We start from the raw sequence: 57,671 nt of genomic DNA on the forward strand, positions 1-57,671 counted from the left end.
CAAAATCCGCGGTTGCAATAATTGTCATTACTTATTATTTAACACAAATTAAGATTGATGGAGCTGATATTATCCCGTATTACTTTTTCTGGGAATAATCCTTTAATCAAAAGAGAGTATTTATGAAGTGTTGGAGGGAATTCATGAAAGTTTTACACTTTATTCCAAATGATAAATTTACGCTTCCTTATATAGAATTTGTAAATGATAAATTTAACAATAAAAGTCATGCTTTTTATGTTATTAAGGGCGAAAATTATGTCAAAGACATAGTAACTAAAGATAAAAATATTTATTGGTTTTCTGGGGGAGTTAAAAATTTATTGACGAAAATCGTCTTAATGAATAAATCCGAGAAAATAATTTTGCATAGTTTATTTAGCAAGAAATTATTACTCCTACTTTTTGTACAACCGTGGTTACTAAAAAAAAGTAATTGGATTGTATGGGGGGGAGATTTATTTAGTTATCGAGAAAGTAATATAATTAAAAGAATATTTGCAATGATGAAAAAGAGTATAGTTAAAAATATTTATGGTATTTCCACTTTAGTTAAAGGTGATCAAGAACTAGTAACAGATTTATATGATACAAAAGCGAAAAGGTTTATGGCAATTTATATTAGCGATGAGCGAACAAAACAGATTAAAGAAATAATTAACAGGGCTGATTATTTTAAAAAGAAAAGAAAAAAAATTAGAGTTATTGTGGGGAATTCAGCTACCTCAACCAATAATCATTTAGAAGTGTTCGAAATATTAAAAAAATACAAGGGTGAAAATATTGAAATAGTATGTCCCTTGTCATATGGGAATAAGGAATATGCAGAAAAAGTTATTATGTATGGTAAAGAACTCTTTAATGATAAGTTTACTTATCTTGATAGCTTCATGACTATGGATGATTATATGGAATACTTAAGTTCTTTTGATATAGGTATATACAATAATGACCGACAACAGGGATTAGGTAATATTTATTCCATGTTGTATTTGGGTAAAAAAGTTTATATGAAAAGCGGTACAACTATGTGGTTGGAGATGTCAAGAGACATGTCTCTTGAGGTTTTTGATATTGAAAATATTAGCCATGAAACGTTTGATGAATTTGCATATAACGATAAGAAAATCGTAGATTGGAATATGGGCATTGTGAGAAAAAGATATGAACCACTAAATGCCATTAGTCTTTGGACCGAAATTTTTGAGGATTAAGATACTGTAGCATAGCCATTATTAAATTATCTGGAGAGATAGAATGCCAAAGATTGCAGATTTAAAATCTAAAACAGTAAATGGATTATTATGGAGTTTTGTAGAACTAGTTTCAAAACAGGGTATGCAATTAATTCTCCAATTAGTATTAGCAAGATTACTATTGCCTGAACATTTTGGTCTAATTGGCATGATAACTATATTCATAGCGATTTCAAATACATTTGTACAGAGTGGTTTAGATCAAGCTTTAATACGTGAAAAGAATCCTGGAAAAGAAGATTATTCTACGGTATTTTACTTTAATTTATTTATTTCAATATTTGTATATCTAATCATGTACTTCTTTGCTCCCTATATTGCAGTTTTTTTCAATGAACCGCAATTAGTTGATTTACTAAGAATAACTATGATTATAGTTATTTTTAATGCATTTACTGTAATACAACGAGTTATTTTAATTAGAAAAGTGGACTTCAAAACACAAACTAAAGTTAGTGCTATTGCTGTATTTTCATCTGGAGCTGTAGCTGTAGTCATGGCGATTAATGGTCTTGGTGTCTGGAGTTTAGTTGCTCAACAAGTACTAATGAAAATGGTAGAAATGGCATTATTAATAATTGGGAATAAATGGATTCCGTTATCATCTTTTAATTTCAATTTATTTAAGAAATATTTTAATTTCGGCTATAAGTTATTGCTTTCCGGTTTGATAGATACAATTTTCAAGAATGTTTATTTTGTTATAATTGGAAAGCTATTCCCAATAGCTCAACTTGGCTATTATACAAATGCAGCTAAAATAAGAGATGCATCATCCCAATCAATGACGCAAGCTATACAAAAAGTAACCTATCCTATTTTAAGTAGCATACAGGAAGATAGTCATAAGCTATCTTTGAATTATAAAAAGTTACTTAGGATGACAGCATATATTTATTTTCCCTTCATGTTAGGGTTAGCTGCGATAGCTCCTAGTCTTATTCCGTTACTATTAGGGGAACAGTGGATTCCGTCAGTGGTGTATTTTCAACTTTTATGCTTAGCTGGTATGCTTTATCCTATCCAAGCTATTAATTTAAATGTTTTAAAAGTTAAGAACAGAACTGATTTATTCTTGCTACTGGAAATTTTCAAAAAAATAGTACTAACCATACTAATCTTTTTAGCAATCATCTTAGATTCTGGAATTGAAGGATTAATTAGTGCAGCAATTATTAGTTCTTATTTTAGCTTGTTTATTAACACCTATTACGCAGCTAAGGAAATTAATTACTCATTTTTAAGTCAGATTAAGGATATGTTACCTTCATTCTTATTAGCGGTTTCAATGTCGTGTGCAGTTTATTATTCAAATGAATTCTTTAATATACACCTTTTAGTTAAACTCACTATTCAATTATTACTTGGAGTTACTATATATGTTGGATTAAGTTGGGTACTGAAAATACAAGAATTTAAACTGACAGTAAATTTAATAAGAAGTATAGCAAAAAGAAGGAGATAATATATCTACTCTATAAAATTAGCTGGATTCACCTACTCTAACATAGGGGAGTAATAAGGTTTCCTATGATTTGAAAAGTGATTTAATGATTTCCATGGAACAGGAGTGAAAGTATGAAAAGACTACTATTACTTGGCGGATCAGCCCAACAAGTAACAGCTATTAAATATGCTAATAAATCTGGTTGTTATACAATATTATGTGATTTTCTACAGGATAATCCAGGACAATACATTGCTCATAAATACTATTGTGTAAGTACAACTGATAAAAATGCAGTTTTAGAAATTGCTATAAAAGAAAAAATTGATGCAATTGTAGCATATGCATCGGATCCTGCAGCTCCTACCGCCGCATATGTTTCAGAAAAGTTGGGATTATTGACTAATCCGTATAAGTCGGTAGAAACTTTAGCATACAAAGATAAATTTCGTGAATTTCTTAGAATAAATAACTTTAATTGCCCACGGGCTCAAAGTTTTAAAAATTATCTTGATGTTAAAGAGGCAATAAAAGATTATAAATTTCCGGTAATGGTTAAACCAGTAGATTCCTCCGGAAGTAAGGGTGTTGTAAGAGTTGAGTCTACAGAAGAGCTAAAAGATGCGTTTATTTTAGCTATAGAACAGTCTAGGCAGAGAAAAGTAATAATTGAAGAATTCATAATCAGAGATCATTCTTACATGATAGGCGGAGATTGCTTTGTACTTAATGGAAAAGTAGAATTTATGGGATTACTCAATTGTCATAGAAATAATAAGGTGAATCCTTTAGTACCAGTTGGAAAAAGCTATCCCGTTCAAGTTAGTGATGAAAGAATCGCTCAAATTAATAAAGAAGTTCAAAGGGTTGTAGACTTATTAGAAATAAAACTTGGTGGCTTTAATTTAGAAATCATATTTGATAAGCAAGGGAGTTTGCATCTTATTGAAATGGGGCCACGAAACGGCGGCAATATGATACCTGATTTACTTAAAATGATAACGGGAGTTGATTTAGTTGCTGCAACAATTGATGCGGCAATAGGGCTGGATACTATTGAACTACCACATACTAATAAACAGCTATATTTTGCCACTCATAATTTGCATACGTCTAAGAGTGGTATATATAAAGGTATCAGGATTAACAAAGAAATAGAGAATAAAATTGTTAAAAAAGTTATTTATAAAAAAATAGGAGATACTGTTCAGTACTTTAATGCAGCAAATAATGCAATTGGCATAATCTTCTTGAAATTTGAATCAGTAGAGGAAATGCATAATTTGATGGAAAGAACAGAACAGTGGATTAATGTTATTGTTGAATAGGTGGATATAATGAAAGAAATTGGTGGTTATTTCGGATTAGATGAATTTGTTAATAATGAATATTATAGAAATTTGGTTAGATTGAATACGGGTAGAAATGCCTTAATTTATTTGTTAAAGGCAAAAGGAATTAAAAAATTATACATTCCATATTTTCTTTGTAATTCTGTAAGTAATATTCTTGAAAAGTATAAATATACCTTTGAATATTATTATATAGATGAACATTTTAATCCTATATTCAATAAAAACCTGTTAGAAAGTGAGTATCTATATATAGTTAATTACTACGGTCAGTTTCCAAGTGATAAAGTACGCTCTTTCCAAAAAAAATATAAAAGAGTTATCCTTGATAATACCCAAGCTTTTTTTCAAAAACCATTAGATGGTATAGATACAATATATTCCTGTAGAAAGTTTTTTGGGGTCCCTGACGGTGCATATCTTTCAACAGACATGGTATTATGCGAAAATCTTGAACTAGATATTTCAAAAGAACGAATGACACATATATTAGGAAGGTATGAAAGTATGGCTTCCGAATATTACAATGATTTTCAAGAAAACGATGCTTCCTACAAAAATGAATCATTAAAGTATATGTCTAAGCTTACTAGAAATATCCTTGGGGCCATTGACTATGAGAAAGTTCGAGAAGTTCGGAATGAAAACTATGATTATCTAGATCAAATACTTGGTATACAAAATAAAATAAAGGTTATTAAACCCAATGGTGCTTTTTCGTATCCATATTATATTGAAAATGGCTTAGAAGTTAGAAAGAATCTAGCTAAAAAGAAAATATATCTTCCTACCCTTTGGCCTAATGTACTTAGGAATATGTCAGAGGATAGCATTGAATACCGGTATACTGCAAACATCTTACCCTTACCTTGTGACCAGAGATATGGTGTAGGGGATATGAAACAGATTATCAGTTGTTTATAAGGAGGAAAAAATGAATAGTAAACTATATTTAAGGGCATTTGAGTACGAAGACTTACCATTTATAAATTTATTAAGAAATGAAGATGAATTATATAAATATACATGTGGAAATAAATTCTATATCTCTTCAGAACGTGATATAAAGTGGATAGAAGATAAAATATTTAATAACCGCGACCAATTATATTTAATGCTTTGTACCAAAGGTGAGAACACTCCCATAGGGTATGTTGCTGCCACAAATATTGATTATTTAAACAGGAAAGCGCAGTATGGTGGCATAGTTATTGCAAGAGAACACGCTGGAAAAGGGTACGGAACTGAGGCTTCACAATTATTATTAAGACATATATTCGAGGAACTAGGTATGAACATGATGTATGGTTTTTGGAGAGAGGATCACTTAGCATCGTTAAGAATGGCTGAAAAAATTGGGTTTAAGAGAGATGGTTTAGTACGAGATTACGTATTCAAGCAAAATGGGTTCCATAATGCTTATATTTATAGCATATTGAAGTCTGAATACAACAGTATGTATGTCTTAAATTAACCCATAATTAAAAGTACTTATATTTAATGGAGGCTCTAATGAATAGTAAAGTCAAACAAATTCAAGTAATACGCTCTTCAATGCCACTATATGAGGATTATATTGAGGAAATAAAAGATCTCTGGGAGAGTGGCTGGTTGACTAATATGGGTACGAAACACCAGCAATTAGAAGCTGATTTAATGCAGTATTTATGCTCACCCAATATCTCCCTTTATTCCAACGGTCATCTTGCTTTAGAAAATGCAATAGCTGCTTATAATTTGACAGGAGAAGTTATTACAACCCCTTTTACATTTGCTTCAACTACGCATGCAATAGTACGTAATGGACTAACCCCAGTTTTTGCTGATATAGATCCAGATGATTATACTCTACAAACAGAAAATCTTGAGAGTCTAATAACAGAGAGGACTTCGGCAATCATTCCTGTTCATGTCTATGGAACTATATGTAATGTCAAAGAAATTGAAAGGATTTCTAGAAAGTATAACCTTAAAGTTATTTACGATGCTGCTCATGCCTTTGGAGTTACTGTAAATGGACAAGGGGTTGGTAACTTTGGTGATGTTTCTATGTTTAGTTTTCATGCAACAAAAGTTTTTAACACTATAGAAGGAGGAGCATTAACATTTAGGGATTCTAATATAAAGGAAAAATTAACCGCACTAAAAAACTTTGGTATTACAGGACAAGAGTCAGTTGATTATATCGGTGGTAATGCTAAAATGAATGAATTTCAAGCAGCTATGGGTCTCTGTAATCTTCGTAATATAGATATGGAGATAAAAAAAAGGAAAGTAGTTGTAGAGAGATATTATGAGAATCTAAATAGTGTAGAAGGAATAAAATTATTAAAAGCTCAAGATAGTGTAAGAAGCAATTATGCATATTTTCCAGTTGTGTTTGATGGTTATAAATATACAAGAGATGAAGTACATGAATTATTAAAAGGTAAAAGTATTTTTTCAAGGAAATATTTTTACCCATTAACTAATAGTTTAGAGTGTTATAAAGGTAGTTTTAACACTCGAGAAACTCCAGTTGCTAAGTATATTGCAGATAGAGTTTTAACACTCCCTTTATTTGCTGATTTATCACTAGAAGATGTGGATAGAATATGTGAGATTATAAAAGGTTAAGAAAGGGGCGAGAGTATGAAAGGTATTATATTAGCAGGGGGTTCAGGGACACGTCTATATCCATTAACTAAAGCTGTATCTAAACAAATGTTACCGGTATATGATAAACCAATGATTTATTACCCTTTATCTGTATTAATGTTAGCGGGGATTAAAGAAATTCTTATCATCTCTACCCCGAGAGATGTTATCGGATTTAAAGAGCTTTTGGGAGACGGTAGTGATCTAGGCATGAAATTTGAGTACGCAATTCAAGAGGACCCTAATGGTTTAGCGGAAGCATTTATCATTGGTGAAAAATTTATTGGGAATTCATCGGTTGCTTTAGTACTGGGAGATAACATCTTTTATGGGTCTAATTTTAGTAATAGATTAAAAAAAGCAGCTTTATTAGAAAGTGGAGGAATAATCCTTGGATGTTACGTGAAAGATCCTCGAGCATATGGTGTAGTTGAGGTGGATGAAAATAGAAATGCAATTTCTATTGAAGAAAAACCAGAAAATCCGAAATCATCATATGCAGTCCCTGGATTATATTTCTTTGATAATGATGTTGTTGAAGTAGCTAAAAAAGTAAAACCATCCGAAAGAGGAGAAAAGGAGATTACCTCTATTATTGATGATTACCTTAAAAGAGGAAAATTAAAAGTAGATATTATGGGTAGAGGTCTCGCATGGCTAGACACAGGGACACATGAGTCTTTACTTGATGCTTCAAATTTTGTTGAAGCTATTCAAAAGCGTCAAGGATTGTATATTGCTTGTATCGAAGAAATAGCTTTTCGTAAAGGCTATATTACAAAAGAGCAATTATTACAACTGGCACAACCACTAATAAAAACAGAATACGGAAAGTACTTAGAAGAAGTTGCTATCACAGCATTTAACAAAGAAGTTATCACGGTATAACTTCTCTGTTGGTATATTCTGTAATTGTAAAGGAGTCTTATCATGAACATATTAGTTACTGGAGGAGCCGGTTTTATTGGGGGAAACTTTGTTCAGTTTATGGTTGACAAATATCCTAACTATAATATTTATAATTTAGATTTATTAACATACGCCGGTGACTTAACTAAGCATAAACATATCGAAAATAAGGGTAACTATCAATTCATTAGGGCGGATATTACTGATCGAGAAACTATTATTTCCCTTTTTGAGCAAAAACAGTTTGATTATGTAGTTCATTTTGCTGCTGAGAGTCATGTGGATCGCTCAATTACTGATCCGGGAATCTTTGTTAAAACGAATGTTGTTGGAACCCAAGTAATATTAGACGCATCAAAAGCGATTAATCTAACGAAGTTCATCCATGTATCAACAGATGAAGTATATGGCGAGCTTGACTTTGATCCAACTACATTCTTCACCGAAGAAACACCGCTACAGCCTAACAGCCCGTATAGTGCAAGTAAGGCGTCATCTGATTTACTAGTTCGTGCATATCATGAAACGTATGGTTTGCCAATGAATATAACTCGTTGCTCTAATAATTACGGCCCCTATCACTTTCCTGAAAAATTAATTCCATTAACGATATCGCGTGTACTAAATAATGAAAAAGTACCTGTATACGGTGACGGGAAAAATATTCGTGACTGGTTACATGTTATAGACCACTGCGCTGCAATTGACCTAGTACTACACAAAGGTCTCAATGGTGAAGTATATAACGTAGGTGGCCATAATGAGCGTACAAACTTAGAAGTAGTAAAAACAATTATCCAAGCATTAGGAAAGTCTGATAACCTAATCGAGTTTGTAAAAGATAGATTAGGCCATGACAAGCGTTATGCAATTGATCCTACTAGGCTTGAAAAGTTAGGTTGGAAACCTACTTATACATTTGAAACTGGAATTGCTCAAACGATTCAATGGTATCTTGATAATAAAGAATGGTGGGAGCAAATTATTAGTGGTGAATATCAAAATTATTTTGAAAAACAGTATAGTATAGAAGAATAGTAAAAGGGAAACACGGGGACGGTCCTCGTGTTTCCCTATTTTTTACCATTAAGATTATTCACAAATATTCCGAAAAAATTGAAGGGTTTTAAAACCAGATGTAGAATATCAATAAACAGCCGCATAATCTATCCCTTCTATTCAAAGCTATTCACACACCCACTCTTTTTTTCTACAATCGAATCTCCAACCATTCATTTCACTTATTAAATCAACCATTTTTATAAAGGGAGGCTATTTATTGTAACCGTCAAGGAGGAAGCAGGGGACGGTTCTCTGCTTCCGTAGTCATAATATTCAAAATTTTAAATTAATAGGAGACCGGAGGCCCAGTTCTCCTGGTCCAACGAGTAAACCCTCCCCCAACCCCCACCACCTACCTACTAAAATTCCTTCGCCCCTTCTCCACCACAAAACTATAACTAATCCGCTGCTCCGTACAAAAAATCGAATAAATTACCGACGCCTTCTGAATCTGTTGCCGCATTGTCTGCGAGCTAATCTTCACTTCCAATTCGGTATAGTTATGAAACTTAATCATGCAACATGTCCGTTTGCTAGGCTTGATTTCCTTAATTTGATGATACAAAATCCAAGCACAATCCTCATGCTCAGGCGAATGAGTAGGAAGCGCAATAATCCCCTCCACCTCTGAAATCAAGATCGGCGTCTTTTGCACATAGTTCGTCAAATGCGTCGCCGCCTCTTTTCTCCCATCATAGGAAGCCCCATACTTTAAACAACTCCTGTTCAAAATGACACCAGACCGATCCTTCGTATAAAAAATCCCCTCCATATCTATAATCATCGTCTGATACTCCGGGTGAAGATTAGGAAGGATTGCAATCGTGGTATGACTAATCGTGTACTCGCTTATTATATTCATGAATATTCTCCTTTTAACCCCAGGCAACGGTGCACTGGAGCGCACATAATATTGGAATCGAAATTGGATAGATGATTGGAGTAGAAGCTTCTTCGAGGATACCTATCTTATGGAAGAGAGTGAATTTTACCAGTAAAAAGCTATTCGATTTTAATGAATGAATAAGATAAGGCGGACTGGAAAGTACAAAGATGAAAAGACTAAGAGGGGGAAATTAAGAAAAGCGAACCAATGGCGTGGGGGAATAAAAACTATAAGGTTCTGTATCTTCAACATTAGATCATAGTAAATCACTCACCTTTCCAAAGAGAGCATAGAAAAAATATTTTAAACTACCAGAGAAGCGTTCGCCTATTTACTTCTATCAATCGATTTAAAGTGAATCTCCAAGATTTGCCGTGCAGATTCTAGCTCTTCTTGTGACCTGCCAACAAGCATATCCATAATATCAATCATATCTTCCGGATTATCCACACCAGCTAATTTCTCGGAATAGCGGGTTAAATCTTCTAAAGTCGTATCAAGTGCAACTGCTATCCTTGCCAGCACCTCAACTGTAACCGACACTTTCGCGCGTTCCACTTCACCAACATAATTAGAGGAAACACCTGCAGCCTCCGCCAACTTCTCCTGATTCCACTTTCTTTTGGTCCGTAACTTTCGTATCCTATGACCAACTACCTTTGCACTAAACATAAAATCACCTCTACTCCTAGTAAATCCCAGAGGTAATTTTTGTTGAACACTCTATAGTTGGTATTTAATAGTATTTACACACTATAGTGGGTAAAGGATAAAAAATATGGAATTATATTGGTTATTTGATATATTTTGTAGAATAACAATGAATAGAGCTAAGGATTATTGGTAGAGGTTTCTCATTCCAGTGTCTACTTATTCTGATAATTAAAGCAACTGAATGTGGATTCTACGACTACTGGTAGCCTGAGAGGACAGAACAGCGATCCGTTTATACCTTAGAGGTGCCTAAATCCATGTGTATGGTTTTCATTGGGTATAAAGGGGGGAAAGCTTTCCTGTTTCTGCAGGGGAATGCATCGTAAAAATCTGAGTTTAAAGTGGGAGCATGCAATAAGCACAAAGGAATGACCCATTACAGGATTGTCCTTTGTGCTTAACATAAACCTATGAATTTTTACTTATTTTTTTGAATCGCTTTCCAGAACTCTTTAGCAATGACGTAATATCCTTCTACGTCCAAGTGAATATCATTAGGATTCGGTAGGTATTCCTTCTCATGTTTTTCAATCACCTTAGACGTTGGAACAAAGATATCACCATTCATACTAGCTACACTTTGAATGGTTTGATTGAAAGCATCCAACAGTGGCATTAGTGCCGCTTGTTGTTGTTCTGGTAGATGAGGAAATGGATTGTAGTAGCCCATTACATATACCTTAGTATCAGGATTGATCTTATCAATTTCACTTAAAATGGCAAAAATGTTATTTCCAATCTCGCTTACAACCGGCTGAGCCATTTCCGGATTAGTTAGGACTATGTTTAATTTTTCTAGTAAGTCATTCGCTCCAATATCAATCGTCACAAGCTCCGCATTACTAATAGATTCTCGAAGGCTATCATACTTCGGATTTGTAGGAATGAAGAGCTCATCTAAAATATGTTGCGTCCTATAACCTGATACCCCATAATTGTCGAGGTTTACATTGTATTGAGATTGCTCAAAACGGTTTGCTAGAAAGTCAACGTAACCATCCTGATCAATTCCATATGGTGTTCGTCCTGCAGCGAGTGAATCACCTAGAGCGACATAATCAAAATGTTCCTTTTCGACATTCTTTGCTGACGCGGTAAATGGGATTGAAACAAAAAGTGAACTAATTATCAATGCGCTGACTAACCATTTTCTTATTTTCATAACTTTCCCTCCCCTTACTTAATTTTACTCTATTAAATTGTTCTCTATTAAGAAACGCTTTTCCTTCCAGAGGAAAATAAATATTTTATTGAAAAAGATTCGGAGGGCAGTCCCCTGTGCCTTAAAGCTTTTGGTAAGCAGGGGACGGTTCTTTGCTTCCTTAGTAAAAGTATTCAGATTTTAAATTAGTAAGAGACTAGAGCACAGTTCCTCTGGCCCAACGAGCAAAGGGTCGAGGGGACAGGTCCCTCGACCCTTCTTTTCTTTAAAGTACTAAGGAAACAAGGAGACGGTCCTCGCACATGATTTTTACCATTTAGCATTCCTGAATTTTAATAAAAAATTTAGGGGTTTTAAAACCAGATGGTGAATATCAACTGCATAACAATTCACACACCCGCTTTTTGGTGTGAAGCTTGAGCCCAAGGTGGAATCTTTCTCATTAAAGGATGGAGCAGGGAAGGACAGGCACTTTAGTGTCAAAGAACACCTTCATCCAATAGGGATCTACTTGGAAGCGCTGGAAAATAAGGATAACGGCTATCAATTCGCAGTGCATGAAAGTTTGGATGTTGATCAAAAGGAATTATATAAAAGGTTAGTGGACAAGGTGCAAACGGGGATTCAGACGATTCATATAGAAGATGGTCAGTTTCCGAATGGGCAGAAATATCAAACCATGGCACATAATGAAGTGATAGGAAGATTGAATTATGACCCGGAAAATGAAAGCACCCCGTTGGTTATCATAGATGGAAAGCCCTATACTTGGGAGTAGTTAGGGGAAATGGTGATGTCTTTTGAAGGATTTCAGATAAAGGTAACGATGGCGGATATGACGGATGATATGGAGTAAGTGAGACCCAAGTCAAAAGCCTAGCCCGAACTAAAAGACTATCACTGATTCGGAAGATAAGATTATAGAAGGGGGATATCCCAAAGACAAGCAGCAAGAATACGGGGGACTTATGTGAATTGGATTTTTTTTAAGGCGTAAGTATTAATGAAAAAGTGAAAATGGAAGCAGAGAACCGTCACGCTGCTTCCAATTTTCACTTTTCAAAATGAATTAAAAAACAGCGTTCCAAAACTGTTGTCAGTTAGAACGCCGTCTTTTTACCCTCTGTTAATCTACATCATAAAAGAAAATCTTTATACTCTATGAAGATGCTTATAATATTTACTTTACTGCATTATATGCATTTACTACACCATGACCGAAGATAGGATCGAAACCGTTTTTGCCTGCATCTTCTGCAGTTTGTTGTAAGTGTGTTTGAACTTGACTTGGAGATGGCTTCTTTCCAGTTTCTTTATATACTTTAGCGATGTAAGCAGCAGCTACACCAGCAACTTGTGGGGAAGCCATTGAAGTTCCACCCTTCCATCCATAGCCTTGAGTACCAAATTGTGCAACTCCAGTTGGAGAGTCTAAATAAGTAGGAATAGCACTTAAAACTAACCATTTGTAGTCACCTGGTACACGAGCTCCATTATAATCCGGACCTAAATCTCCACCAGGAGCTGAAAGATCAATATTCCCGTTTCCATAGTTAGAGTAGAATGCTAGGCGATCCTCTGTGCCAAATCCTCCACCAAGAGCTGAAACAGTAATTACTCCAGGAATTTGAGCAGGAACTTTAAATGCAGCACCTTGAACATCATAAGCAGCAGTAGCAGGATTCGCATCTAAAACAGCATTATACCAATCAGCTAACTTTGCAGGGTTGCTTAAATCCTGCCCGTCGTTACCTGCAGAGGCAACAACTGTTACATTTTTATTCGTAGCATAACGAATCGCACGGTTGTAAGCTACCATATCAGCAGCATCATTACCTAAACGGATTTTTTCCCCTGTAGTAGGATCTGTATAATACCATTGCCCAACTACTCTAGTTCCACCTAAACTCATATTGATAACATCCACGCCGTCATCCGCAGCCGCGATAATTGCGTTTGTAATCCAAATTTGCTGTGCACCACCTGAAGCACCGAATACTCGGTATGCACGAAGACCTACTTCAGGCGCAATACCTTTAATACGGCCATTGGCACCGATTGTTCCAGCAACGTGAGTACCATGGCTGTTAAAATCCCATGCATCTGTTGTTCCAGGAACAAATGTTTTTGAACCAGGAACAATATTACTTTTTAAATCGGGATGATCAAAATCAATGCCAGAGTCGATAATACCTACTACAACATCCTTACTACCACTTGAAAGGGCGTGACTCGCACCTTTATTAGTTACTCGTTCAATATCCCATTGCCATCCAGCTTCCCAAATGCTTTCTTCAGCTGGAACAGGTTGTAAGCCACTTTGTTCAATATCAGAAGTCGTTACCTCAAAGTCGGGTAAATCTAACGACACTTCCATCGAAGGAGCAAGGCTCGCAATATTTTTGTCTTTTACTAAAGATTTAATAAATGCAGTAGGGTTAGAAGTTGTAGCTTCAACTGTTCCAATTTTAGCTACCTCATACGTCACTTCTCCTCCAGCTTTTTCAATAATTGACTGGTAATTAGCAGGCAGGCTGTTTTGAGATTTAAAAACAACGATAAATGCCTGCTTTGAGCTAGATACTTCTTGTGGTGATGCAAATGCATTAAAACTAAGTGATGAAAACACTAGTAAAGCACCTAGAAATAATAAAAAACCTTTCTTCATTACCTTCATCCTTTCAAGTATTATTTTTTGAAACATATACCTTATTCCATAATTTTAAAAGAACTCCTTTGTTTTAAATTTCAAATTTCCAGACAATTATTGACACAATTTGGTTCAATAGAAGTAGATAATTTCAATAAATAATAAAATTTTACATGCAATTTGTAGAAATGCGTCAAAAAAATAGGGAGATTATCATGATTTTATCTTTTTATCTTTTAGGGTCAGGGGGACAGCGTAGGACGTGGTTTTGGAAACACAGGGACCTTATGTTTTCTTTCATTTGGCTAAACGAAGAAAACACTAGGACCGTCCCGGTGTTTTTTTTTATCCATAATGGGAATAAGGCTACTTAACTTCTGAAATATAATTCTTATTGATCACACTATATTAGTATTAAATTCTATTCAAATTCAGCATCATTCATAGTGGGGGGAAATCCGACGTATTATAATTATAATCCATTTGAAGGAGCAACAGCCTTCATGTTTCAGATAGGTTCTTAGAGGAATAAGTTCTATAAGAGCCTAATAAAAAACAAACTTCAAGGAGGGAAATGCATGGTTACCACTTCAAGAATGAAAAGCCTCTCCCTAGTTATTCTGACCTCCATCCTCCTGCTGTTGGGGGCCTGTTCAAATGAAAATAATGATACCTCTCCGGCAGATAATACAAAGGAACCAGAGCACAACAATACAGGTGAAGAAACTCTAAAGGAGAAAGAGGAAAAACTACAGGAAATAACAGCAGAGATTAAGGAGAAGGAAACTCAACTAAAAGAAGTAAACAACGAACTAGAAGCAAAAAGAAAAGAACTGGCAGCGATTGAGAAAGATATCGAAGAGCGTGAAGCTAATGAAAATGGTCAGTCAGATGAAGTAGAAATTAAGGAGAAAGCGGATTCTGTCGTAATAGGCCTTGAGAATGAAGATTTTGGTACAGTAGCAGCCCATGCTCACCCAGAAAAAGGCGTCCGTTTTTCACCGTATGGATATGTCGATACAGAGAAGCATTTGCAATTTACCAAAGGGGAAATCCGTGGCTTCAGCGAGGACAATACAAAATACACCTGGGGAACACAGGATGGCAGTGGTCACCAAATCGAATTAACACCAAAGGAATATTATGAAGAGTATATTTATATACGTGACTTTTCGAGATTTGCTCAAGAAATCAACTACAATAATTTAGAACAGCGTGGCAACATCATCCTGAATGTAGAAGAAGTCTATCCAGATGCGAAATTCATGGAATATTATGTATCAGCCGAAGAAGACTCCCTAAACTGGGCATCGCTGATCCTCGCTTTTGAAAAACATGAGGAGGAATGGTATTTAGTAGGAATCATCGTAGATCGTTGGACAATTTAGGTATGTCCACTAATGTAACGAGTATCGGTTAAAAAGGATTGGAGGGATATCGCATCCAAGTGGAAGTGCAGGTGAAAGACGGCATGGAATCGATTGTTATCGTTGGATGCTTCTGTAAAAGAATGAAAAGAGCGGGTCTCGACTGCACTGCATAGTATGGGATTTCCTTTAATAGAAAAAAGATTGTCATCAACCTGTCTCCCTCAGAACAAAAGAAGATGTGATCAATTTTCTAAGCGGTCAGCCAACACTATCTTTTATCCAACCAGCCAACCAATTTGAAGAACACAGTAAGTAAAAAGGAAGCAGAGAACCGTCACGCTGCTTCCCAATCATCATTTTTCCGAAAAATCTCTCCAATGGCGCAAACAATCAACAAACACCCAAATAAAATTAGAAAAAAACCTGGCGATAGGACTTGAACAAGCGACAGCCCTATCATTGCACACCCAACAAGTAAATAAGAGTGCACCGCATGCAAATGATATTCCTTTTGCTCTATATGCCAGGCTCGAAAATAACCCTGCAGGAAGCCCATCAAAACTTGGATTAGCAGTACCAGATAGGGGAGGGCATCAAACGGGGACCGGATCAGGCCAACGCCTAGAAAAACGACTCCCATCCCTGCATAAACGAGAAAGATATAGGATCGTTGCTTGTTCTTTTTAGTCTGAAAAACCCGGTATCCCCATGCTGCTGCAAAGGAGAACATAGCAAAGAACAAAGCAAAAAGGGTATACGTCATGGAGGCTTCTTTCAGCCAAATGATGTAATACGGCAAGATGGCAACCTGCCCCACCGTTACAAATAGAGGGCTATTTTTCATGATGTACTTCCTTCTTTTAGATAATAGTCATAAAATAGATTTTGGAAGACTTCATTCGGATCTCTCTGGCTTTTCTCCCTATAAAACTCTTCCCATGCAGGATAAGACTCCTTGAACTGCTCCTTTGTCTGGTAACGGTAATAAGGTAGATAGTACGTCCCCCTATGTTTCAAAGTCAGGTCTGTCCAATCCTGAATAATCTTTTTGGCACCTTCGATCTCGTCTTTTTTCAAACCATGCTGAATTAGAATCACAAGTCCTAACATGTCCTCAGTTGCATAGTTCAATGTAGTCACTTCATCTTTTGCAGCATAGCGGACAGTGATGTTGTGCACTTTAAAATCCTCCTTGCTGTCATTGGAGGAGAGCAATTTTTTCAAATCCTGGAGGTACTCTTCATAAGAATTAACAGGGACGAAAAATTCCTGCAGCACCTCAACCCGCCCCGGAGTGGTATATTCCATAAAGGTGGATTCGGAACGCATGACATTGTTCCGTGTAATTGTACTACCGTCAAGGGAATCAATATAATGCCCTTGAGTCTCCCAAAACAGGTCCTCCAGCTTGCCGCCTTTACGGCCAATATCCAGTGCAAACTTACTTATGCGAATTCCTTCTTCCTTTTTTAAAGGTGTATCCTTGTCAATCTCTCCGGTGATATCGTAGTTGATGACATACATTTCTTCAAGGAAAGTTTCTGGAGCAACACTGACCCTTGCGTAGTGCATGGCGGTTTTATCATCGTCCATTAATCGTTTAAAGTAATCTTCATATTCCTTCGTTTTCACTTCTTCCGTCTGGATAGCATAGACCTCATTTTCCGTCAGTTCTAATGTGACATCCAATATGATTCCGAATAATCCATATCCCCCGAAGACATATTTCATCCACTCTTTTGAATCATCCCTCGTCACTGTAATAATTTCACCAGTCGGGGTGAGTAGTGTCATTTCCTTAACCGTTCCTGCCATTGGTCCAAAACGGATATCACGCCCGTGTGCATTTACAGATAAGGAGCCTCCTATTGTAAAAATGGATTGGGACTGGGTAACCTTCAGCGCAAGTCCATAGGGTGTGATGGCTTGCTGGACTTCCTCCCAGGACGCTCCCGCCTCAACCCGGATCGTCTTGTTTTTTTCATCAATTTCCAGAATTTTATCCAAGCTGCGCATATCCAGCACGACACCATCTTTATAGTAGGTATGACCGCCCTGTGAATGCTGCAGTCCGGCAAGAGAGATTTTATATCCCTTCTCATTTGCCTCTTTGATAATATCTTGCAAGTCCGAGCGGTTTGTCGCCTCCATTACTCGTTCCACTCTCTCAGGAAGCAGCCCAGTATAATCCGTTACTAGATTGCTTTGGCTAAGGCCATATTTCCTTTTTTCAATTGGAATGTTCCATAAAATCAAACTTAGAAACACCACGACCAAAACCCAAAGAACCCAGGGCCTCTTCGTCATTTTCGTTATTGTTTGCATTTCAACACCTACATGTAATATTTTTCTAATACTTTATAATTCACCAGAATAGCTGTATTTCCTCTTTTTGCTGCCTACGTATACCCATTACCTTTTTGATTTTTAAAATGAAAATATCAAAGCTAATTCCAAGAATAATACCTAAGAATTAGACAATTTCAGAGGAGTGGTAAGCACCATTCTACGAATCTTCTACCATAACAAAGGTATAAGAGCTTGCAATAGTCTAGCACATGCTTCTTGAACATTATATTCTTGTGAATTATCCGTTTTGTATGAAGGCCAGGTCTGTACTTTTTATTAAGTTCATAAAATTCTTTCCTAGAATAAATTCCTTATGTTCTTCAGGAATGTCTAAAGAATCAACCCAGCTCTTTTTATCCGAGTAATCGTACTCATTAAACTTTTTCATTCCATATGGTCCATCGCACCCATATAATACTTTTCGATATCCAAGTTCCTGAACTACATTTCTCACGATTGATGGTGTAAGGTAATCACTTGAAGTGTCTACATAAACATTGGGTTTTTCCATTGCGTACTGCCACAGGCTTTTCCAAAAAGGAAGTCCTGCATGAGCATAAATAACTTTGAGATTTGGATAGTTGTCTGGTAAGTATTTGTAGGAATCTGCTTCTGAAGATAGATGAATAATCATGGGGATGTCTCTTTTTTGGCATAAGGCTCCAATGGAATCGAGTTCTTTAATACTATATTTATGCATAAATGGATGGGCTTTTACGCCAACAAATCCAGGGAGGTTAAGGTATGTTTCCAACGTCTCCACAGATTCTGGAACAGTTGGGTTAATGGCCGCCCAGCCTAGAAAACGATCAGGATAGCGTTTTATCGCATTTGCTACAATGTCATTATTTGGCTCGGTAAAAATTCTAAAGCTTCCATTAACTTTAAAGTAACCATCTTTAACTAATCCGTCATAAATCTTAAATCCTATTTTGGGGAAATTCATGATTAAAAATCGGAATAAGCGATGTAGATTATCCTGGTAGGTACTTTCTTTTTCATACATGGTTTCATTTAAAGGCGGTATTAATACGGTTTTCTCAACATTGTTTTTATCCATCTCTTCTATCATTTTTTCTAGAGTTAACATCGTTTCATCAACATGGAAATGGCAATCAATAATCATTTGTAATCTCAGTCTTCCTTTCTTGTTAAAAGTTTAGCTAATTGTGGAAGCAGGTGACAGTTCTCTGCTTCCATGAGACCCCCGGAGCCCCGGAATCAGCCTCACATACTGGAACAACACATACCTTATACCTCAACACATGAAACAACCTGCGCCAAAACTCCACAATAAAAGAATCTGTCAATCATTCCACCTACTTGCAATGATGTATAGTACTCATTATCTAATATAATTCCAAAATACTCCATATATTTTTGTTGGTGAAAGAGGGAGGAGGGTCGCGCAAATGGGCTTAAAAAAACCGCCGCCACATCTGACTTAGGCCATTCTTGCTTTGCTTAGTTATCACAACGAACAAAGAAGAATGGGAGATTCACTTTTTAGTGCTAAATCCTGCTGGTTCATTAGAGTTTGCAGTGTGTAATATTCATATTCGTAATCTGGCAGTCTTTGATATAAGTAGAGAAATGGAAGAGGAATAGAGAATACAATTTAATCTTTAAGATATTTACCATATTAAAGGAAATAGGAATAATATAGCGAACTATTATTTAATATAGGAAATTTAAACTAGGGAAATTACAGAATTCTTATTAAGAATATAGTTGGTTAAAGCAAAATCGTAATATAGAAGGGAATGAAATTTAATGGATATAGTTAATCAACAGTGTGTAAAACTTAGGCAACTGTTTCATCAAATAGAGGGGTGTTCAGTAGAAGAAACTAATAGAAAGGACAATGGTCTTCTAATTAAATCCAACCGACCTGTTCCATGGAAAGATAGTCTTAAACCACAACGTGGGGAAAGTAAATACAAAATTGGATACATATTTCCTAAGAAAAAAGGACTTGGTTTATATATTGACTTTCCAAAGGGTTATTTTGAGCAGGAAAATATAAAACCAGTAATTAATCCGGAACAAAAACTTAAATATTTTAATCAAGGAGAGACAGCGAAAGGCTCTTGGTGGAGATTTAGGAGTGATGAATTCGATAGCATCCATATGGTACTGCATAATGAAATTCTTTCTACGTATGACTTTGAAAGGCCAGAATTACAAACGCTATTTGAACAAATTGTTGCAGCCTCTTACAGTACAGGAAATTAATACTGAGGGAAGGTGCTCACACCTGTTTAGCGCGTTGAAAGCATACTAGATTCATCATCTAGTGCTTCCCTTAAAGATCAGAACAAATAGATTAGCGTTGCTGCATGCAGAGCAGCAACGCTAATCTATTTGTGATCCATATTTGAAAATAACAATCATCAAAGTGATCTTATTAGAAATGTTCGAGTTAGGATTCCATACGCTCTAAACTAAAGGTACCACAGAAAGTACTCCTGCTTTTAGTAGGACGTGGCTCCATAATACCTATCAAGCTCCCTTCCAAGTCTGAACGCTCACAATTACCGTATCTTTTTTCTTCTTCTTGATCATTACCTTTCTTAAATAGCCATTCATAGGCTTTTCAATCCAAACATAGACGAAGCAACAAGATATTATCGTCAAAACGGTGATAATTACCATCGACAACGTATATCCAAGAAAATTGATAAGAAGTGTTTCTCGGAACAATAGCATGTAAAAAATGAGGAACGGTCCATGTGCTATATAAATAGAGTAGGAGGCATCACCTAAGAAAATAAGACTCGGTGGGATTTTGCGTTCTGTGCGATCTTTGATTGATATGCCCAAAACTATTATTAGAGCAAAAAAACAATACAAGATAGGAGAGTAGAAAGAAAACCAATTAAAGAAATTATTCAGCCATATTCCTACATATCCAAGGACACCAACAGCAAGAAACATACTAGCGTATTCCTTCATATTATAGCGCAGAGACACATAGGCGATTAACGTGCCAGCTACTATTTCCAATGTGGAAAAACTAAAGAAAAACGTTTCCCATTGAATAAACAGATCTGATTTTAACAAAATGGTGGTAAGCACCCATATACCAATAATAGGTTTAAAGATATTCGGCTTTACTAAAACAAGGGTGAACATTAAATAGAAAAAAATCACGTGACTCATAGACCAAGCGGAAGTAAGAATGGGCTGGGAAGGGAAAAGAATCATTGATTTCCAGATTTGATCCCAGCTGTATGGAACATGTAACATCGGAAATAATATGGCCACTCCTAATAGGATTAAAGTGAAAAGCCAATATAACGGAAAGATTCGAATAACCCTTTTTAAAAGGAAATCTCTAGCCATTCCTTTTACCCCAAAATGACGATGGTAAATGTAATAAATCATAAACCCAGTGACCACAAAAAAGAAGTCTACCCCGCCAAGTCTATCCCAACGCCCCAATCCAAGCCAATCATATTCGAAATTTCGGTAGAATAACACATTTATATGACTGATCACAACAAGCAAAATGGCACAAACTCTAGCTACTTGTAATATGGAAAGTTTTCTACTTATCTCTGGTACAGCCAACTCTAATCCTCCTTCAGTGGTACGTGAATCTAAATTGTTCTGGAATGCTTTTTGACGGCATGGAAGGAATAATTCATTAAATACCAGAAAGATGCAACAATATTCTTCTTTTCAATTTTTCGGTAGGTGTTCCATGTCTTTTTAGCTGATTTGATTTTATTGCTAGATAAAGAGTTTGCACATTTGCGGTAAACAGCCAGCTCTTCGTTCAATCCATGCGCGGTAACCCCTTTGTTCAAGATGGAAAGCCAAAGGCCGTAATCTTCTGAACAGTCTCTGAACAATTGCATTTGAAAGTGGCCCAGTTTCTTCTTATTCAGAACGACTGTCAAGGTTCCGATTGCCGTATTCATCAGCAAGTTGTTATAGGTTAGGGATGGGGTGGTTGGAAAAACCACATCCGTCCTTTCTCCGTCCTCTTTCATAATACGATAGGCGGTATAAGAGAAGGAGCTGTTGTGTTTCCTCATGAAAGCCAATTGCCGTTCCAGCTTGCATGGATGCCACAAGTCATCACTATCCAGAAATGCGATATACTCCCCTCCCGATGCATTAATGGCAACATTTCTGGCATGGGCTGGACCAGCGTTTTCGACCAATTCAATAAGCTTAATTCTGGAATCGCCCTTCATCACTTCACGAATGATATCCTTAGTATCATCTTTGGAACAATCATCCACGATAATCATTTCCCAATTTGTGTGAGTTTGAGCTTGGACAGAACATACGGTATCAAGTATATACTTAGATGCATTGTAGGTTGGGGTGATTATAGAAACTAAATCCTCTGAATTTGTTTTCATTTCAATCCCTCTTCCTCTAAATTTTATGACTCTAAGTCACATCAATTATGCTTTGCTATCGTAATACCACTGTAACTCGCTTCAGGTTCCACTGTGACACCCATTGCCTGCTTTTGTTGAAGCACAACCCGGATTGTCTGCAATAGTATTTTCAAGTCGAGAATAATGGAGCAGTTTCTGACATACATCAGATCGTATCGAAGCTTATCCTCCACAGTCGTACTATAGTATGCATTTACCTGGGCAAGACCGGTAATTCCCGGTTTTACTGTAAATCGTTCCACGTATTCAGGAACCTCTTTTTTAAATTGCTTGATAAAATAAGATCTTTCAGGCCTTGGTCCGATAAGGCTCATTTCTCCTTTTAAGACATTCAGCAATTGTGGCAGCTCATCTAGCCTAAGAGCCCGGATTCTCCTACCTAGAGGTGTGATTCTCGGATCCTTTTCCAAAGCCAATACTGGCCCGGTAATTTTTTCGGCATTTTCGATCATACTCCTGAATTTTAAAATATAAAAAGGTTTTCCATCCTTGCCGATTCTTTCCTGTCGAAAGAAAGCAGGTCCTTTTGATGTAGCAGGAATCAGAAAATACAATCCCAGTAAAATAGGACTTAAAAGCAGCAGCAAACTGATGGAAAATACAATATCCATACTTCGCTTAAAGAATTGGTAGATACCATTCATCTTGGTGGAAGGTATCGAAAACACCATCATATCGTCCACCTGCTGCATTTGAGCGTCCCTCATTACAAACTCAAACATCTCGGGAATAATCATTACTTCCTTCCCATGCCCCACACACAAATTAGTAATACTAGTTTGTATATTTCTTGGCACCTCAGGGCTGATAACCACCACATCAATTTGCCCTAGATACTTTTTTATTGAGGCTTTGTTGTGGATCGTGATAATATCCATTACTTGAAACCAGCCTTGATGATGATGACGAAATTTTTCTGCCACCTTTTGTCCATCGATACTAGATTTTGACACTACTAATACATTTTGCTTCCCATATTTGAGCTTGCTGAAATTCCACAGACTTATTCTTGCAAGTACTATTAAAAAGAATTGAAGAAACGAAGCAGTCAATAATACACCTGCCTCCCCAAACGTCGAAAAAAAGAATGTAAACATCCAAGTTGAAAATGTGAAAACTATCATGGCAAGGAAAATAGTAAATAATAGATTACTCGAGCTTTTCCTCTTCCAATCTGAATACAGGTCGAATAAGTAAAAGGTAATGATACATAATGTCGTTAGCATAAAGATATAATTATAGTTTGCCTCAAAACTGGTTAATTGATGAAAGAACCATGCAGTAAGGAAATATCCAAAATATAATAAGGTTACATCCAACCCAATTAATAGAGTTTTCTCAACACGTTTACTGATATGGGTACTCATTTACTTAACTCCTTTCTTTGCATTCGGTATTATCTAAAAACTGTTCTTCCAAAGTTGTTTTATGTTCTTAATAATGAACAAGAAGACAAGAATATTTCCTTATAACACTTCCTTCACCGGCTTGTATTTGTAGAGCTTTCTGAAAAGGTGAAACAGGCTGTAGTCAACTTTCTTTCCATCCAACACGGTAATTTCACCGATCGATGAAATAGTATGGACACCATCCGGATACATGCTATCTTCTCTAGGCTCCACAGGAGAAACTACAACTTCCTCGAACTTATCAATCGTCAGGGTGATGACCTTATTAAGCACAATTCTCCCACCATAGGTTTTTGAACAATCTTGTGCTGGGCGGATTATTTGATTTTCATGTATAAATGGGGTTCCTGCTGGTCTGCTTGAACGAATATCCACTTTTACAGGATTCGAATGATGTGGATTCCAATCTCCAAATAATTCTTTTGCATAATAGATGTGCAGCTCATTGTTATCACTTTGTGGGCTTGAATCTGCTTTTGTACAAAATAACCACCAGTAAGCTCCATGATGAATGATAGTGGAATCTACAGCAGCAAAATTCTCAAGGAGCGTTTTATGTTTCATCCATTTTCCATTTCTCTTCTTATATACCGCAACTTCCCTTGCTTCGGATGTTTCGGGAATACAGTACACTTCCCCCGCATACTCCAATAAATACGGATAAGACATATGGCTTTCGAGTCTCAGCACAGAACGACTCCAGTATTGAGCATCTTTTCCGGTTTCTCTTTTCATACTGACCCCGGAAATATAGCCCTTGACCACTTTATGGTCAACTTCTTCCATTAGAATATGAATACCGTCTTCATCTTTCAATCCGAATGGATCAGCAAAATAGCATTTATTCTTTGGGACTAACCATTCAATAATGGGATGCTGTTCGTCTAGAAAGGTTTGGATTGGCTTATGCACAATACCAACATTCCAAAACTCATAACAGAATAGCTTCTTATACAAATTCCGGGCTTTATGTTTCCAAGTAGTTGCAATAAATTTGGCTGTTTCAGTTGTGGAAGTAAGAGTATCATAGTCTGATTTCGTTGTTGAAAATACTTGGATGCTCTCATCCTGATGAATTGGGTAATCAAGAATTTCTTTGCATACAAGAGCGGGCCAATTTACTATAGATTGACACAGCATTTCTTTGTTTTTTCGAAAAGAATGGCAAACAGTGGCGAAATATCCTTTCCTGCAAGCAATTCCTTCCTGAGGATTACCAGTTAATCGATAAAGGCCAACCTCTGTGACAGGTTCATTATTTCTTATTTCCAACCAGCCCCCAGGTACTTGCGGGAGCCATCCGCTTTGACCATACCGGAATGTCCAAACACCATATCTGGTCACATTAAGGAGTTCATCCTCAATCCCTGTTTCTCCTAAGTGAAGAATAAAATCGAGGTCCATCCCCTTTATGAAGTCCACATCTTCTTTACTGTAGGGGTTTTTGAGGTCTGCTAAGTTTGAGCAATGAATCTTGTGAATCTTATCAAAATTATCTGGTAGTGGAACGCTCTTAAGCAAGCTGCTTCTCAATCCGACAAACGACTGATACATCCTGTACAGCGGGGACTGCTTTTTCACAACAGGATTTTTCGGAACTTCCACTATCATGGCAAGCTTCACTTCCGGTATGTTCATTAATAGTTTGATACAATCCACTTTCCATTGTTCCAGAAGATTTCCTTCCATGGTTATAGCAAAGCGGATCATTTTACTTTTACCTATCACTGTTCAGCACATCCTTAACCATAGAGCGTTCTTTTGTTTGGCTGCCAATTTTCTCTCCAGTGACTTTTAGATATACTGCCAATGTGCATTCTATCATTCTTTTTAAGGAGAAGTTCGACTCCACTTTTGTTCGTGCTTCTTTGACTAGCTGCAGTCTTTTCAACTCATTGGCAAGCAAATACTCTATTTTGTTACAAAACTCTTCTTTGGAATGTTCAGAGATCAAGTAACCACTTTCGCCATTATCAATCGCTTCATTTATTCCGCCTTTATCAATGGATATGATAGGTGTACCTACTGACATCGCTTCAAGAACCACCATGGGGAAAACCTCTCTGTGCGATGTAACTAAAAGAATGTCCATATCCCTCAGAAACTCTTCAGGGGTATTAACTCCTCCCAGCATCTGTACCTTTTCCTGCAAGCCCATTTTATCTCTCTGTAGCTGCAACGCATGAAAATCCGGCCCATCCCCTGCAATGTGAAAAGTTATATTGGGATGATTGCGGCAAGCATCGGCCACCTCTAAAAAGAAGTCATGATTCTTTTCCTTTGAAATCCGTGCGAGTATTCCGACTTTTTTCTGAGGGAGGTTCTTTTTATGCTGATATTCAAACCTCTTGAGATCAACACCATTGTAGACTGTACATATTTTTCTGCTTTCAATTCCATGATTAATTAACTGATATTTTTCAAAATCACTTACGGTGATGATTTTACTTGTGTACTTATTAAGAAACTTTCTAAATAAATAAGGAAAGTATTTTTCCAGCAAAGTCACATTATGCTTTGTATAAACAATGCTGAACTTACTCTTGATGAAACAACTTAAAACAACAGCATAGAATACCATTCTCAAACTGTTTGCATGATAGATTTTTATATTCTTTGTCGTCATCAATTTCCATAATATCCGCAGATTCAGGATGTGGTTTTTTTTATGCAGAAAGGTAAATCTTTGTTTCTCCTGAATGTTTCTGTAAAGTTCTCCAGGAGCAGCAGCATAGTAGAAGCTGAAGTCCGGATGGGATAGCTCATTCTCCAATTTGCAAAAATAATTTTCCGCACCACCCATGATCAGCTTATCTGTTACTAGTAGTACATTCATTCTTCACACCTCCTATAACTAACTGATGAGTTTCTTCAAGATGGGATACGTTTCTAATTGTTTTTTATTGTACTTTTCTTGTTGAATGGAATGGAGATAGGTAGATAAAATAGCAAGATACACAAAAAACATATCATTGATAATGACAGATAAAAACATCATCTGGATGACAAAACCGATATAGGTTAAGAAAAGATATTGTTTTTCCCGGTGAACATTGAATTTCCATAACTGGATGAAAATTAGGAAAATAAATATCAGGAAAAAGGAAATACCTACAAGCCCAGATTCAGACAAAATATCCAGAAATGTATTATGGACCGTCAGCGTATCATTATGACGAAAAAGATTGTAGTCGGAAAAATTAAAGGCTCCTATTCCAAAAATCATATTGTCGGAAAAGAAACTCCATGCCCTTCCCCATAATTCAAACCTGCCGCTTCCGCCATCAGTTGAAAAATCTTCAAACCTTGAATTAATCATTCCCAACATGTCAAATTTCAGTTGAACGATGACGATGTATGCCAGAAGACTTAGCGAAAGAACGGAACCAACTAGAATCTTCATCTGTTTATACGGTTTGTTCAATACTAGGTAAACGGCAAACATAATTACCAAGGCCACAAAGCCCCCCCTTGATAAAGTAAGAAGGTTGGCTGCGATACATAAAATTAACCCTAATCTATTCTTCCAATTATGTTGATGACATAGATAGTAAGCAAAAAAGATAGTATTATAGAATACAAAAAAGTTAGGGTCCTCCAATAGCCCGATTAGCCTGGGGTAGTTCCGATCTACCATTACCCCGTAATCTATTATCCTCCCACTATCCATTTCAACGCTGGCACTTCTAACGCCTAATATGTAGAAGATGAGACTTGCTGCGTTGAAGATAATTCCTGCATTGGATATTCCCTTTTCGATTACTTTGGAATTGGAATAGCTCAGTATGGACTTCATGATGAAATAACATGTTAAATAAAGTGTGATGCCGAATATTATTCTTAGACTTGATTCAGGGTGTAAAGCAAAAGCTCCTGAATAGCAATAGAAGAAATAAAAGAGTAGCATTGCTACCTCAAAAGATTGCAGGCGCTGAAAATAGAAAGAAGATAGATGAATAAAAATGAATAATAATAGAAAAATCATATACGGCTTTAAGGAAAAGCCTAATGGAATACTATATCTTCCCAAAGTAACAAGAACTATCATAAAAAAAATTGTGAACTGGTACCGTTGAGGTTTTATATAAAGACTACTATCCATTTTCTATCCCCCTTTCATTTTCATGTTGCTTCTTCCATTTCTTTTGAAGTGCTATTTTCACAAAAGGCTTCAATTTCTCTTTCAAGTCTTTATCCAGAAAGAGAAAGGAAAATAAACTAGCAAGATGCAGCATCCCGCCAAGGAGTGGATATGGTTGCAAGAAATACTCGAAAAGGACAAGTGATACAAAAAATATGGTCAAGTAGGGCACTAATACTTTTCTAGCCACAAACTCTTTTTCTGCTGTAAATAACCAAAACCCAATAAGTGTAATAAGTTCAATGGTGATTCCTGCAAAGGCAGCTCCAATTAAGCCAAATTGATTGCTATAAAATATATAAAGAAAAATCCCTATAATCACTGCGACCAATTGGACAGAAGTGCGATAAAGTTGACGGGCACTAGTTGTCAATCCATCTGCCAGAGATATATTTACTGCTTGTAGAGTTAACAGAATGGAAAGGATTTTCAAAGGCAAGGTCGCTTCCAGCCAATTCTCCCCAAACAATAGGCCAATAATGGTCTCTGACAAATAGTAAAAAGGAATAGTCATTACCATGCCTATCAAAGCCATGATTTTGGTCTGAGATATCAATAGGGAAAGGTGTTCTTTCATTCGTTGGTGATTAAAATGCCGGAATAGTACCGGATTATAGGCCCCAGCTACAATGAAAGGAATCTGTTGCAGAGCTTGCGGAATCCGGTATGCAACAGCAAATAAACCAACTTCCTGCAAAGTAAGCGTTCTTTCCAGAACGAGAGGACCTAAGTGGGGCATTATGACAAATAATAGTCCTCCAAGGGTGAATGAACCAAGATTCTGTAGCAGTCCTCTATGGAACTTGCTTCTCAGAGTTATTTTCATATTTTTCATAAGCATCACTATCCCGAGCACCCCGGCTGCCAAGTAAGAACAACCATATAGGAAGGAGATGGTTACAGGACTCAGGGATAGGAGCATACCGATAATTATGGAACCGACTAGACATAGAGCTGAAATAATACGGATCAGTCCGCAATATTGCATCTTTTCCTTTAATTGAAAATAAGTGATGCCAATCGTTTGCATGGCAACACCAGTAACCATGGGAAGTACAAGAAAGTAAGCGGTCCGTATTAATTCTTCATTATTGCCATGAAGAACTTCTATCAACAGAAAACCTAGAGCAAAAGTAACTATTAATAATCCTGCGCGCATTTTGATATAGGAGGAAATGACAGCAGAAACGTCAGCCTCTTTTACTGAACCTTCCCTCAGCACGATCCCAGATAATCCTGCATCCGTGAAATATGCCATAATCATCGCCAACGCTAATACAACACTGAATAATCCATAATGATAGGATTGCAGGTAGTAAGCGAGTATAATTAGTGCCCCTGCATTCAAAACACTAGTAAGGGCTGTGCTGTAGAACAAGTGAAAGATATTGGTGGAGATGGAGTTGCCTTTACTTTGTTTCATCTAAGTATGCTCCTTATGGTCACAGCTTCCCTGCAGCTAAGCTGTTTGATAGATCACACCTACAATTTTTTTGTTCGATCTTTCAAGAAAGTGTTTTGTTTGAAGTGCATCAGCCTTTTTAGTACTGTGCTCTTTTATCACAAGGACGACTCCATCACATCTTCTCGATAATACTTGGGCGTCGGATGATTCTAAGAAAGAGGGAGCATCAAGTATGATTACATCGAAGGATTGGTTCCAATCCGTCATCAGCTCTTCCGCTCTATTTAGGAGACCGATATTGGAAACGTTCTCTCTTGATAACCCTGACGGCAGTAGGGAAAGACCGGGTGTTGAAGTCATTACAGCGTATAAATTAATACTCCCTTTTTCCTTAATGACATCCACCAAACCACTGGAATTGTTTATATTGAAATACTTATGAAGGGAGGGCCTCCTTAAATTTGCATCTACCAAAAGTACCTTCTTTCCCAATTCAGCAAAAGAGATTGCCAGTTTAGCAGAAATTATTGCCTTCTGATCTTCCAGATTGGGAGAAGTTATTGTCAGGAATATACTGTCCTTCCGCAATTCTTCTTCAATATTAGTGCGGATAATTCTAATCTGATCTGTACTTACCATGTTCTCCTTCAGTGATAATTTTTTGGCCCATCTGTTATTAAACACGTAATTCCCCCCTACTTTTCGATTTCCCTACTTTTCTGGTTTGGCCTCTTTCACCCACTACTAAAGGGATTCGCATTTTCTGCTTTAAATTGATTGTTCCCAGAACTGGAATACCTATTATCTCTTCCACTTCTTTAGAATGTTTGATGCCATCATCAAGATCTTCCCGAAGCATTGCCATACCTACGCCTAAGAAGGCACTGACTACAAACCCAATTCCCAGGTTTAAAGTAAGACTGCCTATCACTTCAGGCTCTATCTCCGTTGCGTTCAACACTTGAATATCAGCTACATTGAAGGATTCCTTCATGAACGTCACTGCTGTTGAAGAGATGCTGCTGGCAATTTCTTTTGCGATTTCGGGATCGTGATCTCTCACAATCACATTGATGATCTGGGAGTTCTTATTATTTTGTAAGGAAACCTCTTTCTCAAGGTCTGTTGTAATGTTCATTTCCTTTTTTACTTCATTCAATACAATGGGACTTTTCAATAAGTCCATTGTCGAGGCAAGAAGCATATTGATTTCTCCCTGTGCCGCTACCTCTCTCTCCAGCTTTCCGACAAGTATGGTCGAAGTGGATTCATAGGTCGGTTTTATAATGAATATGGAAGTTAGAGATGTGAGTATAAAAAGGCAAAGGATTGTTACTAAAATCGTTTTGAATCTCCGTTTTAATACTTGAATAAAGTTTTTCAGATTCATTCTATCGTCCACAATATTCCTCCTAAAACATTTGATCGGACTCACTGGAATCCACATAAATCAACCATATTCCTATCTATGTCTATGATGCATATCCATAAACAAATATTCACTATAAAGAACGTTACGCTAAAAAAAATTATAATTCATTTGTATTTTACAATTTACTCCTCCCTTTTTCTCTGTTATTGTTCTTTATAAAGAATTATTTATTTGAGTATACTACACTTCCTTCTGAAATAACACAAATTCTAACATTTTTTTGAAAAACAAAAAAAGACTAGAGAAAAAGATTAGAAAGAGCAGAAGACAATAGGGACAGTTCGGCCAGTTACCTGGTTCACTATTAGTTATTTTTAAGAAAAGAAAACTAATAATTAAAATTATTAAAAAAGTTACACTATAAAAATTGAAGGGACATAGGAACAGGTTTAGACCACTGAAAAGTACTTGGTTCATTGTTGTTGAAGACAACTTGGAAAGGGAGGCTTTTAATGAACATTTTAGTAACAGGCGGGTTGGGGTATATTGGTTCACATACATGTGTGGCTTTATTGGAAGCAGGTTATAACGTAATAGTGGCCGATAATTTGTGTAATAGTAAAGAAGAAACTAAAAATAGAATCAACCAAATAACAGGCAAAGAATTAACATTCTATCAGCTTGAAGTGACGAGTGATTATGCTGTTGAAGAAATTTTTAATCAGCACGAAATTGATGGAATTATTCATTTTGCCGGATTGAAGGCAGTAGGAGAATCTGTAGAAAAACCACTAGTTTATTATTACAATAATATTGTCAGCACGATGGTACTTGCTAGAGCTTGTCAGAAATATGGGGTTAAACGATTTGTCTTCAGTTCTTCAGCAACCGTATATGGAGATAATAAAGCCCCCTTTATTGAAGATATGAAGCTTTTACCAACAACAAATCCTTACGGTGAAACAAAGGCTATGTGTGAAAGGATTCTTACTGATATTGCCAAAGCATATCCAGTATTTTCAGTTGCTTTGCTTCGATATTTTAATCCTGTTGGTGCCCATGAAAGTGGCTTAATAGGTGAAGCACCTAATGGTATTCCTAATAACCTTATGCCTTATGTTACCCAGGTTGCTAAAGGGAAACTTGAAAAGCTACGAGTTTTTGGGAACGACTATCCAACTATAGATGGAACCGGTGTAAGAGACTATATTCATGTATTAGACCTAGCAGAAGGGCATGTCGCAGCGTTAAATAATCTCAAGGAAGGTGCTCATGTTTATAACTTGGGAACTGGTCAGGGTACTAGCGTACTTAAGTTAGTGAAAGCTTTTGAAGAAGCTAATGGTATAAAAATTCCTTATGAAATAGCAGCTCGTAGGCCAGGGGATATTGCTTCATGTTATGCCGATGCTTCGAAAGCGGAAAGGGAGCTTGGCTGGACAGCTACACGTAATATAGTTGCAATGTGTCGAGATGCTTGGAATTTCGAGAAAACTTATCGAAAACATGGGGAGAACACGAAGAAGGTTCTCATGCTTTTTTAGTAACTCAATTGATAGATTAAGATTGTCCTTTTTACCCATCACAAATAGTGGTGGGTATTTTTTTGAGAGATCCTCTAAATGCAAAATTTTTGAATACCAGTTGCTCTCCCTGGGTGCATAATGTAATTGATTATTTAGTAGATAATAAATATGCTATTCTTGTTAGAGATGTTTATTTGTTACAAGATGATAAAAATTTGTAACGTATGACAGTTGAAAGATAGAAACACTGGAACATGGTAACAGAAGAAAATTAAAACTCGGTAGGTGATCACATTGTCAAAAATAGTAGTAGTGGGAAGCTATGTCGTGGACTTAGCGGCAAGAACCCCTCACATGCCTAAACCAGGAGAAACTGTGCTCGGTGGCCCATTTAGGATGGGTCCTGGCGGTAAAGGGGGAAACCAGGCAGTGGCCGCCGTCCGCTTGGGCGCCGAAGTTACAATGGTCACCAAGGTGGGAAAAGACTTATTCGGTGACGAAGCCCTCCATCATTTCAAAATAGAAGGCATCCATTCAGGCTTCATCAACCAAGTAGAAGACGAATCTACCGGTGCAGCCCTCATTGCAGTGGATGACTCAGGGGAAAACATGATTATCGTCTCTCTTGGAGCGTGCGGTACCATCACAGAAGAAGAAGTGGAAAAAGCCGAAGCAGCCTTTCGTGAAGCGGATATCATTCTGCTCCAGCTGGAAACCTCCATGGCGGCCATTCGTACCACTATCAATCTTGCACATAAGCTTTCAAAACCAATTATTCTAAACCCGGCACCTTACCAGAAGATATCAGATGAACTTTTGGCAAAAGTAAACTACATTACACCTAACGAAACAGAAGCAGGACTCTTAACAGGCAAAGAAGTGACTGACGAAGACTCAGCCAGAAAAGCTGCACAAATACTATTAGCAAAAGGCATAAACACCGTGATCATCACTCTTGGTAAACAAGGCTGCTACCTTATGCAACAAGGGGAAAATGCCGGTAAAATCATACCAGGCTACCAAGTCCAAGCTGTCGATACTACTGGAGCAGGAGACGCCTTCAATGGCGGATTTGCCCACTTCATCGCAGAAGGCAAACCAATAGAAAAAGCCTGCAGCCTTGCTAATGCAGTGGCAGCACTTTCTGTCACTAAAAATGGTACAGCGCTAGCAATGCCTTATTTGGAGGAAGTGAAGGAGTTGTGGGGAACTTAGGGAAGTGCTGACTGAGGCATGGAGCATGGGGACGGTTCCTCCGCTTCTTTAGTTAAATATTTTGTAAATTATAGTCGATAGACTGTGGGGTAACAACTCATTTCGACTATTTGGGTAGGTACTCCCTTTTAGAGTTATAATGGATCACATACAAAAAACAAGCCATGAAGTTAAATTACTTCAACGGCTTGTTTTTCTAGATTCATAGCTACTTCTCCCCAAGAGTAGCTTTTACATTGTTCAGGTGGACTTTAAAGAGTGCAATATCTTCATTTGAAAGATCCATATCACCGTAACGTAATTTTGTATAAGTGCTATAGAATTCAGGTACATAAATCTTCTCTCTCTTTAGCCATTCTTCTAATGTTTCAAAAGGAGCACGCCCCCGACTAATCTTCCTTGAATCCAGTTCAAAAGCATACATTAACCTCCTCACCTCTTGAAGGCGTTGGAAATTATGCGCTTTTGAGATACTATCTGCACTCTTTTTTACTTTAATTTTTGGGAGTTTAGTTCCTTCATCAAATAACGTTGAGTTCTTATCATTCCGCTGAAAGAAAAATAGGATTGAATATGTAAAGAGAGCGAATAGGACAATGAAAAATAGAATAAGGGCCCATGAGATCGGGAGGGCTGACAAAGTTTCCTCCTTACCTAATGTTGATAGGTGTGGGGGGGCGTCGATAGCAGGGGGACTTTCCAGTTTATCTATTAAGTTACTAGAATTTTTGAGTAGGTTAAGGACAAATAGTAAGGGTTTAATAAATAAAAAGCCGATATAAGCAAATGCAGTTACCACGATATAGTATAAGCTTAAGATCAGCCATTTTCCTACAGTGAAAAGAAAGATAGCTAAAAGAACGAATGGAAAGAACAAAGTAGCTGAAATAAATAATAATTTTCTTTTTATAATTTTGTCACCTATTAATAACCATGTATCCCCAACCTTTAAGCAGATTATTACGAAAAGCTGCGCTACAAATAAGACCAGTACTTTTTCCAAATGAGCAGAGCTATTAACATGCATAATTAAAATGACGGTAAACATATAAATCATCGAAAACATAAGAAAAATATAACTTGAAATGAAATTTTCTTTAATGATTATTTCGTAGCAGCGCCAACTAATGCATACACCTAAAAAAACGGAAAGAATGGTCGTGAATCCAAACAGGTAGGCAATGGCGGATAGTAAAATAGAGACAATGACAAATACTAAATAGATTCTACCTTTAATCACATAACTTAGTGCAAAGTACATTAAAAAGGAGAAAAGAGCAAGGCTTAAAATCAGGCTAACAGGAGGAAAGTCATTGCTATAAAAGAATGCCAGGAAAAAAAATAAAAAATTCAACTCTAAAATAATATTTACACTACTGCGCCATATTTTCTGCTGCATAAGTTCCATTCCTTTTTATTGTTTCTAATTGTATTGCATCATTTAAGCTATGGAGAAAATAACCAGATAAACTAGGGTGTATGACCAACCCTTCAATCCAAGGTTTTTCAAGACAAAGCACTAGATGTGTAAAGTTTGTGGACTGTTGATGAATCATTTTCATGAATACAGAGTGATTAAGCGTAACGCTATTGGAAGTAATTTTGGCTAAAAACAATAGTGCAAGTTGGATTTGTTTTTTCCCATTGCCGGGCGGTAAGACTAAATATAAGGGCTTACCTTGTTTCTTCACATTAGTCATAATAGAAAAAGATATATTGTGTTTAAAAGTGTGAGAGATTATATAATAAATACCTTCTAAGCAGCTTTCTAAGTTATTGGAATGAACATCTATGACAAATAACAACGATAATTGCGAAGTTTTTTCATGAATTTTTGTCTGAAGTTTATTTAATTTTGCTGTTGATTTCCAATGCACTCGATTAAACGAATCTCCATTAACATAGTCTCTTGAACTTAGAACCCTTGTATTGTCTTCATACAGAGAGAATAGATGAGGGGAATGTCCGCTTTTTTTAGGAAGTAACTTTTCCATTTCTAATACCACTGCTTTATTAGGATAAACAATGACTTCATAATCAAAGGACTCTTTAGAAAAACTAACCTTTCCTAATCCCCAAAAGTGGAATATATCAATATCGATTAGTGGAATAACAGCTGTACCCCGGCTGATAGCCGTGTACGGGATCTCAATCCTTATTTCTTTCTTCCATAATAGAGAGAACGGGATATCAATTTGATTCATATGGATTCGCCTATTATCTCCGTTTAAAAACTCAATATTTTTTGAGATTCCTATTCTTGCTCGCCCTAAGAAAATCGGAAGAAAACTACGTTGCTCAATGATTAAGGTGAGGGTACTTTCTTCTCCTGCAAAAATTTTCGCCTTTTTATCTTTAAAAGAAATATAGAGATGGTTTCCTACTTTATCTAAATAAAAATAATTCATCATATAAAACGTTAAATAGAGACAGGTAATAAAAGTCAGCAAATTGCTATTTACGAATAAACTTCCTGCAAAAATAAAAAAAGCTACACCTAATAATAAAGAAGTCTCTCTTTTAATATTTATTTGCCTGTTCCAACCCTTCATTGTTTCACCTGCTTTTGGAAGCGAGGGAGCGGTTCCTTCGCTTCTTTGGTTATAATATTCTGCAAATTATAATTAATAGACTTTGTGGTAACTACTCATTTCGACTATTTGGGGAGGTACTCCTTTTTTGTATCTTAAAAACCTTGAAGATATAGTTGGCTCTTGGGTTGGTTTACCCATGTGTATACTCCTTCCATTACTAGCATACCTTTATTTTACAAAAATCTCGAGGGAGAAAAACCAAAGACCAAGGCGACAGCCCTCTGGTCCACTTCTGTAACCAATCCGTTATCCTCCTATGTTATGCTAAAAAGAACAGAGCGCAGGAAATACTTAAAGAAGGGACGTACATATTGTGAAGCAAGGGTTTCTTTTACTGATGACATTAATGCTTTTGGCAGCTTGTTCTCCAACAGTGAATCAGGAGGAAGTATCTCCGCCACAGGAGGAGAAGGAGGAGGAGGTTCGCGAAAAATCCGCTCTTAAAGAGGAGTACACTTTTGATAGATTTATGGAAGAAAGGAGGCTGGATATAAAGGGGGAGGATATTCCCAATTATGGTGAAGAAGAGTATATTGGTGAGCGGTTTGCGTTAAAGGGGAAGGCTATGCTGACCCGTTACTATAATTATGGTTACAAGGATCTAGAAGCGACTCATTTTGTAATGAAGGTTGTTAATGAGGAAGTGACCTGGTATTTGTATGTACCTAGAGAGAATTTTTCGGAACTTTTCCAAGAGTTGAAGAAAGGTATTGTTGATATTTACGCTGAAGCCTCTATACCTGCTGAGTATTTTGAAACAGGTCAAAACCACATGGCAATGGCGGAAGAAATCTTTTTTACAGAAAGCAGGGCGGATGAGCAACAGCTGGATAATGAGCTGAAAGGCTATATGAAAGAACATTCGGTTGAGCTGACAGCAAAGGATGTTGTGTTCGATAAAGAGGGTATGTCAGACCAGCCGTTTGCCTTAAGTGGAGTTGCGCAGCTTGTGACGTATGCCCGTATGAATTCAGAATACAGAGATTTAGAGCCCACTCATTTTGTCTTAGAATTAAGAGACGTAAGTGTCGAGTATGAGCAGCTTTGGAGTGTCGCTTTAGACAGAGAGAAATATCGTGAGCTATATGAACAAGCTCTAAAAGGAGTGGTAGATGTAACCGTTACTGCTACGATGCCCGTGGAACGGTTTGCTTCGGCAACAGATCTTGCAGCAATTGGCAAAGATGCTGAATATGAACCGCTGCCAGAAAAGTTCGAATTGCCCTCAGAGCGCGCAAAGGCTTATATGAGTGAAAGAGGCATATCCTTAACAAGCCTAGACGTGTTGTACGATAAGTACGCACATTCTGGTGAACCTTTTCTTGTAGAAGGTACCGGAGAGTTAGGTTATATCCCGATTGGATATGAAGAGTTGGAAGATGACTATTTCGGAATCCGGATCGTGGAAGACCCATTTGGGGATCAGCCAGTATACTACTCGAGGACTCTTGAGGGCTGGACTCTCATCCTTCACCGCCAAAAATATCCTGCTATCTTCGAGCGACTAAGCACAGAGGAATCACTGGAAATCATGGTCACAGCCCGGGTCATTGCACAGGAATATGTACCGGGTCAGGGCAGTGTAGCTTTTGTTGAAGATATTGTGGTAAAAGAGGATTGAGGGGAAGCGAGGGGACGGTTCTTCCGCTTCTGTAGTAATAATATTCTGAATGTTGATGTCGATAGTCGGTAGAGTAACGTCCTACCAACTATCACTTATGAAGCCCATGATGTCTTCCATGTCGGGGAGTAGCCAAGAAATGAGTTCGTCGATTGAAGAAATTGCATCTAGTTCCGAGATATCTGCAGCCGGCGTAGAACAAACTTATGCAACGGCGGTGGAAGCGAATAGGGCGATAGAAGGGGTAACTCAACGTTATGATGAACTATCCCAACTAGCATAGACAGTTTAGATTGGTTTCCTAGGAAGGAGAACCTTAAATGGGTTCTGTCTTAAAGTTTGATACTTTAAAACAGAACCCATTTTTTTTAGGTAGATGCTATGTTATGAAGTAAATATTTTAGTGATTTAAAGTACAGATGGGACACTGTACCTGTCCCCTTGACCCAACCCCGCCCAAGCCTCCCCCACGCTCCTTGCATATACTAAAGCATATGATTATGTGCGGGGTGTTAATAAATGAGTTGTCGAGGTTGTGGTTCGAGTAGTTTTGAGGATGTGAATGATTCGGTTTGTATGGATTTATCACGGAGTAGGACCATTGCGGTTGCTGATCCTACTCCCATTACAGATCTTGGTTTGTTTTCAAAGATTTATACAGATACAACGAATTTTGCCATTAACGGTACGATTCTTGTGGTGAACGGGTCGACTTCCACTGGTTCGGTCGTTGTGATGATTAATGAAAATACTGCAACACAGTTCACAGTGGCACCAGGGGAGAGTGAGGCCAGGACCTTTGGGAATATCAATAGCATTCAAGTGGCAGTGACGTCATTTCCGCTAAATCAAACCGGCACTTATTCTGCTACATTTCAAGTTTCTTTTACATTAAATTATAAATATTAAAGCTTACCATTCTTCTGAAACTCTGAAGGCGGCTTGGATGGCAGAGGTGCCGCTGAACGTTGCGACGGCTAAGGTGATAATTTGATCATCTGCGAGAATTAAATCTAGTAAGCTTCCTGTAGTTAAAGAACGAGTATTTCCTTGGTTTCCCGCTGCTAGCCCCTGGAAGACGACTTGCCCTAAGGTGGTAAAGGATGTGGAGTTGTTATTAACCAAAAGTGCTGTTTCGTCATTAGGGATATTGGTGGTTGCGGTTGGAAAATTGACAAACGCCCCATTTATCGTAGATCCTAATATAACCTGATAATATATGTCGCTTCCGGATAATAAATCCAGCCCTTCAAGTGTAACGTTGACAGAGTTAGGCCTGCCAGATCCTGCAGGGAAAATAGCTTTCCGCTGAAAGCTTATAACTGGAGCTAAAGTAGTAGTAGCAGTAAAACTTCTCCGCTCAGATGTCACCCGAAACACAGGATTGTAATTTCCTATAATACTATATTGCCTTCCAGCTAAATAAAGTGTAAAATTCGTTCCTGTTGTCGCGCCATTTTCCACTTGCCCTCTAAGTGGCAGGTTTGGATCTGTAAAGCTTGTTTGGCCCGAAGGTTTAACCCTATTAACCGTGACTACTTCTTGTGAGAGGTCTACGGGGTTTTGAACAACAACCTGCCATTCTATTACCCCATAGCCGTACCAAGAAAAGACGATTTGAAAAATATTACCGTTGGCTAAATCTAAAGTAATCCCGCTTGGTCCTGTACCATCTAACGAATCTATGTTCCAACTGGCCTGGGGGACGACTGTATCTACTCCATCCCTTCTATAGGCGAGGAAAGTTCCGGAACTATCTACCCCAAAGTAAGCGCCGTTTTCATCATCGAAAAGGCCCCACCTTCCCACTTGTTCTCCTGTCGGCGGTGTCATAACCCGCGCCCCTAATCCAGCCTCAACCGCATATCCGGGTTGATATCTGCCCCTTTGCGCTGAATCCAATATCGCTTCCGCCCCGGCTCCGATCCCGGTACTAATTAAATATTCTACTGTATCGTTCGTAACAGTCCCGGTTCCGGTTGTTTCGATAGCATCCCGAAGATCCGATATGCCATAGGTGGAAGAAAGCTCAATGACCGGAGTTCTATTTGCAACCATTAGTTCGTTAAATTGTGAGTTTACATCAGGACCTACCCCGACGATATTGACGTTTTCTATTACGTCATTGCCATTACTCGTGCTAATACATCCATTTAATTTGCCCATTGTTTCCGCACCCCCTATTTGCTTTTCTCTTCCATAATGGAAATGATTTTACGGACGATTTCCTGCCCTTTTTCCTGTAGAGATTGGTAGGTAACTTCTTTTAAATGCTTAATGACCGTCATTCCTTTTGGAGAGATGCATGCTTGGTCGTCAGATTCAAAGAAATTCAAGGCTTCCGTTAGATCCTGTTCACACTCATTCACTAACTGATATTGAGATAAATAAATGGCACGTTCCAGCTTGATTTCTATTTTTGATGATGGCGATAGGTTAGTAGACTGCCAAGGAAAAAGAGTATCCCAGTCCGTTGAATATGCCTTTTTTATAATATATTGGTCTGCATGAAGGAGGTTTTTCTGAAGATCTTCTGTCTTTAACGGGTTCTCCTTTGTTCCTCTTACGCCGTCATGTTTACGGTAAAAGATTGTTGGGATAGGGAAGGCGGCTACTTTTGTTAGCGTGGAAACTCGGAACCACATATCATAATCCTGTGCGCGTATGAGGTTCTCGTCAAAAAAGCCTGCTTGATCAAGGACTGATTTCTTTACGATGACTGTTGGAGAGAAGTAGTAGTTTCCACGGAACTTTTTTATGACTTGTTCTTCATAGGTGCTAGATTCTGCGTGCCAATATCCTTGGAAGGTTGGCTTCTGATCTTCCACTTTTGTGATGATAGCGGATGTATGAATGAGTCCCACATCAGGATTTCGTTCGAATTGTCGGATTTGGAGCTGTAACTTTGCAGGAAAGGCTAAATCATCATCGTCGAAAATCCAGACGTATTCACCTGTTACATATGGAAGTGCAGTGTTGATCGCTGTAGCTTTTCCGCCGTTTTCCTTTGAGAGCACTTTTAATGGAAATGGGTATTTAGCGAGCATTTCTTTGGTTCGATCTGTTGACCCATCGTTTACGACGATAATCTCGATATTTTCATAGGTTTGGTCGGTGATGCTGTTTAACGCTTTTTCAAGATAGTCGCATCTGTTAAATGTGGGCACAATTACTGAGACTTTACTCGCCTCCATTAATTCTAATGGATGTGGTGGTAAAAAGAACTTGCCCAAGTCTTCTTGTTGTTTAGGAACCTCCACTTTATCGGGCAGTGTCAACTTTATGAGCATCCATTGATTTGGTACCTCATCCACCCATTCATAAGCAACGGGTTTTACGGTCATTTGCAGAAAAGAGAGCAAACTTTCTTTCGTAAAAAGGTTGATATGGTCATGATCAGGAATCATATAGCCCCTAGGAACGCTAATCAGGATGGTTCCTTTTGGCTTGCATAAACGGACAGCTTCTTTCACGATTTTTCCCGGATCTGGTACATGCTCTAACACTTCAGCTAGCACAATGGTCTCAAATTGTTGGTTTGGTAAGTTTACATTCCCACCATCTCCAAGCTGAAACTGAACATTGGTAAAACCATAGTGATAGCACTTAAGTCTTGCTAACTCAATGGCGATCGGGTCGATGTCAATTCCGTAAACGTTCGTGGCATGCATGGCGATATGGGAGCTAAGATCTCCGTTTGCACAACCAATTTCAAGAACTTCCCCTTTACATAAAGGGGCAGTGACGGCGAAGCGCAATCTTTCTGCGTGATTTCGCTCTCTTTTATAATTAGCCCATCTCGCTTTATCCTTTTGTTGCGCTAGGGATTGAATCAGGGATGGAAATTGTAAAAGGAGATTCTTCGTCGTTTCTGAGTCTATCTTTTGTTCGTAAAATTCTCCAATATTCTCACACCCGGATGTATATCCGAAAAGAGATAAGAGGCCATAAATATTGTTGGAGTCTCCTTTTTCTCTTAATTTTTCAAAGAGAACGGAGTAGGCTTTTTCATATTTTCCATTTGTAAAATATTGAACGGCTGAAGAGAAAGATTGGCTTTGTTGAGTTTTATACATTAGAGGTATCCTCCTCTTTCGTTAGCTTAGATAAGAGAACTGCTTTGTTTTGCTGTATGTTCACATTATCAGGGTTAATCTCAAGTGCGAAATTTGTATGGTGCAGAGCTTTTTCCAGGTCATTCTTTTTTTCATAGGCTGCGGCTAATTGGATGTGTGGCAGCCATGTTCTGGTATGTGGCTCATTGTACAACCCTCTTAATGCTGGTGGAGCTGGGAGGTTCAAGGAAAATGTATACCAGAATATTGCTTTATCTGGATCATCTAGCTGGTTAAGAAAAACTTCTCCGATCCGGCAACAAACTTCTGAGCGAGGGACATCGTATAAAAAGGAATCACATAACGCAGAAATTTGCTCGATCGGTTGTTGCAGGTGATAATGGCAGATGGATTTTTGGATACATGCTGCGATATGGTCTTCTACCCAGCCTGTTTTCTCTTTTAGAAAGATGTCATATTCCTTGATGGCCTCTTCATAATAGTGGTTACCTAATAGTTCATTAGCATAATAGAACCTATCTCTTGAGGAAAAAGGGTCCCCTTGCTTGCGTTTTTCTTCATAAATTTTCAAGTTTCTTCCTGCAGAACTTTTTTCTTTTTTATGGTAGATGACGGTGTTGCTTTGTGCGACAACACCATGTACCTTTAAGTATTCATGTACCTCGCCTTCCCATTGAAACTGACAACTTCTTTTTACTAATCGATTCCGCATTGTACTAAAAGTGGGGTTCCCGGCGTTGTCAAAATGGATATGATAGTTCATCAGTACACTATCCACTTCTGGCGGGATAGTGGCTTTCAATTTTAGAAACGATTGTTGATCTTTTTTTTCCATAACATCATCTGCATCCAGCCAGAATATATAGTCCTTTGTTGCTTTGGAAAAGGCGAAGTTCCTTGCGGCGGCGAAGTCGTTAATCCATTCAAAGTCATACACTTTAGATGTAAAGGATTGAGAAATTTCCCGCGTTCGATCCGAGGAACCGGTATCCACAATAATAATTTCATCTACTATATCTTTTATACATTCAAGGCATCGCGCTAACACAGCCTCTTCGTCTTTCACAATCATACACAAGCTCACTTCAATCATTATCTTCTCCCTTTCTCGAATTGGGCTTTAGATATTGTAAGGTATGAAGGTTGATGGTAGGTGGTGAAAAAATTTAGGAAAGCGCCCAGACATTTATAGGCACCCATACATAGCATGAAAGGAAACCAAATTTGGAGGGATCGTTATGTGTTGCAATAATTCAAACTGTGCGCCACAAGCACAATTATTTCAAGAAAGTATTTCAGGGAACTTTCTGGGGACAGGGACCATTGTGACTGTCTGGTCTGCGGATGCTGGTCAATATTCACAGGGGACTTTTTCGCTTTTTAATTCAGCTTCTAGTGCAACTGGGGCAACAGGAACCATTAATGGTACAGAAATAATTGTCGCTGATCCAGGTACAACTGTCTCTCAATCTGTGTCTACACCGACTTCATTCGCAATCACAGCTGCTACAGGAGATAACGGAACCTATTGCATTACGTTGTATAAGCGCGTATTGGCATAAGGGAGAGGTAAGGATAGGAAAGAGGTGAGAGTATGAGTGTGTATACATGGTGCTATGAGAAAGAGAAAGAGAAAGAGAGAGTGACAGATTGTATTGCAGGTCATTTCTCGCTAGCCTGTGGGGAGAATAATGTGGTGCTATGGGAATCAAAGAAGAGTGTGGCAGTCTGTACCTTATCTATTTTCTTAGCTGAAAGTTGCGGGGAAGGGGTGACGGTGCAGGTTTTGAGTAAAAAAGGCGCAGTCGATTCCTTTATTGTAACGCCGAATAACACTCGCTCTAGAACCTTTATCGATGTAAAAGAAATTTCGGTATCTTGTGACCCAGGGCTTCAATCGTCTTTTTGTTATGGCCGATATTGTTGTGATTTGCATTATTTTATATGAAAGATTTAGTAACTCGGAGGGTCTGTTCCTTTAAGGCTAATGTTAGTCTTCTTGAGTGTTTCTACGTCAATTTTCCCAGTAACTTTCACATAAAGGTATGACAACTCCTCCTTTGGAGAACTCGGTATGATAGTAGGGGTTACTTGAATAGAGGAGAGATTGGCTTGGATGAGGGCGCCTTTTGGTGCGTACATGTTTAGGTGTGTTTTGTAATGAATGGGAAAAGTAAAAAGGGAATCATTTTGTGTATTAACAGTAACGAAGCCTCTGATTATTATGGAGGCTTTTTTTGTTGTGTGATCAGAATTTGAAGGAAGGGTGGCTTGGCAAGTAAGGGTAGTTGGGTTGCCGTTCTGATCGGGTGAGGCTTGGATGTTTAAGGTGAGTTCATATTTTCCACTGCTAAAAGTGGACGGGGTGAAACCTTTGATTTCGACTTTTTTAAAATGAGAAATGGTGAAGGAACGAGAGGCTGTATTGCTTATGGAGGACACAGGTTGGTCATTGATGATGACCGAAATGCTGTCCGTACTTTCCATGCAGTGGATGGTAAGTGTACCAGTGATCTTTAACTTGTCCGGACATTCCCATAGAATCTCTGTTTTCTCACCGTGCAACTCAAACACCCCTTTGACCTTCGTTGAGAGGCTGTTATTGCTCTGTTTATGAGAACAGGTTAAAAAATCAATCGAAAATGGAAGCAGGGCCCAATCAAAAACCTGCACTGCATTGATGCAGTGAATATCATCCATACTCATCACGCTATGCCCACCTTTCCCTTTATACAAATGTACGTGATGTGGGAGGGAAATATTCCTGAGGGCTGAGGGGACAGAAGGGTCGCGGGGACAGGTCCCTCGACCCTTCTTTACTTTTAAAGTGCTAAGATATTACCTGGCTTCTGCTTCCTGTAAGAACCATCTAGGAAGCACGGTGACGGTTCTCTGCTTCCATAGCAAAACGCTGAAATCGGTTCTGTTTTAAAGTAGAAAACTTTAAAACAGAACCGATTTTATTTAAGTTAAATGCTTTTAATGGAGCAAACGATTTAGTGATTTAAAGTACAGACGGGACGCGGTACCAGTCCCCGTGACCCAAGATAGAAACAATATAAGTGGCGCTTGGTATCAAGTATCAAGGGCGCTCAAGCACATTGGCGAGCATGCGGTGGATGACTTCGTGATCACGTGGGTCATTTAAACGGTACTCTTCACCGGGCAGTGTGTACCACTCCTCGGCACCTACATAGGTAATGGCGAGTGTGAGAACCCCATTTTCATCACAAGTGGTAAGCAGCTCAAGCTCCCCGCTGATTACGCCAACCTCAGCGGTCATAACACCGTGGGTAGCGGTAAAGGTGGTTGATTTCTTATCCATATGAATGACTCCTTTCCTTTATTTTATAGCTGTAGGACTGCCAGTGTTAAAAGTTGGCAATCATTAGAGGTATCATTAACGAACTTAGTATGAGCAGCTATTAAGCATTGTTTGCAGTGAGGACTTTTCTGATGACTGAAGACTCAGGCCCCAGCGGTATTTGGTATTAATCCACCACTTCGCGTATCCGCAACGAGCGCTATAACGCGGTGGTTGCCACGTTGAAGGGTCTTGGTCACCTTTGGAGCGGTTAACACTTGCGGTAACCGCGATCAGGTTCGGGCCTTGGAGGTCGTTTGCGAAATTCTTCCGTTTTTCCGCCGTCCAGCTGCTGGCTCCAGAACGCCACGCTTCGGCTAAAGGCACAACGTGATCAACATCAATCTCGGACGGTGAATAGACGATAACGCCGTCGTAGTAGCTGTACCACTTGCCGGATGTTACAGGGCAGTTCCCGCTGTAATAATCAGCATCGCGCTTGAGCACCACCTGGCGGGTGTCACAGCCGTTACCCTGGCTAATCCAATGTGAAAACTTATCTCGCGAGTAGCCAGACATCGAGCTTTCGGACTTCACGGTCAGCGAGTTCAGTTGAGATTGAGCTGTTGACTTGGACGGTGTTCCTGGTGGAAACGCCGAGGCTGTCTGTAGGTCAAAATGTAAAGCGGCAAACGACAGAATTAACGCAATAACAAACATCATCGATTTCTTTAGCATAGAAATGCCTCCTATATGTAATTTTTTATACTGACATCTTCGTTCAAGCTGAATGAATAAGATGTTAATACCAATAAAAGGATTTAGGGGGGGCAAGCAACTTACTAGTTTTAATAAGCAGAGACATTTCAAAAGGAGTTTTTAGTAGTTTATAAGGAGAAAAATAAGTAGCGTCTCTATTTGCAATTATATTTTAAGGTTTAATTGTTTAACAAGTTAATAATTTGTAAATATTCTATCTTTAAAGATAATTATCGCACCGCTCAAACAAAGTGAAAATATTCTAAATTACACCTTTGTACTCATGAATAATTTTTGCAGTAAATAAAAGGTTGGGCTCTATGTAGAGTAGTGATATAATCCATGAGAAATTTTACCTGTCTAACTGACCAACTTATAAGTGTCATGTAGGACAAACGACTTATAATTTCTTTACTAAAATTAAATATAATTACGAGAAGGGGGTGGCAGAAAGTTAGTATAGGTACCTGTTCTCTGCTTCCAAAACTTATCACTAAAATAGGTTCTGTTTTAAAGTTTTTTACTTTTAAAACAGAACCTATTTTTATTTAAGCTAGATGCTTTTTGATGAAACGAACAGTTTAGTGATTTAAAGCGCAGACGGGACGAGGTACCAGTCCCCGTGACCCATTAACACTTAGGGAAACTGCACCCTATAATAATCAATAGGATAAACAACACGACAATTAATAAAAAGACGTTACCTTGAGTTGGAGCAGGACAACCATATCCATAAGCATGATCGGCATAGTGTGGCATAGGTGCTTCCATTGCACCAGCTACCATTGGTGGTACGTTTTCTCCTGGATAAGGTACATTTACTCCTGCCACCATATTAGGTGGTGCATTAACGTTAGCATACATATTCTTTTAACTTCCTTTCGGGTTAGGTTATTTATACTACAGTATACTCACCTATTCCCAAGAAGAACCTGTCAACCCAATAAATGGGTGATTGTCACGAGTCGCTGTGTCGAGGGGACAGGTACCTTGACCCTTTCCTGCTATAAAGTGCTAAATTATTAAAAAGATGAAAATTGCGATCTTTCATTAGCCGAATTCCGTCTTTTTTTATTAATGGAAGGAACGAGTAGACCCCTTGAAGGACAGCGGATGAAATGAGGGTATTTAAAAATAGTTGATTGAGTCAACTATAATCGTTATAATGTTATTAATTATAAATTTCTGAATATTGAGGAGGGGTAGCAATGAAATCAAATCAATATGTAGATAAAATCAGGAAATTCAACAGATTTTATGCAAATGTTTTAGGGAAAATTGATCAGGAAATTTATAATCAACCTTTTCCATTAACAGAAGCACGGGTAATAACAGAAATCCATTTCAGAGATGGATGCACCGCAACAGAGATAAGAGAAAATCTTGGGATTGACCGTGGGTATATGAGCCGAATTGTCCAACGCTTCGAGGACGAAAACATCATCATAAAGAAACAGTCAATCGAGGATAAACGTCAGTATTTACTATATCTCACCGATAATGGCCAAAGAGTCTACACCACCTTGGTTGAGCGTGCAAATCATGGAGTAGATAAAATGATTCAAAATCTGTCGAAAAGTGAACGTTCCAAGTTAGTTGCATCTATGGAAACAATCGAATCCATTTATTCGCAAAACCGTTCTTCTCAATCAGAGGTTTTTATTCGACCTTTTCAATCTGGAGATGTTGGATACATTGCACACCTTCATGGAAGGTTGTACGACGAAACATACAATTTTGGAAAGCTTTTTGAATACTACGTCATGAAAGGTTTAACAGAATTCATGATCAATACAGATGGAGGAGAGCTATGGGTTGCTGAGGTAAACGGGGAAATCGTCGGTTCGATTGCAATAACAAAATCTACTGATACCGTTGCACAACTAAGGTGGTTTGTTATTGATGAAAATTATCAAGGAATGGGATTAGGAAAAAAACTCATGGAGACTGCCCTCAACTTCTGTAAAGAACAACACTATCAGCATGTGTTCTTATGGACAGTAAGTACCTTAGACGCGGCTCGCCATCTTTACAAAAAATATAACTTTAGATTAACTGAAGAAAAACCAAATAAAGAATGGACCGGAACAAGTTTAATTGAAGAACGATGGGATCTTGAACTTTCCGACGAGAACTAAAACTAATTAAAGTGAGCATCAGCAGCAATGGGGACTAGAATCGTACCTGTATTTCTCACACAACGGAGCAAAATCTGTATTAAACTAGCAAAAATTAAATTTAGTGCTCTAAAGTGAAAACGGGTCGAGGGACCTGTCCCCTTGACCCTCATTTTTTTATGTATTTATAAAACATCAAACAAAAGGATTGAACAAACAAATAGATGGGAATTGAAAATATCCACTTGTAGCCTGCTTTGTAGGTGAATACATTCATTAGTACATTGATCCATTCAATAAACATTCCAAAACAAGTCCAAACGATAATGTAGAAGATAAGACTTTTGCCCTGGAATTTATACTTTTCGTAAAAGTAAATAAAAGCATACCCGTAAGGTCCGTATATTAAATAAGCCCATATATCCATGATTGTATACTTCGGTCCGTCCATTATATCGTAAAAATCAAATGGCGAAGCACCAATTGTATTATCAAATAGAGTAGCAGATACAACTCCATATGAGATCAAAAGAAAGGAAATAAACGCATTATCAAATTGTTTGGGAAGTAGAAAAATAACAAAATACGCTAAAACAATCGACACCATCACAAAAATATCATTTCCATTAAAAGTTTCCTCAACAAAAGGGATTGGTCCAGTGTTCACTTATGCCCACCCTTTCTTTTTAAACCATATGACAAAAAAGTAGCATACGAGCAGAACGCTTGATAAATAGCTTAAGGTATAAAAAGTAGACCAGCCTTCATAGTTAATTAACCCCTGCTTAAGATTGAAAATCTCTAAAAGCCAAAAGAAAAAAATCGCCAAGCCAAACATAATAACTAAGTTCCGCGCTTTGTTCTTCATAAAAATCCAATTTATTATATAAACGATCAATAAGGGGGTTAGAAAACTTCTATATATAATAAAACTGATATAATCCACTTCATTGTGTGAAACCTCTAAAAGCTTTATCGGCTCAGAAATAATTAGGAATATATGTGAATTTAAAAATATACCTAACATCAAAGTGAAGGCGATTGCCTTGTTGCCAATAGATTTCTTTTCAAATATAAAAAGTCCAAGTAGAAGCCATGACAAGATTATATAGATGCTTAGAGTCATTTTGATCTAATTTCACCCTAGATGTTTTTTTCTTAGGTTTAGCAGTTTATGGGTATTTATACATGGAAGCATGGGGATGGTCCTCTGCTTTTTATAAACCCCTTCCTGATGTTTCAATGTGCCCTGAAAACCACTCACATTATCTTATTTAAGTTTAGGTGCATTTTTATGAAGCGGACCGTTTCGTGATTTAAAGCGCAGATGGGACTAGGAACCAGTCCCTATGACCCAAAAAAAATTAATTCCTTCGCCCAGAGGTAAATGGTATAATTATCCTAAAAATACTGTTAGAGTAGGTGAAAGCGATCGGAAGGAAGAAGGTTATAAAGATAAAACCTAGTACCGTTTTGGAATTTGTAAGAGACTATCATGATCAAATTCTTCAGCTTGCTGCCATTTTTGAATACCGGGAGGAAGAGAGTTTGGAGCTGGCTGTTTCTGCTTGTGAACAGCTTTACTTGAATCTTTCGACTGAAAAAGAAGAGGCATCATTTCCGATAGAAGATTGGTTGAAAGTCACGTTCACCGCCAGCATCGTGCAAGTAAAAAGAATTCGCTCAGCCGAAACGCATCATCACGGTATTTTGCTGGAGTTTGAGGAGTATTTCCACACCCTCCCTCATACCAATCAGCAAATACTTCTCCTGCATCATGTTTGGAACTACCCCATCTCAACACTCACCAAGATCCTCCACCAAGAACAACTTACTGTATCTGACATCCTGTTATCAGCAAAAAAAGAATTGAATCTGCTTTTACTAGAGCAGAAAGACCTCTCAGAAACGTGTCTTTCTATGGAAACTCTCCTCGATTACGCCGAAAATAAACAGGACAACGCTGGCGTGGAGGATCATCTCGAATTCTGTCCAACCTGCAGGTATAGGATTGAGTCCTGGAAGAAAACCGCTTCCTTCCTTGATACATACTTTCACCCCGCAACGCCTTTTGATGGTGCTGATGAGTTGGAAGCTCTCGTTAAAGTGCGGTTCAAACCGTATGAAAAAAAGAAAAAAAAGAAGGCACTTTTGAAGCAGGCTCTTGGATTTACCGCGATGATTGCCGCTTTTCTAACATTTATGACCTTTCTACCGGAACTTACACACGTGAAAACCCTAGCAAGCAACTATGTGAAGCATGGTTCCTTCTATAACGTTTGGGACGAGGGCACCTATGTAGCAGATGATGCCGGAATCAAGATTGAGATGACCGGCATTGAGCTAACTGCCCTCTCAGCCGGGCTCCATTTTACCATCCAATCCAGCGAGAAGGATCTCGTTTTAGATTATACGGAAACGGGAAAACAGCTGCTGTCTAAACCAGAGCTTATTTTTGTGAAAATAGGGGAAGAAGTCCTCCACCTTCCGCATTCTATCATAGCTACCAATGAAGCGAAGACAGAGGGGACCATTTATTTCAACGTGGATCGTTTAGAGGTTGAGGAGATCCAGGATGAGTTTATTCTTCAATTCCAGACAAGCAGAATCGGTGGCGTATTTGGTTCATGGAACATCGAAATTCCAATTGACTATGCAAAAGGAAGCAAGGAACAAACGAAGTATACACACGATGAACCATTCGTCATGGGAGATATCGTTGAGGTGGATGTAGAAAGCTTTTCCTCAACAGAGACGAGCAGCCTTTTTGAAATGAAAGTGGACTTTACGAATGAGGAAAAGGATCGTATTGAACAACGTATGGAGGAATTGCGTCAAGTAACAGGCCATCCAATCGAGTACCCCCATCTCTATACCGACTATCGGGTTGTGAATGGAGATGGGGAGGAGGTACTCCAAGCAGGGGTCCTCCTTCCTTTTTCGTTTAATGAAGAGTTGGATATGGACGCAAGCGCTATGCATAGCCGAAATGCCTACCATCCCTACATTGTGGATGAAGACAGCAGAGAAATCGTACGTCCGTTGCGTGAAGGGGAAAAGCTATTTCTGGAGCTGCGGGAGATAAGTTATACAGAGCCTGTTTCGCTTGAGATTCCAATTATAATGAAGGAAGTGGAGAAAGCACCGGTAGGCTTGGAATATAGGGGTACGAGTCTCGATTTCCTGACCGTAAAAATCTTAGAAGCCGACGGAGATAATCCGGAACGGTACAGCATCGTCCTTACAGGCACACATGCTAAGGACGCCTTTATCAAACGATTTCATTGGTCATTGAGAGACCAAGGAGATCAATACCTCGAATATTATACAAACTGGCATAACTATTACGAGGCGGAGAACTGGATGGAAGACAATAATACCCTGATGAAACTGGAAATCCCGACAAACCAACAAATTCCTGACACCATTTGGATAGACTCCTTTTACGTCACCAATCATTTAGTTATAGACGGGTTGGAGAGGATTCCTTTGAATTAGTGGGACATAGGGACTGGTTCCTTGTCCAGTCTGTGAGGAAGCATGGGGGGATACCTGTGCTTTTTTTATCCAATGAACTTATACCAGCAAGTAAAACCAGGACCCTAATAGCACTAAAACCAAAAGAAAAAATATGCACCTACCCCCTACTACTTCAATAAATTAATTAATAGCTAGTCCGTCTAATGTGTTAGTTTACAAAAAACAGGGTATACAAAACTAACTATCCAAAAGGAGGTGACTTGATTATGGCACAGGATGTCCTATGTGAAGTGAACAACTGTGTATATAACAAATCAGGAAACAGATGCGGAGCTACTCAAATCTACGTAGTCAGCAATAAAGGAAAAGAAGCGGAGACAAGTCATGAAACAGATTGTAGAACATTCAAACCAGAATAAACCTAAAAGCCCTCAAATGGTATAAGGAGTGTTACCAAACACAAACCATACTAGAGGGCCTTTTTTATTGGGTCGCGAGGACTGGTTCCTCGACCCGTCTCTGCTTTAATGGAAGAATGTAATAGGGGGCTGAAATTTATCGCCTATCTTTAGCTACCTGATTTCCGTTTCACTTTTTCAACTTTCACCTCTTTAACAAGCTCTGTCTCTGAATAAGATTTTCTTTGCATTAACTGTTGCTTTTACGTATATGAAAAAGCAAAACCAAGTTTCCAACTGGTCGTGCCTTTCTGATGTTAGTAGATTGTAAGAAGGTTCAAGTGACTGGGTCAAGGGACCTGTCCCTGTGACCCACACTAACCATCTATACAGAACGTTTTCTGAATGAATACTTCGGCTGCTGCTTCGCGTTGACCTATTTCGTCATTGAAGCGGATTGCGAGGAACCAGAAGTCTTCCACTTGAAATGCTCGTGTGTTGCCTTCGCTGAAAAGCGAGGAGCCTTCTATTTCTGCTATGATTGGGAATAGGCTATCTCTAGTGAAAATAAAGACTTGAAGTGGAAATGGAGGAAAGGGATCTACAGCGACTGATCTGATTTGAATCAGTGTTTTATTGTGGTTGGTTGTTTCATCTGAGAAAACAATTTCTGTTTCGTTGGAGCGAATAGGAAAAAGGAGAGGAATGTTTCCGGATTGGTTCAATCCACTTCCCTGGACAAAATGATTTCCGACATGACTATTCTTTTTCATTATCGCACCCCGTTTTCTCTGCAACAGATGCAGAACGTTTTTTCAATATAAGCTCGTAAAACGCCTGCATTTTCAATAGGATTGGAAACAGTTAGGCGAACAAAATTTTCAACCTGTACTCCTCTTGGAATTCCGGAAAATACAGGTCCAAAGGGGTTTGTAGAAAGACTTACCTCAATTGGGTCCTCTGAATCTCTTGTATAAATTAACACGTCCAATACGCTGAATGAGTTATCGAGTGGGGATGACTCTGCCGAAAGCTGAAGAAAGGTTTTATTGTGATTTTCTGTATAATCTTCAAACACAATTAAATTTTCTGTCCCACCTGGAACGAAAATATTGATAGGAATATTACCCGTTAGCCCGTCTGCATTTCCTTGGACTTTATGCGTTGCTACCTCACAACTATTTTCAATGCAACTCGGCTTTATATAGCTTATTGGTTTGACCCTTTGCGGACTTATGGAACCCAAGGTCTCTTTGCAATGATTTATTCGGCTATTCTTACATGACATTGCCTTTACCTCCCTCTGAACAAGAAATGCAAAATGTCTTTTCTAGATAAAAGCTAACCCGCCGTTGGAAAAATACTGGTAGGTCTAGAAGTTGCACCGTCACCCGCCGTAAATTTTCCACCTGAAATGCTCTCGTTTGTGAGTATGGGATTATGATTTCTTGAGGGTTCTCCGTATCATTATCATCCGTCGTTACCCTAAGTAGCATATTAAATCCAACAGGTTCCCCGGTTGTCGGTAGATTACTAATCTGAAAATATGTCTTATTATGATTCTCCGTGAAATCCTCAAACAATACATTCTCGACACCAGCACCAATAACGAAATTTAGCGGAATATTACCAGACTCGTTTTCACCAACCCCCTGTAACTTATGTGTCTCCACAAAATTCGTCGAAGGGCACTTCCTTTGCTCCCACCCATCTCTCAAGACCCTAGCAGATTGCCCAGTAAAATCTGCGGAATCCTCCTTAAAACTATACTTACGAATCATCAAACCTATCTCCCCCTACATAAAATACTAATCTAGTAATATATTCTATGAAACAAGTACATCAATGGTGATGAAAATGGGGGACACAGGGACAGGTCCCTTGACCCTTTTTCGATTTAAACTATAAAAGTGATTTTATGTATTAGGACACCTAGAGAAGTAGAATATCTTTGCATACTCGACAAAAAACTATTTAGTTCAACAATCAAGCGATATACCCCTTGCAAATAATCTATTAAACCTTCATATTAAAATATAGGAGGTGCGAAACGATATGCGAAACGATATAAAAGCAAATGAACGCGCTTATTCCACCAAGGAAGTAGCAGAAGAGGTGGGAATTGCAACTCCCACAGTGCGGAAGTATGGACAGATACTAGAGCGCAATGGGTATGAGTTTCTGAAAGATGGGGACCGGAGGATTTTCGTTGAAGCAGATATAATAGCGCTTATAGCGTTACGCGATACAGATAAACCACTGGACAGTACAGCAAGGGATCTTGTCGATCAACAACAAAAACGATTAGAAGACATGAATAGAACAGATATAGCGCTACCCGATACAGAAGAGCGGTTGCCACAGGACCCGGATCAGTTGAAAGAGGTCTTTAAGTACCTGGTTAATGAACTCGCAGCGGCACGCGATATGAATCTCCAATTAAAAAGCGATATGGCACATATCAAAACTACCGTTGCACAACTTCAACAGGACCATCATGTAATAAGTTCAAGTATTGGGAATTCTTCGCAAAGAACCAATGCTAAGATTGAAAAATTAACAGAGCAACAAAAAGACCACTATGAAACCTTACTCGAACAAGAAAGACAACGAACGGAACTCTTACAAGAAGAAATTCAAAAAATGCGGGACGAACAGAAGAATGAGTGGGTCTCACAAAATGATTTTAATAAACGGTTAGAAGAAGAGATACATAAGCGCAAAGAAAATAAAGGTTGGCTATTTTCCCTTTTTAAAAAATAGTTTGCAGGGTGAGAGCAGTAGTGTATATATGAAGCGTATCGCCTGGCGATATGCCTGTGTAGAGAGTAAGTAGATACATGCATAGTTTCATATTTTGAAAAAGGCCATGCTCTCTTACTCTTTTTAGTATACATACGTTGGTGTTAGCCGACGACCGTTATATCGCATTCCAACCGGTTTCTAAAAACTGTCGCTATTAAACATAGGGCTAAAAAGAGATACAAGGTTAAAAAACAGGAAAGCGATATAAGCAAACTACCCCTTAAGTAGATTACCTTTTCAGCATGTGATAGTCAGAAGAAGCAAATGGTATTCCCTCATTTTCCACTTTCAAATTTCAACAATTTCCTGAGAAATAATCGCAAAAATTACAGCGGAAAGCGACAACGTTTACTTTAAAGGAATGAGAGTAAGCGAGATGTATGGAAAGATTTATTTGCAATACCTGTAACTTGTGCGTAGTTCATTGTCTTAAAGCTTATCTTACACAGAATTTAAAGTTTGCATTATAGTAAAAGCAGGAACCACCCATCTCAATGAAGAAATCTATCATCAGGAGGAGAGAGCATTGATACAAAACAGCATACTAGAGAAATTTCTTCGGTATTTAGAGGTGGAAGAGAAAGCTCCATCACTGGAGTATTTGAACGAACTGGTGGAGGCCCATCAGACCAAAGTAAAATGGGAAACGCTTACAAAATTCATTGATTTTGAAGAAGGAGAAGAAGAGCATTTCTATCTTCCTTCCATAGACTCCTATGTTAATAGAGTAGTAGATCAAGGCGTAGGTGGAACATGCTGGACAGTTGCGAAAGGCTTTCATTTTCTTTTGCATACGCTTGGGTTTAATGTGGAGTATTTGTACATGGATCCCGGACACTTATGCCTACAAGTAATGCTTGACCAGCCCTATTATGTAGATGTTGGCTATTGCGCGCCTCTTTACAAAGCTTATCCGTTGCATCAGTCCTTCACAGTGGAGAATGAGGCAGAGGTCTTTTCCTATGAGGTGCGAGAAAACGATATTCTCGTAGCAAGAGATCCTGGTCCGACAAAGGTTTTGGGCAAGAAGACGGTTACTTGGGACGAGATGATTCCCCACATTCTTCAATCGCATGACTGGCAGGATGGTTTTGCACTAAGGACGCTGAAAGTATTTGGATACATAGACGGCAGACCGTGTCAGCTTAAAGGAAATACACTCATCCGTTTTGAGGACAAGCAACGCTTGGAGCAGGAGCTGACTGAAGCGGAGTTCCGTTATTGGATGGAGAAGAAGTTTGGAGTGGATTACAGCCTTTATGAAAAGGCGAAGGAGATTTATAGGAGGCGGAAGGGCGAGTGAGGTTGAATTGATGAGCATGGGGACGGGTCTTTCGCTTCTTTAAATCCCAGAGAGAAGCGGAGGAACCGTCTCTTTGCGTCCATTAACAATTACTGTAATTTCTCATTGATCTGTTTTAAATGGTGTGCATCATGCTTAATGAACATTTTTATAAAACTTTCTCCCGAAAATCCCCTTTTTCCACCACCAATAGTAAACCTAGCATCTTTCTTAACTTCTGACACCTTTTCAATAAATTCTTTACGAGTGACTACAAAACTATCAATGATTAACTCAGCTGAATACTCTTTAATAAAAGCTATAGCCTCTTCATTATGTTGATCATGGTCTGGGAACTGTGGTAAATCCCCACCATCAGTCATATAGGGTACCATCTTTTCAAGGTTATATTTATCCCAATAATATAAGTGTCCCACAATTTCTATGATTGACCATTTCCCTTCTTTAATAGGTTCGCGTAATCTCTCTTCTGATACTCCATTTAATTCCGCTATACTACCAATCATCTTTTCAAATTGACTTAAAGTTTTATTCAAATTAATACCACCCTTCAAAAATAAATAGAACATTTTAACTCTAATTATATATTAAATCAGGAAAATAAAACATATGTTCTTATTTTAGTTATTGAATGTTACTTGAACCCAACCATAATTATTGGTTGCGCACGCTATTGTAGTTTACTACACTACTTCCGCGTTTTTTCACACCGCTTCTGTATTTTTTTGTTTCACTTCCGCGTTTTTCGGCACTCCATCTTTGTTTTTTCGCATCACTTCCGCAATTTTTCGCACACCTTACGAGTTTCCGAGTCACACGGACATACCGAGTGCATGGCCTCCCCCCCATATTATGCATCACCACTCTACACAGGTCCCTTGCTCCCGAACGGGACAAGGGACCTGTCCCCGCGACCCACTTAATTAGGGAATTCTGCCGATTAAAGAAATTTTTTATCTTTTTTTGAGGACTTTTGGTTTATTTCTTAGTTTCTCGGGGAATCCCCCTAGAGTAAGTTGCTTGCTTAAGAAGTTGAATTAGTAAATTTTATACTCTTACATAACTAGCAAAGATTGACGGAACATGAGTGTTGTTACTTTTGAACTGGTGCAGCTTGCAAAATTTTTATGCGAAGGGAGGAATATTAGGTTTCGAGTTTCGATTTTATAACTGGATCATGAAATGCTTTAGAGAGAAAAGTCTATGTAACTATCACCTGGGGATCTAGCAAGCGTATCGATTTATGAAATTGAAAGATTAATAAGACTATTTTAAAAGAAAAGAGGATGGAAATAGATGAAGCGAAAATCAAAGTTATTACCTATTACACTCAGCACCTCCTTAGTATTATTTAGTTTTGGTGCACTGCCAGTCGGCGCTACGAATGATGGAGACGACGCGGCTATCAAAGATAAAGTAGAAGAAGTAGCGGAACAGGCACTTGAAAACGAAAATACTGAACCAGTAAGTTCGGAAAATACTGATCAAGAGGAACTTGCAGGAGAAGAGAGTGAAGAGGTAGCCTCTGAAACGGAAGAGGATGTAACAGAAGCAGAGCAAGTTGAAACAGAAAATGATGCGGAACAAACGGAAGAAACACCTGCTGAAACAGAAGAAGCGCGCGATGAGAACAGTGATCGTAGCGAGGAAGAAACGGGTACAACAGTTCCGGAAACGGATGAGCTTGATCCGAATTTCTCTTTATCTTTTATAGAAGCTCTTTTAAATGGTGACATCCAGGCCATGGCGCTTGTCAAGGCAGATGGAACGACATTAGATTTAGAATTTACTGATGGGTATTGGTGTAACTTTGATTACAAGAGTTTACCTGACATTAAAGGAATTGAAATCACTGCAAAAGGTGAAACACACGTTATTTTATTTGCTGATCTTTTAGACGAAGTAAAGACGTTTATTAACATCTGGTTGGATGA

Annotated in this window: 55 protein-coding genes and 1 pseudogene (2 of these 56 cut by a window edge); 25 read left to right on the forward strand and 31 right to left on the reverse strand. The window is 38.2% G+C overall.

All coding sequences use genetic code 11. The annotated features are described in order from the left end of the window. The 9 genes from K9B36_RS17040 to rfbB all read left to right on the forward strand — a co-directional run. A protein-coding gene (locus K9B36_RS17040; RefSeq protein WP_223701116.1) for an EpsG family protein crosses the window boundary here: on the forward strand, positions 1-98 show its end. 994 nt of this gene lie to the left of the window's left edge; only the last 98 of its 1,092 coding nucleotides appear in the window; the start codon falls outside the window, past its left edge; it ends in the stop codon at positions 96-98. A 45-nt stretch (positions 99-143) separates the two neighbouring features. Then, entirely contained in the window at positions 144-1,214 is a 1,071-nt protein-coding gene (locus K9B36_RS05995) for a TDP-N-acetylfucosamine:lipid II N-acetylfucosaminyltransferase (RefSeq protein WP_223701117.1), read from the forward strand. A gap of 43 nt (positions 1,215-1,257) precedes the next feature. Beyond that, positions 1,258-2,721, forward strand: coding sequence for a lipopolysaccharide biosynthesis protein (locus K9B36_RS06000; RefSeq protein WP_223701118.1), 1,464 nt, complete (start codon positions 1,258-1,260; stop codon positions 2,719-2,721). A 113-nt stretch (positions 2,722-2,834) separates the two neighbouring features. Next, entirely contained in the window at positions 2,835-4,031 is a 1,197-nt protein-coding gene (locus K9B36_RS06005; RefSeq protein WP_223701119.1) for an ATP-grasp domain-containing protein, read from the forward strand. Positions 4,032-4,040: 9 nt separating this feature from the next. Further along, positions 4,041-4,979 (forward strand): hypothetical protein, encoded by a 939-nt coding sequence (locus K9B36_RS06010; RefSeq protein WP_223701120.1) that lies wholly within the window; start codon positions 4,041-4,043, stop codon positions 4,977-4,979. A gap of 10 nt (positions 4,980-4,989) precedes the next feature. Further along, on the forward strand, positions 4,990-5,529 hold the full coding sequence (locus K9B36_RS06015) for a GNAT family N-acetyltransferase (protein WP_223701121.1): 540 nt from the start codon (positions 4,990-4,992) through the stop codon (positions 5,527-5,529). Between the two features lie 38 nt (positions 5,530-5,567). Beyond that, positions 5,568-6,671, forward strand: coding sequence for a DegT/DnrJ/EryC1/StrS family aminotransferase (locus K9B36_RS06020; RefSeq protein WP_223701122.1), 1,104 nt, complete (start codon positions 5,568-5,570; stop codon positions 6,669-6,671). A 15-nt stretch (positions 6,672-6,686) separates the two neighbouring features. After that, positions 6,687-7,580, forward strand: coding sequence for a glucose-1-phosphate thymidylyltransferase RfbA (gene rfbA / locus K9B36_RS06025; protein ID WP_223701123.1), 894 nt, complete (start codon positions 6,687-6,689; stop codon positions 7,578-7,580). Positions 7,581-7,622: 42 nt separating this feature from the next. Continuing rightward, positions 7,623-8,639, forward strand: coding sequence for a dTDP-glucose 4,6-dehydratase (gene rfbB / locus K9B36_RS06030; RefSeq protein ID WP_223701124.1), 1,017 nt, complete (start codon positions 7,623-7,625; stop codon positions 8,637-8,639). Between the two features lie 376 nt (positions 8,640-9,015). Here rfbB and K9B36_RS06035 read toward each other — a convergent pair whose 3' ends face one another. The 3 genes from K9B36_RS06035 to K9B36_RS06045 all read right to left on the reverse strand — a co-directional run bounded on the left by K9B36_RS06035 (position 9,016) and on the right by K9B36_RS06045 (position 11,425). Next, positions 9,016-9,525 (reverse strand): competence protein ComK, encoded by a 510-nt coding sequence (locus K9B36_RS06035; protein ID WP_223701125.1) that lies wholly within the window; start codon positions 9,523-9,525, stop codon positions 9,016-9,018. A 351-nt stretch (positions 9,526-9,876) separates the two neighbouring features. Next, positions 9,877-10,221 carry a helix-turn-helix domain-containing protein gene (locus K9B36_RS06040; RefSeq protein ID WP_223701126.1) on the reverse strand — a complete coding sequence of 115 codons (345 nt, stop codon included), beginning with the start codon at positions 10,219-10,221 and terminating at the stop codon, positions 9,877-9,879. Between the two features lie 460 nt (positions 10,222-10,681). Then, entirely contained in the window at positions 10,682-11,425 is a 744-nt protein-coding gene (locus tag K9B36_RS06045) for a GDSL-type esterase/lipase family protein (RefSeq protein WP_223701127.1), read from the reverse strand. A 427-nt stretch (positions 11,426-11,852) separates the two neighbouring features. Here K9B36_RS06045 and K9B36_RS06050 point away from each other — a divergent pair. After that, positions 11,853-12,281: pseudogene (locus tag K9B36_RS06050) on the forward strand (DUF7713 domain-containing protein). A 324-nt stretch (positions 12,282-12,605) separates the two neighbouring features. On the opposite strand, the gene K9B36_RS06055 reads toward K9B36_RS06050, so the two are convergent. Further along, positions 12,606-14,093, reverse strand: a complete 1,488-nt coding sequence (locus tag K9B36_RS06055) for a S8 family serine peptidase (RefSeq protein WP_223701129.1) — start codon at positions 14,091-14,093, stop codon at positions 12,606-12,608. A 560-nt stretch (positions 14,094-14,653) separates the two neighbouring features. Between K9B36_RS06055 and K9B36_RS06060 the strand changes: the two genes are divergently transcribed. Further along, entirely contained in the window at positions 14,654-15,463 is an 810-nt protein-coding gene (locus K9B36_RS06060; RefSeq protein WP_223701130.1) for a hypothetical protein, read from the forward strand. Positions 15,464-15,491: 28 nt separating this feature from the next. On the opposite strand, the gene K9B36_RS06065 is transcribed toward K9B36_RS06060, so the two are convergent. From K9B36_RS06065 to K9B36_RS06080, 4 genes are all read right to left on the reverse strand, one after another. Next, positions 15,492-15,653 carry a hypothetical protein gene (locus K9B36_RS06065; RefSeq protein WP_223701131.1) on the reverse strand — a complete coding sequence of 54 codons (162 nt, stop codon included), beginning with the start codon at positions 15,651-15,653 and terminating at the stop codon, positions 15,492-15,494. Between the two features lie 126 nt (positions 15,654-15,779). Next, entirely contained in the window at positions 15,780-16,289 is a 510-nt protein-coding gene (locus K9B36_RS06070) for a hypothetical protein (protein ID WP_223701132.1), read from the reverse strand. After that, positions 16,286-17,701, reverse strand: a complete 1,416-nt coding sequence (locus K9B36_RS06075; protein WP_223701133.1) for an FAD-binding oxidoreductase — start codon at positions 17,699-17,701, stop codon at positions 16,286-16,288. The genes K9B36_RS06070 and K9B36_RS06075 overlap by 4 nt, the downstream gene beginning before the upstream one ends. Positions 17,702-18,032: 331 nt before the next feature. Next, positions 18,033-18,920 (reverse strand): amidohydrolase family protein, encoded by an 888-nt coding sequence (locus K9B36_RS06080; RefSeq protein ID WP_223701134.1) that lies wholly within the window; start codon positions 18,918-18,920, stop codon positions 18,033-18,035. Positions 18,921-19,567: 647 nt separating this feature from the next. On the opposite strand from K9B36_RS06080, the gene K9B36_RS06085 reads away from it, so the two are divergent. Next, a complete protein-coding gene (locus K9B36_RS06085) occupies positions 19,568-20,029 on the forward strand; it encodes a hypothetical protein (protein WP_223701135.1) in 462 nt (153 codons plus the stop codon). Positions 20,030-20,296: 267 nt separating this feature from the next. Here the strand turns inward: K9B36_RS06085 and K9B36_RS06090 are convergent, their stop codons facing one another. The 9 genes from K9B36_RS06090 to K9B36_RS06130 form a co-directional block, all read right to left on the reverse strand. Then, on the reverse strand, positions 20,297-21,367 hold the full coding sequence (locus K9B36_RS06090) for an acyltransferase family protein (RefSeq protein ID WP_223701136.1): 1,071 nt from the start codon (positions 21,365-21,367) through the stop codon (positions 20,297-20,299). 29 nt (positions 21,368-21,396) lie between these two features. After that, positions 21,397-22,170, reverse strand: coding sequence for a glycosyltransferase family 2 protein (locus tag K9B36_RS06095; protein ID WP_223701137.1), 774 nt, complete (start codon positions 22,168-22,170; stop codon positions 21,397-21,399). A 41-nt stretch (positions 22,171-22,211) separates the two neighbouring features. After that, entirely contained in the window at positions 22,212-23,579 is a 1,368-nt protein-coding gene (locus K9B36_RS06100; RefSeq protein WP_223701138.1) for a sugar transferase, read from the reverse strand. A gap of 99 nt (positions 23,580-23,678) precedes the next feature. Beyond that, a complete protein-coding gene (locus K9B36_RS06105) occupies positions 23,679-25,349 on the reverse strand; it encodes a glucosamine inositolphosphorylceramide transferase family protein (RefSeq protein ID WP_223701139.1) in 1,671 nt (556 codons plus the stop codon). After that, complete coding sequence (locus tag K9B36_RS06110) at positions 25,339-26,457, reverse strand: glycosyltransferase family 4 protein (RefSeq protein ID WP_223701140.1); 1,119 nt, start codon at positions 26,455-26,457, stop codon at positions 25,339-25,341. Before K9B36_RS06110 ends, K9B36_RS06105 begins: the two co-directional genes overlap by 11 nt. An 18-nt stretch (positions 26,458-26,475) precedes the next feature. Next, on the reverse strand, positions 26,476-27,723 hold the full coding sequence (locus K9B36_RS06115; RefSeq protein WP_223701141.1) for an O-antigen ligase family protein: 1,248 nt from the start codon (positions 27,721-27,723) through the stop codon (positions 26,476-26,478). Beyond that, positions 27,716-29,185 carry an oligosaccharide flippase family protein gene (locus K9B36_RS06120; RefSeq protein ID WP_223701142.1) on the reverse strand — a complete coding sequence of 490 codons (1,470 nt, stop codon included), beginning with the start codon at positions 29,183-29,185 and terminating at the stop codon, positions 27,716-27,718. Before K9B36_RS06120 ends, K9B36_RS06115 begins: the two co-directional genes overlap by 8 nt. Before the next feature lie 36 nt (positions 29,186-29,221). Further along, positions 29,222-29,851 carry a CpsD/CapB family tyrosine-protein kinase gene (locus K9B36_RS06125; protein ID WP_223701143.1) on the reverse strand — a complete coding sequence of 210 codons (630 nt, stop codon included), beginning with the start codon at positions 29,849-29,851 and terminating at the stop codon, positions 29,222-29,224. Then, positions 29,844-30,569 carry a YveK family protein gene (locus tag K9B36_RS06130; protein WP_223701144.1) on the reverse strand — a complete coding sequence of 242 codons (726 nt, stop codon included), beginning with the start codon at positions 30,567-30,569 and terminating at the stop codon, positions 29,844-29,846. Before K9B36_RS06130 ends, K9B36_RS06125 begins: the two co-directional genes overlap by 8 nt. A 482-nt stretch (positions 30,570-31,051) precedes the next feature. On the opposite strand from K9B36_RS06130, the gene galE reads away from it, so the two are divergent. Then, on the forward strand, positions 31,052-32,083 hold the full coding sequence (galE, locus tag K9B36_RS06135) for a UDP-glucose 4-epimerase GalE (RefSeq protein ID WP_223701145.1): 1,032 nt from the start codon (positions 31,052-31,054) through the stop codon (positions 32,081-32,083). Between the two features lie 267 nt (positions 32,084-32,350). Beyond that, the gene (gene rbsK / locus K9B36_RS06140) at positions 32,351-33,280 is read left to right on the forward strand and encodes a ribokinase (protein WP_399201439.1); all 930 of its coding nucleotides are present in this window, start codon (positions 32,351-32,353) and stop codon (positions 33,278-33,280) included. A gap of 208 nt (positions 33,281-33,488) precedes the next feature. Here rbsK and K9B36_RS06145 read toward each other — a convergent pair whose 3' ends face one another. Both K9B36_RS06145 and K9B36_RS06150 read right to left on the reverse strand, forming a co-directional pair. Then, positions 33,489-34,679: a hypothetical protein gene (locus K9B36_RS06145; protein ID WP_223701147.1), complete on the reverse strand. Its 1,191-nt coding sequence runs from the start codon at positions 34,677-34,679 to the stop codon at positions 33,489-33,491. Continuing rightward, on the reverse strand, positions 34,654-35,832 hold the full coding sequence (locus K9B36_RS06150) for a DUF58 domain-containing protein (RefSeq protein ID WP_223701148.1): 1,179 nt from the start codon (positions 35,830-35,832) through the stop codon (positions 34,654-34,656). Before K9B36_RS06150 ends, K9B36_RS06145 begins: the two co-directional genes overlap by 26 nt. Before the next feature lie 355 nt (positions 35,833-36,187). On the opposite strand from K9B36_RS06150, the gene K9B36_RS06155 reads away from it, so the two are divergent. From K9B36_RS06155 to K9B36_RS06165, 3 genes are all read left to right on the forward strand, one after another. Continuing rightward, on the forward strand, positions 36,188-37,495 hold the full coding sequence (locus tag K9B36_RS06155; RefSeq protein WP_223701149.1) for a hypothetical protein: 1,308 nt from the start codon (positions 36,188-36,190) through the stop codon (positions 37,493-37,495). Between the two features lie 139 nt (positions 37,496-37,634). After that, positions 37,635-37,778 (forward strand): hypothetical protein, encoded by a 144-nt coding sequence (locus tag K9B36_RS06160; protein WP_223701150.1) that lies wholly within the window; start codon positions 37,635-37,637, stop codon positions 37,776-37,778. Between the two features lie 236 nt (positions 37,779-38,014). Further along, positions 38,015-38,404 (forward strand): S-Ena type endospore appendage, encoded by a 390-nt coding sequence (locus K9B36_RS06165; protein ID WP_223701151.1) that lies wholly within the window; start codon positions 38,015-38,017, stop codon positions 38,402-38,404. Between the two features lie 3 nt (positions 38,405-38,407). On the opposite strand, the gene K9B36_RS06170 is transcribed toward K9B36_RS06165, so the two are convergent. From K9B36_RS06170 to K9B36_RS06180, 3 genes are read right to left on the reverse strand one after another with little or no spacing between them, the layout of a single operon-like run. Then, the gene (locus K9B36_RS06170; RefSeq protein WP_223701152.1) at positions 38,408-39,661 is read right to left on the reverse strand and encodes a hypothetical protein; all 1,254 of its coding nucleotides are present in this window, start codon (positions 39,659-39,661) and stop codon (positions 38,408-38,410) included. Positions 39,662-39,675: 14 nt separating this feature from the next. Beyond that, positions 39,676-41,571 carry a glycosyltransferase gene (locus tag K9B36_RS06175; RefSeq protein WP_223701153.1) on the reverse strand — a complete coding sequence of 632 codons (1,896 nt, stop codon included), beginning with the start codon at positions 41,569-41,571 and terminating at the stop codon, positions 39,676-39,678. Then, positions 41,564-42,664 (reverse strand): glycosyltransferase, encoded by a 1,101-nt coding sequence (locus tag K9B36_RS06180; RefSeq protein ID WP_223701154.1) that lies wholly within the window; start codon positions 42,662-42,664, stop codon positions 41,564-41,566. The genes K9B36_RS06175 and K9B36_RS06180 overlap by 8 nt, the downstream gene beginning before the upstream one ends. Before the next feature lie 145 nt (positions 42,665-42,809). On the opposite strand from K9B36_RS06180, the gene K9B36_RS06185 reads away from it, so the two are divergent. Continuing rightward, positions 42,810-43,133 carry an S-Ena type endospore appendage gene (locus tag K9B36_RS06185; RefSeq protein WP_223701155.1) on the forward strand — a complete coding sequence of 108 codons (324 nt, stop codon included), beginning with the start codon at positions 42,810-42,812 and terminating at the stop codon, positions 43,131-43,133. Positions 43,134-43,165: 32 nt separating this feature from the next. Then, the gene (locus K9B36_RS06190) at positions 43,166-43,519 is read left to right on the forward strand and encodes an S-Ena type endospore appendage (RefSeq protein WP_223701156.1); all 354 of its coding nucleotides are present in this window, start codon (positions 43,166-43,168) and stop codon (positions 43,517-43,519) included. A gap of 5 nt (positions 43,520-43,524) precedes the next feature. Here K9B36_RS06190 and K9B36_RS06195 read toward each other — a convergent pair whose 3' ends face one another. The 4 genes from K9B36_RS06195 to K9B36_RS16965 form a co-directional block, all read right to left on the reverse strand. Next, on the reverse strand, positions 43,525-44,277 hold the full coding sequence (locus tag K9B36_RS06195; RefSeq protein ID WP_223701157.1) for an S-Ena type endospore appendage: 753 nt from the start codon (positions 44,275-44,277) through the stop codon (positions 43,525-43,527). Positions 44,278-44,653: 376 nt separating this feature from the next. Next, entirely contained in the window at positions 44,654-44,896 is a 243-nt protein-coding gene (locus K9B36_RS06200; RefSeq protein WP_223701158.1) for a hypothetical protein, read from the reverse strand. A gap of 84 nt (positions 44,897-44,980) precedes the next feature. Further along, a complete protein-coding gene (locus K9B36_RS06205; RefSeq protein ID WP_223701159.1) occupies positions 44,981-45,613 on the reverse strand; it encodes an HNH endonuclease family protein in 633 nt (210 codons plus the stop codon). Between the two features lie 651 nt (positions 45,614-46,264). Further along, the gene (locus tag K9B36_RS16965; protein ID WP_317889861.1) at positions 46,265-46,498 is read right to left on the reverse strand and encodes a YjcZ family sporulation protein; all 234 of its coding nucleotides are present in this window, start codon (positions 46,496-46,498) and stop codon (positions 46,265-46,267) included. A gap of 344 nt (positions 46,499-46,842) precedes the next feature. On the opposite strand from K9B36_RS16965, the gene K9B36_RS06215 reads away from it, so the two are divergent. Further along, positions 46,843-47,772, forward strand: coding sequence for a bifunctional helix-turn-helix transcriptional regulator/GNAT family N-acetyltransferase (locus K9B36_RS06215; protein WP_223701160.1), 930 nt, complete (start codon positions 46,843-46,845; stop codon positions 47,770-47,772). 148 nt (positions 47,773-47,920) lie between these two features. Here the strand turns inward: K9B36_RS06215 and K9B36_RS06220 are convergent, their stop codons facing one another. Then, positions 47,921-48,418: a hypothetical protein gene (locus tag K9B36_RS06220; protein WP_223701161.1), complete on the reverse strand. Its 498-nt coding sequence runs from the start codon at positions 48,416-48,418 to the stop codon at positions 47,921-47,923. Positions 48,419-49,173: 755 nt separating this feature from the next. Between K9B36_RS06220 and K9B36_RS06225 the strand changes: the two genes are divergently transcribed. Both K9B36_RS06225 and K9B36_RS06230 read left to right on the forward strand, forming a co-directional pair. Beyond that, complete coding sequence (locus tag K9B36_RS06225; RefSeq protein ID WP_223701162.1) at positions 49,174-51,249, forward strand: anti-sigma factor; 2,076 nt, start codon at positions 49,174-49,176, stop codon at positions 51,247-51,249. Between the two features lie 248 nt (positions 51,250-51,497). Then, positions 51,498-51,650, forward strand: coding sequence for a DUF1540 domain-containing protein (locus K9B36_RS06230; RefSeq protein ID WP_223701163.1), 153 nt, complete (start codon positions 51,498-51,500; stop codon positions 51,648-51,650). 356 nt (positions 51,651-52,006) lie between these two features. Here the strand turns inward: K9B36_RS06230 and K9B36_RS06235 are convergent, their stop codons facing one another. Genes K9B36_RS06235 through K9B36_RS06245 form a run of 3 tightly spaced genes read right to left on the reverse strand, consistent with a single transcriptional unit; the run spans position 52,007 to position 53,413 of the window. Next, on the reverse strand, positions 52,007-52,402 hold the full coding sequence (locus tag K9B36_RS06235; RefSeq protein ID WP_223701164.1) for a hypothetical protein: 396 nt from the start codon (positions 52,400-52,402) through the stop codon (positions 52,007-52,009). After that, positions 52,402-52,917 carry a hypothetical protein gene (locus K9B36_RS06240; RefSeq protein ID WP_223701165.1) on the reverse strand — a complete coding sequence of 172 codons (516 nt, stop codon included), beginning with the start codon at positions 52,915-52,917 and terminating at the stop codon, positions 52,402-52,404. Before K9B36_RS06240 ends, K9B36_RS06235 begins: the two co-directional genes overlap by 1 nt. Then, positions 52,907-53,413 carry a hypothetical protein gene (locus K9B36_RS06245; RefSeq protein WP_223701166.1) on the reverse strand — a complete coding sequence of 169 codons (507 nt, stop codon included), beginning with the start codon at positions 53,411-53,413 and terminating at the stop codon, positions 52,907-52,909. The genes K9B36_RS06240 and K9B36_RS06245 overlap by 11 nt, the downstream gene beginning before the upstream one ends. 271 nt (positions 53,414-53,684) lie before the next feature. Here K9B36_RS06245 and K9B36_RS06250 point away from each other — a divergent pair, with 271 nt between their 5' ends. Both K9B36_RS06250 and K9B36_RS06255 read left to right on the forward strand, forming a co-directional pair. Beyond that, positions 53,685-54,392 (forward strand): hypothetical protein, encoded by a 708-nt coding sequence (locus K9B36_RS06250; RefSeq protein WP_223701167.1) that lies wholly within the window; start codon positions 53,685-53,687, stop codon positions 54,390-54,392. Between the two features lie 568 nt (positions 54,393-54,960). Then, the gene (locus K9B36_RS06255) at positions 54,961-55,737 is read left to right on the forward strand and encodes an arylamine N-acetyltransferase (protein ID WP_223701168.1); all 777 of its coding nucleotides are present in this window, start codon (positions 54,961-54,963) and stop codon (positions 55,735-55,737) included. Between the two features lie 89 nt (positions 55,738-55,826). On the opposite strand, the gene K9B36_RS06260 is transcribed toward K9B36_RS06255, so the two are convergent. Further along, positions 55,827-56,273 carry a DinB family protein gene (locus K9B36_RS06260; protein WP_223701169.1) on the reverse strand — a complete coding sequence of 149 codons (447 nt, stop codon included), beginning with the start codon at positions 56,271-56,273 and terminating at the stop codon, positions 55,827-55,829. 760 nt (positions 56,274-57,033) lie between these two features. On the opposite strand from K9B36_RS06260, the gene K9B36_RS06265 reads away from it, so the two are divergent. Further along, positions 57,034-57,671, forward strand: the start of a protein-coding gene (locus tag K9B36_RS06265; RefSeq protein WP_223701170.1) for an LPXTG cell wall anchor domain-containing protein. It continues 1,870 nt past the right edge of the window; the window shows 638 of its 2,508 coding nt (coding positions 1-638); it begins with the start codon at positions 57,034-57,036; its stop codon lies beyond the right edge, outside the window.

Origin of the sequence: Sutcliffiella deserti (genome assembly GCF_020037475.1) — a bacterium.
In the GTDB taxonomy this organism is placed as follows: Bacteria; Bacillota; Bacilli; order Bacillales; family Bacillaceae_I; genus Sutcliffiella_A; species Sutcliffiella_A deserti.

Coding starts and splice junctions, on each gene's coding strand:
- K9B36_RS05995 (WP_223701117.1), top strand. CDS start 144: ATGAAAGTTTTACACTTTATTCCAAATGATAAATTTACGCTTCCTTAT.
- K9B36_RS06000 (WP_223701118.1), top strand. CDS start 1,258: ATGCCAAAGATTGCAGATTTAAAATCTAAAACAGTAAATGGATTATTA.
- K9B36_RS06005 (WP_223701119.1), top strand. CDS start 2,835: ATGAAAAGACTACTATTACTTGGCGGATCAGCCCAACAAGTAACAGCT.
- K9B36_RS06010 (WP_223701120.1), top strand. CDS start 4,041: ATGAAAGAAATTGGTGGTTATTTCGGATTAGATGAATTTGTTAATAAT.
- K9B36_RS06015 (WP_223701121.1), top strand. CDS start 4,990: ATGAATAGTAAACTATATTTAAGGGCATTTGAGTACGAAGACTTACCA.
- K9B36_RS06020 (WP_223701122.1), top strand. CDS start 5,568: ATGAATAGTAAAGTCAAACAAATTCAAGTAATACGCTCTTCAATGCCA.
- rfbA (WP_223701123.1), top strand. CDS start 6,687: ATGAAAGGTATTATATTAGCAGGGGGTTCAGGGACACGTCTATATCCA.
- rfbB (WP_223701124.1), top strand. CDS start 7,623: ATGAACATATTAGTTACTGGAGGAGCCGGTTTTATTGGGGGAAACTTT.
- K9B36_RS06035 (WP_223701125.1), bottom strand. CDS start 9,525: ATGAATATAATAAGCGAGTACACGATTAGTCATACCACGATTGCAATC.
- K9B36_RS06040 (WP_223701126.1), bottom strand. CDS start 10,221: ATGTTTAGTGCAAAGGTAGTTGGTCATAGGATACGAAAGTTACGGACC.
- K9B36_RS06045 (WP_223701127.1), bottom strand. CDS start 11,425: ATGAAAATAAGAAAATGGTTAGTCAGCGCATTGATAATTAGTTCACTT.
- K9B36_RS06055 (WP_223701129.1), bottom strand. CDS start 14,093: ATGAAGAAAGGTTTTTTATTATTTCTAGGTGCTTTACTAGTGTTTTCA.
- K9B36_RS06060 (WP_223701130.1), top strand. CDS start 14,654: ATGGTTACCACTTCAAGAATGAAAAGCCTCTCCCTAGTTATTCTGACC.
- K9B36_RS06065 (WP_223701131.1), bottom strand. CDS start 15,653: ATGACAATCTTTTTTCTATTAAAGGAAATCCCATACTATGCAGTGCAG.
- K9B36_RS06070 (WP_223701132.1), bottom strand. CDS start 16,289: ATGAAAAATAGCCCTCTATTTGTAACGGTGGGGCAGGTTGCCATCTTG.
- K9B36_RS06080 (WP_223701134.1), bottom strand. CDS start 18,920: ATGATTATTGATTGCCATTTCCATGTTGATGAAACGATGTTAACTCTA.
- K9B36_RS06085 (WP_223701135.1), top strand. CDS start 19,568: ATGGATATAGTTAATCAACAGTGTGTAAAACTTAGGCAACTGTTTCAT.
- K9B36_RS06095 (WP_223701137.1), bottom strand. CDS start 22,170: ATGAAAACAAATTCAGAGGATTTAGTTTCTATAATCACCCCAACCTAC.
- K9B36_RS06100 (WP_223701138.1), bottom strand. CDS start 23,579: ATGAGTACCCATATCAGTAAACGTGTTGAGAAAACTCTATTAATTGGG.
- K9B36_RS06110 (WP_223701140.1), bottom strand. CDS start 26,457: ATGAATGTACTACTAGTAACAGATAAGCTGATCATGGGTGGTGCGGAA.
- K9B36_RS06115 (WP_223701141.1), bottom strand. CDS start 27,723: ATGGATAGTAGTCTTTATATAAAACCTCAACGGTACCAGTTCACAATT.
- K9B36_RS06120 (WP_223701142.1), bottom strand. CDS start 29,185: ATGAAACAAAGTAAAGGCAACTCCATCTCCACCAATATCTTTCACTTG.
- galE (WP_223701145.1), top strand. CDS start 31,052: ATGAACATTTTAGTAACAGGCGGGTTGGGGTATATTGGTTCACATACA.
- K9B36_RS06145 (WP_223701147.1), bottom strand. CDS start 34,679: ATGCAGCAGAAAATATGGCGCAGTAGTGTAAATATTATTTTAGAGTTG.
- K9B36_RS06150 (WP_223701148.1), bottom strand. CDS start 35,832: ATGAAGGGTTGGAACAGGCAAATAAATATTAAAAGAGAGACTTCTTTA.
- K9B36_RS06160 (WP_223701150.1), top strand. CDS start 37,635: ATGAGTTCGTCGATTGAAGAAATTGCATCTAGTTCCGAGATATCTGCA.
- K9B36_RS06165 (WP_223701151.1), top strand. CDS start 38,015: ATGAGTTGTCGAGGTTGTGGTTCGAGTAGTTTTGAGGATGTGAATGAT.
- K9B36_RS06170 (WP_223701152.1), bottom strand. CDS start 39,661: ATGGGCAAATTAAATGGATGTATTAGCACGAGTAATGGCAATGACGTA.
- K9B36_RS06175 (WP_223701153.1), bottom strand. CDS start 41,571: ATGTATAAAACTCAACAAAGCCAATCTTTCTCTTCAGCCGTTCAATAT.
- K9B36_RS06180 (WP_223701154.1), bottom strand. CDS start 42,664: ATGATTGAAGTGAGCTTGTGTATGATTGTGAAAGACGAAGAGGCTGTG.
- K9B36_RS06185 (WP_223701155.1), top strand. CDS start 42,810: ATGTGTTGCAATAATTCAAACTGTGCGCCACAAGCACAATTATTTCAA.
- K9B36_RS06190 (WP_223701156.1), top strand. CDS start 43,166: ATGAGTGTGTATACATGGTGCTATGAGAAAGAGAAAGAGAAAGAGAGA.
- K9B36_RS06195 (WP_223701157.1), bottom strand. CDS start 44,277: ATGAGTATGGATGATATTCACTGCATCAATGCAGTGCAGGTTTTTGAT.
- K9B36_RS06200 (WP_223701158.1), bottom strand. CDS start 44,896: ATGGATAAGAAATCAACCACCTTTACCGCTACCCACGGTGTTATGACC.
- K9B36_RS06205 (WP_223701159.1), bottom strand. CDS start 45,613: ATGCTAAAGAAATCGATGATGTTTGTTATTGCGTTAATTCTGTCGTTT.
- K9B36_RS16965 (WP_317889861.1), bottom strand. CDS start 46,498: ATGTATGCTAACGTTAATGCACCACCTAATATGGTGGCAGGAGTAAAT.
- K9B36_RS06215 (WP_223701160.1), top strand. CDS start 46,843: ATGAAATCAAATCAATATGTAGATAAAATCAGGAAATTCAACAGATTT.
- K9B36_RS06230 (WP_223701163.1), top strand. CDS start 51,498: ATGGCACAGGATGTCCTATGTGAAGTGAACAACTGTGTATATAACAAA.
- K9B36_RS06235 (WP_223701164.1), bottom strand. CDS start 52,402: ATGAAAAAGAATAGTCATGTCGGAAATCATTTTGTCCAGGGAAGTGGA.
- K9B36_RS06240 (WP_223701165.1), bottom strand. CDS start 52,917: ATGTCATGTAAGAATAGCCGAATAAATCATTGCAAAGAGACCTTGGGT.
- K9B36_RS06250 (WP_223701167.1), top strand. CDS start 53,685: ATGCGAAACGATATAAAAGCAAATGAACGCGCTTATTCCACCAAGGAA.